The sequence below is a fragment of the Nostoc sp. LEGE 12454 genome (genome assembly GCF_056620565.1).
Genome location: NZ_JBWQXL010000037.1, coordinates 1 through 57,671 on the forward strand (window position 1 = coordinate 1; position 57,671 = coordinate 57,671).

Consider the following 57,671-nt stretch of genomic DNA (forward strand, 5'->3'; position numbering starts at 1 on the left):
GCAGAGGGGCAGGGGGGCAGGGGAGCAGAGGGGCAGGGGAGCAGGGGAGCAGAGGGGCAGGGGAGCAGGGGAGCAGAGGGTCAGGGGAGCAGGGGAGCAGAGGGGCAGGGGAGCAGGGGAGCAGGGGGGCAGGGGAGGTAACATTAATATACTCGTCTCCCTTGTCTCCCTTGTCTCCCTCGTCTCTCTTACTCTGGGAAAGACTTGGGGGCGTTTTACTCTTTTTGGGTTGGGTGGTATCGGTAGAAAATTATCCTTGGCAAGCAATAGCTGTCAGTGGTTTGGGTTTGTGGTTTGTGGGGAGTCGCTTGTGGCGGTACAGTTTTAAGCGAGACTTTGCAGGGGTTTTCGTCATCGGCTTAGAGACGATTTTGCTAGGTTGGCGATTAGTACCCGATAACTTACAGAAATTAGCGATCGCAACTGGTACTCAACTCACCAATTCTCAAAATGAACCTTGGGCGCTACTGGGTATAGCTTTATTTCCCTACGTAATTTTGATGGTGGCGCTTACAGATAGTTTCTATCGCAGCCAAAAGCGAGAATTAGCTGAGTTTGGCGAACTGCTCGCTCTGTTATTTGGAGCTTTTTTAACAACGATCGCTCTAGTAAATCCTGCATTGCGATCGCTAAATCTGTTATTTTCTACCGCCACTCTGGCATTTGTTACTCAACGCCGCTCTCCCTCATCCCTTCCTCTGGTATACCTAACTCATATCATGGGGGTGCTGACATTTTGCTTTACGATTAATTGGTTATTTCCCAGCCTGACTCAACAAGGTTGGGCAAGTATTTTATTGGCTCTCATGGTTGCAGAATGGCGATTCAGCTTGGAAGAAGGACTATGGCAACGTAGCGCATGGGATATCGGTTTAGGATTAGCCGCAGCGAGTTTTTTCCTTTTGTGGATGAATGCAGAAACATCTTGGTATGGCATCACTGATAGCCGATCTGATTGGGGAGTTTTATGGCTAGTTACGCCTTTAGCTCTGACGGGTGTTGCCAATGCCGCAATTATAGAGCGGCGGATTACTAGCCGTTACTTGAGTGTCTTGGCTGTAATAGTTGCCCAGCTACTAACTTTACAACTACCAGAAATCAGATTAATCGGTTTGGCTGTAGGTGCTGGATTGATGTTTGTAAATACGCGCTATTTGCGAAACCAATTATCTGCGGTAATTACAGAAGGATTTGTTTTAAGCTTTATTGGGGTGCTGCTATGGACGGGTGTACCTGGTTTACCTCGTCTAGCGGTAGCAGGTTGGTTTGTTGTAGGAGCGATCGCAACTCTAAGTTTATGGTTAGCGCGGACTATTTTGAACCAACGCGGTAACGAATTAGCAGTTATCTATGCAGCCGCCAGCGATAAATGGGCGATCGCCTTATGTAGTGTTGAATTATTAAGTTTGACGCTGCACTCAGTGCTGATTTACCAAGGGTTTACGACTTCAGGATTTTTGTTCTTAATTGCCACTGTAATTACCTTGGCAGCCATTGTTTATCGCAGTTGGCGCGAACCGACAAATTGGGCATTTTATGGTATTGGTTGGTGTTTGGAATTGTTGATTACCCAAGGGTTGGGGGAACGCTCAATTGTGAGAATTGCAATTGCAAACATCGCCTTGGGTTTAATTACTCAACTTGTCGGCGAGTGGTGGTGGCGACGACATCAATTAGAAAGGTTTCCTAGCAGCCTTCACATTTTGCCATTAATTTATGGTGCATTCAGTGTATTGTTGCGTTTGAACACCTTTACCGAGTGGACAGGTTTGTATTCCTTGGGTGTAGCTTTAATTATTATTGGCGTGGGGCGACGGCACGAGAGCTTCAAACCTTTGCTGTATTTAGGAACTATTGGCATATCAATTTCTGCTTATGAACTTTTGTTCTATCAAATGTCACAAGCTTCAGGAGGAGCATTAGGTGATGGATTAATTGCCATGTCTGCCCTTGGTGCGAGTATCATGTATGCTTACCGCATTTTGTCGCCTTGGCTTGTTAGCTACTTACACCTAACTCCCCAAGAATTGAAAAGAATTGCTCATATTCACTGGGTTTGGAGTAGCTGTTTATTAATGGCTGCCATTCCTCTTCCCATTGCAGTTAACCGTTTGGTGGGATTAGGAACAGGAGTATTTTTAATTCGCTACGCCGTCTTTCAGGGACGAAATTCGCGTACTTCCCCCAGCATATTTGCAGGAATTACAATCGCCGAAATGTGGGTTTACCTTGGCTTATTAGAGGTAGCCGGGATGAGGATTTATTGGCAAGAGACAGCAGTAGGGCGATTTTGGGCTGGGCCATTAGTTCCTTGGAATGGTGCGATCGCTTGTGTGGTAGCCTACTTTTTGTACATCCTACCTTGGGAAAATTGGGGTTGGTCTAAAAGACCTTGGCAACAAGCTGCATACATCATACCTCTGATAATTTTATGGGAAACCAGACTGCAAACTTACCCCATTACCTTAGTACTCGCAGCTGGATTTTACATCTTTTTAGCAAAAGTAGGTGAAAACATTCGTTTCACCTATATTAGTGTGGCGTTGATTGATTGGGCACTTTACCGTTGGTTTGATTCCTTACAGCTGACTGATGCTTTGTGGTATGTAACACCAATTGGGTTATCACTGCTTTATATTGCTCAAGTGGATACCCAACTGAAGCTACCAGAGTACAAAACATCTCGTCATTTTCTGAGAGTGCTAGGGAGTGGTTTAATTTGTGGATGGGCAATTTTATTTCATCAAAATACAGCCTGGATACCGGGTGTTTTTAGTCTCATCGCTATTTTTGCTGGATTAGCTTTGCGAGTACGGGCTTTTCTCTACATTGGTACAGCCACTTTTTTAATTACTACAATCTATCAATCGGTAATTTTCAGCTTGCAGTACTCCTTTTTAAAATGGGTTGTTGGCTTGCTAGTTGGCATCTTACTAATTTATATTGCCGCCAACTTTGAAACCCGGCGCGCTCAAATAACTTCCTTAATTCGTAGCGCCATTGATGAATTTCAATCATGGGAATAGGTAAGCTAAGGATTAAACTAATTAGATAGGCGATCGCCTAAATTCAAGATACTTGTAAAATTAAGCAAGAGCAATGGCTCTGCCAAAGCTTTAAGCTAACGCATAGAAGTACAAAACAATGACACGGATTCCATTAACAGAAGCTCAACTTCGTTTACCCGAACTGATTGCAAATCTCCAACCCGGTGAAGAAGTGCAGATTTTTTCCGGCAATCGCACCGTTGCCAGATTGATTGGCGAATTCCAACCACCCCGGAAGCCTCGCCAGCCCGGTACTGCAATTGGAACCCTAACCATTGTGTCCGAAGATGAAACCCACTTGGAAGACTTTAACGACTACATACCATGAAATTTCTGCTCGATACTCAAGCATTTCTCTGGTTTGTACTCAACGATCGCGCCCTTAGTCAAGTTGCCTGTGATTTGATTGTCGATCCCCTCAATGACATCTTGCTCAGTCCTGCTTCCTATTGGGAAATTGCCATCAAAGTTAGTATTGGTAAGTATCAAATTCCTGAAAATTTTGAAACATGGATGGAGCATCAAATCCAAGTTAACGAATTTGAAATATTACCAATTAAAGTTGCTCATGCAGCCGCAATCGTGACTCTGCCATTCCATCATAAAGATCCCTTTGATCGGCTTTTGCTTGCTCAAGCACTCACAGAAAAGATCCCGATCGTTAGTGTAGATAGAGTATTAGACAATTATGCAATTACTCGTTGTTGGTAAATACGATAACCTGCCGTCAACCGCAGTGCGATCGCTCATCCTCGTAGGTTGAATTGACGTAAGAAAACCCAACATTCATTAGCTCAAATAAAGTGCGATCGCTTGTGTGGTAGCCTACTTTTTGTACATCTTATTGTATCAATTCTTTATGAAGATGCACCAAAGCATATTAGAAATGAACCGCCAAAGGTGCATAGACACGAATGGCTTCCCGCAGGGTAGGACACAAATAAATAAAATTTGGCGCTGCTTCATAAAGAAATGGTATTAGGTATTAAGCCGATCGCCAGTATCTTTAAGTTGCTTAACTATATTGCCAATTGCAGCTACACCGCCGTTTACAATGGCATTTGAAACAGCTTCCCCTAATCTGATTAGTGGACTTAAAATATCAAAAAAATTCTGAACTCCTTGAATTTTTGCAGCTGCTTCATCAAGAGAATTAATAGCCTCAATTATTTTTTGGGCTGGTTCCTTTATATCAGTTAAAACTTTATTTAATTCTATGCTATTGAGCTTGGCAGCAAAATCCACAAATTTTTGGCAGTCATTATTAATTGATTCCAAGTCACTCTGACTAATTTCTTTAGCCTTAAAAAGCTCTGTTGCTCTTTTTTCAAGAGTTTTTCTTAGTTCATTTACCTTATCTATCAAGGACATAAATAATAACTCTCATTTTTTTTAACAATGAATTTGTAATGGGAAAATTTTAGATAAAATCTAGTTAAAAAGCGCGATCGACTTCCTCTACTAGAGGTTTTACTGATATGACGTATTCATTGAGTATTCTTTGAATGCGTTTCATTTTTTTTTCATCAACTTTTTTGAATGATACTTTAGTATTAAACTGACACAATTGATTAACATCTTTAGGTTTTAGCCCTTCTGCAAATTCTTTGCTTAGTCGATTATGAGTTTTAACTGTACTAACAAGAATTTGATTATAAGCCCTAGCTGCTTGTTCTTTGTCAGCCACTATTTCCATAGCTTTATTGTAGTCTTCTGTTAATTTTTCACCTACTGTGATTCGCTCGACAGCTTGTTGATAATTACTTGGATTAATTATATCTTTACCTAGCTCATTTAAAGTAATAAAGTAGGATTTATAGTAAGTATTAATCGCGTCTGTTTCTTGGCCTAAAGTTCCGTTTTTACTAAGGTAGTTGTCGTTTACAAGAAATATTAAGCCTCCTTTAGCAGGTTTATAAAGATCAACTCCATTCTCATCAGTTGCTGGAACTGAATTACCAGTAATATATTTATGAATAGGTTCATTAGTACAAATAATCGCTTTTTGGAGAGCATCCTCTCGAATTTTTTTAGTCGCTAAATCAAATAAGACTTTAAGAATTTGACTGCCTCCATCCACTGCATCTGAATCTAGTTTGTTGGTATGAATAGATAAATTTTTGAGACTTTCACCCAAGTCATCTATTGAGTTATCTAAAGATAAATTTTTTCCGCTTGCTATAGCACCTAGAGCATCCATATAGTCAATTAAAATACTGACTACTGTTTTGAAATTATCAGAGCTAACTCGTTCAGTTGTCTCACAACTCTCTCGCCGATTGTTGCGATCAGTGATTCCATCATCGGGAACTAATTTGACATATCTAGTACGTCGTAAACAAGATTGATAAATATCTTCAGCAAAATCATTAGAAGCTCGTTTAACTATCTCTCTGCTCTTGCTAAAGTCTTCTACAGACTGAAAATTAGCTCCGCAACTTCCTAACAAAATAGTAATCGGAATGACGACACTGATTAAAGATTTTCTTTTGAACATTTTTACTTACCCTCGCACTATTGGGAAAATCGCTGTTGTTTCCTTCTCCACTCCCCAATTAGTCAATTTCGGAATTTTGCGATCGCATTAGAGATTTTTTTCTAAACTAATGATTGTTCACGTTCTTATTAACTTTGGAGGTTAACGTTAATACCATAAGCTTATCTGACTTTTCACGTTATGTAGAAAAGCCACGAAATACCTAACCCCCTAACCCCGTTCCCGATGCAGTAAGGGGGAAATTTCAAAGTCTCTCTCCTAAAAGGAGAGAGATTTAGAGAGAGGTTTTCCAGATACCGTGAAAAGTCAGATAAGCTTACCGGGAGCAAAACACTGCTAATTGTGAATAGGAAAAAGCAAATTTGTTTCACATACGCATAATATGAATTCGATTACGTTAGTTGAATTCCTATCTGATTAGCACGGAGATGAATAATTTGCGCCAGTCTAGTTTGCGTTATTATTGCAGTTTGATCGCCTTGCCATTTTTGGTAATTAGCACGAACTGAGTCTAATTCTTGCTGTAAATCTTCTTTACTAGTCATTGCCATAATTTGGCTTTCAATTGGGTTAGTACTGTTAGGACTGGGATTGGGTTTACTATTTTCATTCGGAATTAGAAAATTCATAGAGCCTCCAGAAGGATAATATTAGGATTGATTGACACAACTATCGAATGCATCTTTATTTACCGTTGCGATATTACTAAAATCGCTGTTATTTCCTTCTCCACTACCCAATTAGTCAATTTCGGAATTTTGCGATCGCGTTAGAGGTTTTTTTCTAAACTCAATGCCTTTGATTAAACCAATCTCAAACACGAGAATGCTTTCACGCCCTCTTCTATCTCTTTTTCAAGGGAAGGTATTTAGGTTTCCAAGAAATTAATTATTGATAAAACTTTTCATTATTGCTGAGATGGATAAACTCACAAAGCGATCGCTTTGTGCAAAATCTTGGTCAATCCCTGCAAGATTGCATAATTTATTTGTTGGAAGTCCTTAATACATCAAAAAATATTGCTCCAGGGTTGACGTTTCGGTGTTTCGCGCAGTCTGTAGCAGCTTCCGCCTTCCCTGTAAGAACTTCCGCTTTGACGTTTCGGTGTTTCGCGCAGTCTGTAGCAACTTCCGCCTTCCCTGTAAGAACTTCCGCCTTGACGTTTCGGTGTTTTGCGCAGTCTGTAACAACTTCCGCCTTGACATTTCGGTGTTTTGCGCAGTCTGTAACAACTTCCGTCTTCCCTGCAAGAACTTCCGCTGTTGCTGTAGCAACTTCTGCTTTAACTTCGTTTATCTCGTTCTCATGCTCTGCATGGGAAGTTTCCCGACTTGTTTGCGCAGCGTCTCCCCCTGGAAGAAGCAAGTAGCGTTTGAGCAACGAAACCCAACATTTTCATAACTTTGTTGGGTTGCGCTTTGCTTCACCCAACCTACAATTTTTTTTAACCCAAGCGTATTGGGTTATGAAACGGAGAGAGGGAGGATAAGAATTGGTGAAATTACTCAAATTTTAGTCATTAAAAAAATAAATAATTTTACTCAGGACAACCTTTTAAAAAATTGTTCACTATGGAATTACTAAAAGTTTAGGTTATTTTTTCAGGCAAAGGAGTATTAATGGCAAGGCACAAACGCGATTCACGTATTCTGAGCAAAGCTGAAATGCGCTTGGCAAGTATTAAATCTATTAGTCCTACTCTAGATGTAGGAGATAGTTTAACAGTTAAAGATTATACTGATAAAATTGAAAATCTCCGTCAATCTTTAGAAGCCTACAATACTACTCTCTCTACTATTGATGTTTTATTAACTCAAATCACCGAAAATGAACGGGATTTGGCAGATTATTCTGAAAAAATTTTACTTGGCGTTGCTTATAAGTTTGGAAAAAATAGCCATGAGTATCAGATGGCTGGAGGTACTCGTAAAAGCGATCGCAAGCGTGCTGTGCGCCAAAGTGTTGTTTTGACTACCAACTAAGGGCAAAACGGTTAAACAGATAAAGAAAATGAGGAAAATTAGGAAGATAGGGAATACAAAGATTTCACCCACTCCCATTCCTGCGTCAAACCCTCTTTTAAAGAGACTTGCGGCTGATATCCAAGAATTTTCTGTGCTTTAGATACATCAGCAGCAGTGTGGCGGGCGTCTCCCATCGCTTTTTCTATATGGTTTCTTTTGATTGGCTTCCCAACAATTTCTTCAATTGTATTTAAGACTTCTACTAAAACTACCCTGCTCCCACCACCGATATTAAAGATTTCTCCCACTGCTTCGGGTGCGGTAGCGGCGGCTAAATTAGCGGCGACAATATCACTAACAAAGGTAAACTCCCGCGTTTGCTGGCCATCGCCATAAATAGGAATCGCCTCATCGCGCAAAATGGATTGAAAAAACTTATGAAATGCCATATCTGGGCGCTGTTTCGGGCCATAAACTGTGAAATAGCGCAATGTCACACAGGGCACACCAAAATTCTTGTAATACAGTTCGCATAAAAACTCTGCCGCTAGCTTTGTAATGCCATAAGGAGAAACCGGTTGAGGACAAATTCTCTCGTGAGTAGGTAATGTTTCGGCATCACCATATACACTAGATGAAGAGGCAAACACTAATCTTTTTAGGTGTTTAGCATCCTTAGCTGCTTCCAGCAAAACTTGTGTAGCGTTAACATTTCGTTCTGTATAGCCTCGAAAAGCTTTACCCCAACTTGCTCTGACCCCTGCTTGTGCCGCTTGATGGTAAACTACATCAACATCTTTTAGGAGTTTCTGCCAATCTAAAAACTGCATATCTCCTTCAATTAATGCAAAACCAGGTAAACGATATAAGTGTGCAACATTGTTTCGCTTTAACATCGGATCGTAATAATCATTGAATTCATCAATCCCGATTACTTCGTTTCCTTGTTGTAGCAATGTTTCTGCAAGATGAGAACCAATAAAGCCTGCGACTCCAGTAACGATAATTTTAACCATTTTGCTGATTTTTTGTATCCCGATCAACCGTTATATTCACAGGTTAATAATTATAATCAAAAATTGGTTATTGATTGAGGATTTTTTCATAGATAATTTGAGTCGTATCAGCAGAAAAGATAATTTAACTAATACACTTGTGCTGAAAATATGTTATTAACTTGATTTAGTAATTGTTAGCAATAAAAATTAAAACTTTACTAATTAGTGAAATTTAATTTTTAGAATAAATGCAGTTGGAATTTAATGGCTAAAATTGAGTAACCAAGGTTTTACCCTACCCTAACCCTCCCCTTATAAAGGGGAGGGAACTAGATTTTCCGGTTTCCCCCCAATACATCGGGGGGATTAAGGGGGGTAATTCGACTTGTGTGACACCGTAGGCAGGCGGTGAGGGGCTGGGAGTGGAATATTAGGGGACTTTTACAAGAGGTATACTAAATCATCAGAAACTTGCACAAGTGTGAGAATTGATGAAAAAATTGATCCGCGAGAGTTGAATCAGGTATTCTCATTTTGCAAGGGACGCACGAGGAAATTAGTGAAAGTTTTAGTTGTCGGTAATGGAGGGCGCGAACACGCTCTGGCGTGGAAACTGTTGCAATCTAAGCAAATTGAGCAAGTTATCTGTGTACCAGGCAATGGGGGTACGGCAAGTATGGAACGTTGCCAAAATTTGCCCTTAGCAGTAGACGATTTTGAGGGGATGAGCCGATATGCTCTCTTAAATGGCATAACTCTGGTAATAGTTGGGCCAGAAGTTCCGCTATCTAAGGGAATCACAGATTACCTCCAAGACAAAGGATTGATGGTATTTGGCCCAGTCAGAGCCGGAGCGCAAATTGAGGCGAGTAAAGCTTGGGCAAAAGCTTTAATGCAAGAAGCAGGGATTCCGACGGCACAGGCTGCGGTATTTACGGAGGCTGAGGCAGCAAAATCTTACGTCAAATCTCAGGGAGCGCCCATTGTTGTCAAAGCTGATGGCTTGGCGGCTGGTAAGGGTGTAACGGTAGCTGAAACAGTTGCACAGGCAGAAAGTGCCATTGATGCAATTTTTCAAGGACAATTTGGCAGTGCTGGTGAATTTGTCGTCATTGAAGAATGTTTGACTGGGCAAGAGGTGTCAGTTTTAGCGTTGACTGATGGGTTAACAATTAGACCCTTGTTGCCAGCGCAAGATCATAAGCGGATTGGTGACGGCGATACAGGCGAAAATACTGGCGGGATGGGAGCATACAGCCCAGCACCCATCGCTACACCAGAGTTGATGGCACGCATTCAAACAGAAGTACTAGAAAGAGCGATCGCCACCTTAAGAGCTAAAGGCATTGATTACCGAGGCGTGCTGTATGCTGGGTTAATGATTGCACCCGATGGCGACTTGAAAGTTTTGGAATTTAACTGTCGCTTTGGCGATCCCGAAACCCAGGTGATTTTGCCACTGTTAGAAACACCCTTAGAAGAGTTGATTCTAGCCTGCGTACAGCAGCGCTTAAGTGAATTGCCGCCCATTGCTTGGAAAGGGGGAGCATCTGCCACTGTCGTTGCCGCTTCCGGTGGTTATCCAGGAGAATATCAAAAGGGCCGGGTGATTACTGGTATTGAGCAGGCAGAAGCAGCAGGAGCAACTGTATTTCATGCAGGTACGAAATTGAACCAGCAACAACAAATAGTTACAGATGGGGGTCGAGTATTAAATGTGACGGGAATTGGAGAAAATTTTGAGCAAGCGATCGCTCAAGCCTACGCAGGGATCAAATATATCCAGTTTGAGGGAATATATTACCGAAGAGATATTGGGCATAGAGTGGTTAGGGCAAAGTAGGGGGAAATTCCATAAGCGATTGCATGATGTTGCTTGTTCAAGAATTTGTGCGACTGATTCTGCCGTTATGAAGCTCTGTTGTTACCAATAGGCTAGCTAACAATCGGGTACACTGCATGGACAATACCGCACACTTAACAGGCATAGGGTAGCTAACGATGCCTAGATTGAACTATGTTTAGGCATCGTAGACATAAATGATAATGCTTATACGACAAGCTACTCGACAAATATTATACTAAGATGAAAAACGTTAGGTAAAATCTTCTAAAGCAATACTCTTAAAGGTAAGATATGCCAGGAAAAGAAATCCCTGATAGTGCTATTGAGTTGGTTGCCAAACATATCAACACAAGAAGCAACAAAAATTATGGTATTCCTGTGATTGGGCACGAAGAGAATATAGAAACTCCTCAAATATTTGAAATCATTCCATTCGATCAAATTGATGACAGTGACAGAAGATTTTATGCGATAGATGGCAGTTATAACAGTGAGCAATTCTACAACGGTCTATGCATCGCTATTTATGCTGCTGGTTACATCTGCTTTCACAAGGGTAAGCAGACTAGAATGAACTTATTAGACGATCCAGTAATACTTGGACAGGCATATTATCCACATAATATTCTTATTACACATCCAGGTCACTTGAATGATATTTACGATGAGCTTCTAACTTTAGAGCCAATAAAATGTCTATTCAACTTTTTAGCAGATGTACCAGATAAGGTTTTCGCGTACAAAAGAGAACAAATTTGTGCAAATCTATCAACCCTACTGGGATTCTGTCAGGAAGTTTTGGAGATTGCGCTTATTCTTGAAATCATTGAACGTCCAGAAACAAAGGCTGGAGATTTTATTTTACGAGATGGTACGTTACGCCCTCTACAAGTGAAACAGTCTTACTTAGTGAAGTTAGGAGAATATGCTCATTATAAAGGAGTTAAGGTAGTTGCTGTTACTAAACAATCTTTTACCAAGATGGAACTAGCTTATACATTTAAACAGATTGATAATTATCTTCAGGATCAACTTAAGTATGAATATCCTTTTGTAGAAACAGATCCAAAGCGGAAGAAACTTTGTTGCTGGTTTGAAGTGCCTGATGTAGTTCTCAAGGCAGCATATCAGGGAGATATGTTTATCAAGAAATCGATTCGCGGAGGAAGAGGATTTGGGTTGTTTATGGCAGCTCGGTTAGATTATGTGGAAAAGCTACAAAACTACGATTGGCTTATACTGGATGTCAATATCTTTGATGCTATTCCAGAAATTGGATCAAACACCATTGAAAGAGATAGAGCACAACTGGCTTTAATATTTAAAGAGCTAACTCGACTCACCCAGGAACATTATATTCTTGGATATCCTTATCCGCTATGTGAAGTTCACAATTTTATATCTCTAAAAAAGAACTTTAAAGAAGAAATAATCGCTCGTCTAAAGTACTCTCTTTATAGAGATCAGAGAATGGATAACGTTGATATTGAAAATCTTTTTCTAAATATGCATGACAGATTTTAAGAGGACTCTTTATGTCGAAAGCTAACAAAGCAGATTTTGGTGTTCTATATGGTCAAAAAACAACTGAGGATGCACTATTAATCTATTCTTCCTATGAAGACGCTAAAGCCAGTCCACAAACTGGTGATTTTATCGTCTTGACTCCAAAAGATGAGGGTAGTACAAAGTATCTTGCAAGGGTTGAGGCTGAAATATACGACGAAGATCCTATTTTCAAGTCACAAGAAAAAACTTTGGTTGCTGTACATTATGCTCGAATTGCAGAAAGGGAGCTTTCTGAACGTGATAAACAAAAGATGTTCAGCTATACATACAAAGTTTGTATTTTAGGCACATTTACAGACAGTGGTTCTACGATCGCCTTCACAACTGCTGTGAGGAAACTACCAACAGTTTCTTATATTGCAAGACATTTGAACAAGCGTGAGATAGAATCAATCCTCAATAAAACGAATGAAAATGGTGTTGAAATTGGATATCTATGTGTAGGAGAAACGATCTTCAAAGATAAAGGACCAATTCTTTTTAGGATTGATAAGTTGCGTAGCAGACGCACGATGGTATTTGCCCAATCTGGTTTCGGAAAAACCAATCTTGTTAAAGTACTTCTTTACCATATGACTCGTGATACTTCATATGGAAAGTTGATTTTCGATTTGAATGGTGAATATTTTTTACGTGGCACGGCTACATACGGATTGGGAGATATCAATGAAAACTCAATTCGGGATAATGTTGTCGTGTATACTGACAAGAAACTACCCGATATTTATACGAAACAAAATCGATTCATTTTCGGCGGTAAAGTTACACTCAATATGCATAAGCACTTAGCAGTAGGTGACATCTTGAATTTTGGGGCTGGTTTTTCTGAAGTTATGAAATCTTTTCTTCTATACCTTGATGAGGAAGGTGTACCTGGCTTTATTGGAAATATTGATGACTATGTTAAAAACCCAAGCAAACTTCATCAAGATTTTTCTGATTTTTTTGGCGAACAGAAGACTGATGCAAAAGGCAACCTTAAAGAGGATGTCTCTGCCAGAAAAACAATCATGGCAATCATAAAGAGAATTCGTCATTTAATTGATGAAGGTAATCTACATTCCAGATCATCAAAGCTTATTGAAGATGTATTCAAATATCTAAAGCAAGGGAAGACTGTCATTATTGATTTATCTTTAAAAGACAACATGGATGCCAGTATTATTTCAACTATTCTGGTTCGCAAACTCTTTGAGAGCAACAAAGAGAAATTTACCTCGGATGAACCAGAAGAAGTTGTTAATGCCGTTGTCTTTGTAGAAGAAGCCCAAAATGTTTTATCTCACGAATTTGTAAAATCCAATGCAAATCCATTTGTCAGAGTGGCAAAAGAAGGACGGAAATTTGGATTAGGATTAGTTGCTGTAACACAACGCCCCTCCGCGATTTCTGATGAAATTAGAACCCAAGCAGAAAATTTCTTTGCCTTTCATATGGGCAATTCCGATGATATTAAGGCACTCGTAAAGTCCAACATCAACTATGATGGAGTGATATCAAACTTTATTCAGCGCGAGACGATCGCAGGTAATCTCTATATGGTTTCATCCGATCAAGCTTTTGCGCTTCCTGTGCGCGTTACTGAGTTTGAAAAGCTTGTAGAAGGAAAGGTTTATCCAGAGGCTAAATTCTAAAGATTAATTTGGGCTAGAAGTGCAATCTTACGAATTTTCAGATAAAAAACATGATGGAAGAAAAGCACAAACTAGCTCTGAAGCGAAAAATTATTAGTAATCTAAAAGATTATGGAGTTATATGGCACGAAAAAACACGTAAAGTTATTGTAGAAGACTTCAGAGAAGTTCAGCGAAAATTAGCTGAACAAACGAATTCAAAAGGACAAGAGTATAAAAGTAAAGTTCAGAAATATCTCGCACAGCCTTCAGATATTGATATATCTAGAATTAATCCTTATCTCGTTATGGTTGAATCCAAAACCGAACACCAACGACTTTGGGGATTTGCTACCTCCTATTGGTCTGTACCTGTTACAGTCGGTTATGGAAGACGCATTCGATACTTTGTCTTTGATCGTCAAAACGATAAGTTGATCGGAATAGTTGGTCTTTGTGATCCCGTTATTGGTTTGGGTGTCAGAGATGACCAATCTATCGGGTGGACAAAAGATCAAAAAATGCAACGATTATATAATTGCATGACTGCATATATTCTTGGAGCAATCCCGCCATATAATAAGGTACTTGGCTCTAAGCTCATTGCCCTTACTTTAATGTTTCCAAAAGTTCGTCAAGATTTTTATCAAAAATATAAAGATAGTCCTTCTGTTATTACTGGAGAAAATAAAAAGCCTTATCTTGTTTATATCGATACACTAGGAGCATTTGGTAAGTCAGCAATCTATAATCGCCTAGCAAACTGGGATTTTATAGATTATACGAAAGGGCAAAGCCATCTTCACATAACAGCGAATGGTAGTTGGGAACTAATTAGACAAGTTGTACCAGACGATGTTTTTAATAGTTATAAATTTGGCGAGGGACCAAATTGGAAAATGCGTATCTTGAAAAGAGGTTTACGTGAACTTGGCTTGTCAGAAGATATGCTTAGTATTGGTTGGCAAAGAGGATATTATCGTTGCATCCTGGCTGAGAATTGGCAGGAGTATCTGCTGGGAAATACAAATCAGCTGGTATGGAAAGATTTTACTCAAATAGATTTAGTAAGCTACTGGCATGAAAAATGGGTCACTCCTAGACTGGATACTTTGCAAACTAATTTGGAGCTAGAAGTCGGTTTGTAAATTTTTTTAAAGCTTATGCGTTAAAATACCTTCAATTCCTTGCAAAGTTAATTTAATGTTCAAGGCATCCAATCCAAACCCAGTTTGATATCAGCTTTAAGGCTGGCGCTAATTTCCATCAGGCAACGAGGCTGACTTATACTCTAGCTATGCCCAAGTTAGACATTATCCATAATGCGGTAAAAAACGCACTCATCAAGGACGGTTGGGTGATTACAGACGACCCCTACGTAATTCAGTATCGAAGAACAACCTTATACGCCGATCTCGGTGCTGAACGCCCAATTGGGGCTGAACGAGATGGGCAAAAACTTGTTGTTGAAGTAAAAAGCTTTGTTGGCGCATCTAAAGATACAAGATTTGAAAGAAGCTCTCGGTCAGTATGACATCTAGCGTTATCTTTTAGAGGAAACAGCACCAGAGCGTAAACTTTACCTTGCTGTCAGTGCGTAGCTTGCCGCCGTAGGCATCGCTTAATAATTGCTTTTTCAACCAGGATGTGATTCAACTCATCCTCCACAAACATCAACTTCCACTCATTGTTGTCGATACAGAAACAGAGAAAATCACCCAATGGATAAATTAACTGAGTATCCCCAGATAATTAAGCGTATCCTGACGGAGTATGTAGAACTATGTAACCGTCGTCCTAACCGAGACATCGAAACATTCTTAATTATCGATGAGCCAAAGGGTCACTATATTTGGATGAACCTTGGTTGGCAAAATGGCGAACGCATTACTGGTATGACTGTCTACGTTCGGATTCGAGATTGCAAATTCTGGATTGAGGAAGATTGGACTGAAGATGGAATCGCAACTGACCTAGTTCGTGCAGGTGTTGCCAAGGAAGATATAGTGTTGGCATTCCATGAGCCTAAGATGCGGCAGCACACAGATTTTGCAGTAGCATCGTAGCGTTGACGCTTCGGTTGGAATATCTTGGGCTGAGTTCAAGTTTACTAGCGCTAACCTGAGTCGGATAATTAGCTCAAAATCACGACAGGTTGGATTTTTGTTAGACTGCTCATCTGTGCGTAACCAATAGTCACAAAAATGAGTTTAAGGCGTTAATTCTCAACTGGATATTAACTATTATGGCTGAAATGAGGTAAATTCGTTAAGACCACCTTAATCGGGATACCTCTTACACTGCTTTATTCCCCATTTCCCTAACATATTTGTCAAATTAACTGTTAATTTTTTAGTTGTTGGGCTTTATAACAAAGACTACTAACAACTTTATTTAAAATGCTAAATCTATTCAAATCAATTCGAGATGCGATCGCAAGTTGGTGGTCGGAGTTCACTCTCCAGACTAAACTGCTGGCTGTGGCCACAATGGTAGTTTCGTTGGTGATGAGTGGTTTGACCTTCTGGGCTGTAAATACAATCCAGCAGGATGCGCGGATGAATGACACCCGCTTTGGTCGTGATTTAGGGCTGCTGCTTGCTGCCAACGTTGCCCCCTTGGTCGCGGACAATAATCTCACCGAGGTAGCCCGATTTTCCCAACGTTTCTATAGCAGCACCTCTAGCGTGCGTTATATGCTTTATGCCGATGAAAACGGGGAAATCTTTTTTGGCATTCCTTTTTGGGAAGCCGAGGTAGAAAATTCCCTTACCATTAAACGGCGGATACAACTGCCAGAAGATTACCCTGGTGATGGGGAAAAGCCGATGGTGCGGCAACACACAACTCCAGATGGGACAGTTACCGATGTATTTATTCCCCTAATCGTCAATAAAAAATACTTAGGTGTATTAGCGATCGGGTTCAACCCCAATCAGACCGCTGTTATCTCTACCAATTTTACCCGCGATGTCACCATTGCCGTTTTTATCACCATTTGGGTAATGGTGATTTTGGCAGGAGTGATTAACGCTTTGACCATCACCAAGCCGATTAAAGAACTACTGGTAGGGGTAAAGCAAATTGCTACCGGGAATTTTAAGCAGCGCATTAATTTACCTTTAGGCGGCGAACTAGGAGAATTAATTTTAAGCTTTAATGAGATGGCAGAGCGATTAGAGCGCTATGAAGAACAGAATATTGAGGAACTAACCGCAGAAAAAGCCAAGCTAGAAACCCTAGTTTCCACGATCGCAGATGGTGCCGTGTTGATTGATAACAATATGCAAGTGATTTTAGTCAACCCCACAGCAGAGCGAATTTTTGGCTGGGAAGCCGCTAATGTAGTAGGTTGCAATGTCTTGCATCACTTGCCAGCATCAGTACAAATCGAAATCACCCGTCCCTTGTACGAAATGGCAGCAGGCGAATGCGAAAGCGCCGAATTCCGAATTTTCATCAACCAACCCACCCCACGGACGATCCGTATTCTCTTGACTACAGTACTCAACCTGCAAAGAGAAAGCATCAAAGGTATTGCGATTACTATTCAAGATATAACCCGTGAAGTCGAACTAAACGATGCAAAAAGTCAATTTATCAGCAACGTTTCTCACGAACTGCGAACGCCTTTATTTAACATTAAAACTTATATTGAAACCCTGCACGACTACGGCGAAGACTTGGCTGTACAAGAACGGCAAGAGTTTCTGCAAACAGTCAATCATGAAACCGATCGCCTAACTCGCTTAGTTAACGATGTTTTGGATTTATCAAAACTCGAATCTGGTCGCAACTACAGCTTTGATGGCGTAGATTTAGCCCAAGCGATCGAGCAAACCCTGCGTACTTACCAACTCAATGCAAAAGATAAAGGTGTTGAACTTGTTCAGGAAGTTGCCCCTAATTTGCCGCTAGTATTAGGTAATTACGATCTATTAGTACAAGTGTTTGGCAACCTGATTGGTAATGCGCTTAAATTCACCAAAGCCGGTGGTAAAGTAGCAATCCGCGCCTACCAACTAGATTTCAACCCCAGTCACACCGAATTTGCACCAGTGCGGATTGAAATTTCCGATACTGGAATTGGCATCGCCACAGAAGATCAACACTCAATTTTTGAACGCTTCTTCCGCGTAGAAAACCGAGTTCATACCCTAGAAGGCACGGGTTTAGGTTTATCGATTGTTAGAAATATCATCGACAGACATCGTAGTAAAGTCCATCTAGTGAGTGAAGTCGGCATTGGCACCACTTTTTGGTTCGACTTAGCCATCTTTGAAGAAAAAGCCTTACCCATACAAATTGAACCTATTGCAGAAACATCCAAAATCACCACAATTTGAAAATTGCAGAAGCATCCAAAATCATCACAGCCTGAAGATTAGGGATTGGGTATGGTTTGTTATTTTTGACCATTCCCGATAGTGGCGATTTTGGATGAAGCGTTTGAAGGAATTGCCGCACTATATTCAATAGACATCTTGCAAAAGTAACTTTTGCTTTCCGGTTGGGGAAAGGTTAAAGGTAAAGGGGAAATTCCATCCCTTTTCCCTTTAACCCTTCCCCTTTCCCCCACTTCTGCAAGAAGTCTAATTTATACGTAAGAGTTGATTAGCGATCGCTCTCTAGGTAGGTCATCTCACAAAATCGCATTGCTCCCCTTTTAATCTAGAACTGCTGCACTAACTGTTCGCATACTTGTTGATATAACTGCCATTGACAATCTTCGTGCAAACAGCATTGAATTCTGCCTAGTTGTGGCTCAATTAATTATGTATACAAGTTACGTAATGTTTATTCTGCCAAATTTTTGGGAAATATTAAAATTACAAACTTCTTCTAAAGATTTTAGCTTGACGTTATGACGACACTGGCAGCAATCCCCTACTCCAATCCATTGCCGTATATCCCTGGTTATGCCATTGTTGAGCAGCTATATGCAGGTTCTCAGACAATAGTTTATCGAGCAGTGCAGGAGTCAAGTCAGCGTCCGGTGGTGATTAAACTATTACAGCAAGACTACCCCACCTTTCATGAATTATTACAGTTTCGTAACGAGTATACAATTACCAAAAATCTCAACATTCCTGGCATAATCCATCCATTAAGCCTAGAAGCATACGGTAACAGCTATGCCTTAGTGATGGAAGACTTTGGCGGCATTTCCCTACGAGATTATACCCAAAATTATTCCCTATCTTTACGGGAATTTTTAGAAATAGCTCGACAAATTGCTGATATTCTCCATGATGTCTGCCAGCATCGAGTCATCCACAAAGATATCAAACCCGCTAACATTCTGATTCATCCAGAATCGCAACAAGTCAAGCTGATTGACTTCAGCATTGCCTCTCTCCTCCCCCGCGAAACCCAGGAAATCCAAAATCCTAATGTGTTGGAAGGAACCCTTGCTTATCTTTCCCCAGAGCAAACCGGACGAATGAATCGCGGTATTGATTATCGTAGTGATTTCTATGCTTTAGGGGTGACATTGTACGAACTTTTGACTGGACAATTACCCTTTCAATCCAACGATCCGATGGAGTTAGTACACTGTCATTTAGCCAAGCTCCCACTCGCCCCACACAGCACTAATCCAGAAATTCCCGCGATCGTCTCAGAGATAGTATTGAAGTTGATGGCGAAAAATGCCGAAGATCGGTATCAGAGCGCCTTGGGTTTGAAGCATGACTTAGAATGCTGTCTCAATCAATGGAAAGCAACGGGTAGAATAGAAAGTTTTGTCCTGGGACAACGGGATGTGTGCGATCGCTTCATTATCCCCGAAAAACTCTATGGGCGAGAAACAGAAGTTGCAACCTTGCTCAAAGCTTTTGAGCGCGTCGCTAATGGCAGTTCAGAAATGATGCTAGTAGCAGGATTTTCCGGGATTGGTAAAACTGCGGCGATCAATGAAGTCCATAAACCGATTGTCAGACAACGCGGTTACTTCATCAAAGGCAAGTACGATCAGTTCCAGCGTAATATTCCGTTCAGTGGCTTTATGCAAGCCTTTCGTGATTTGATGGGACAACTGCTGAGTGAGAGTAATGTCCAATTGGCGGCGTGGAAGGCGAAAATTTTGGCGGCTGTGGGTGAAAACGGACAAGCGATCGTTGATGTGATCCCTGAACTAGAGCGAATTATCGGTCAACAGCCGCCAGTCCCAGAACTATCTGGTAATGCTGCCCAAAATCGTTTCAATTTGCTCTTTCAGAAATTTATCGAGGTTTTCACCACCCCTGAGCATCCGCTGGTGATGTTTCTAGATGATTTGCAATGGGCAGATTCGGCTTCTCTGAACTTGCTGCAATTATTGATGAGTGAAGCCAGTTCTGGATCTTTACTTATTCTGGGTGCCTATCGAGATAATGAAGTTTTTCCGACTCATCCCTTGATACTGACGCTGGAGCAGATTCAGCAAGCCCAAGCTACCGTCAATACGATTACCCTGGAACCCTTGGTGGAAATAACGGTGAATCAGTTGGTGGCAGACACCTTAAGTTGTCCCAGTGAACTGGCTCAACCTCTGACACAATTGGTATACCAGAAAACCCAAGGGAATCCCTTTTTTACAACGCAGTTTCTCAAAGCACTGCACGAGGAGGGTTGGATTCAGTTCCAGCCAGAACTGGGTTACTGGCAATGCGATCTGGCTTCGGTGCGGCAGTTGGCATTGACCGATGGAGTGGTAGAGTTCATGGCATTGCAGTTGCAGAAACTTCCGGTGGATACACAGGAGGTTTTGAAACTAGCGGCTTGTATTGGCAACCAATTTGATTTGAAGACCTTGGCAATGGTCTCTGAAAAATCACTTATTGATATAGCGACCAACCTATGGACGGCGTTACAAGAAGGGCTGATTCTCCCCATTAGTGAAACCTACAAGTTCTTCCAATCAAACAACTCAGGCAACACCGATCGCGGTGGTGAGATTGTCGTTCCTTATAAATTCTTGCACGATCGCGTCCAACAAGCTGCCTACGGTCTGATTCCAGAAGATCGAAAACAGTCTACCCACTTCAAAATTGGGCAACAACTGTGGGCAAATACGCCTGAAGCAGAGCGAGAAGGGAAAATTTTTGAAATTGTCAATCAATTGAATTACGGTCTAAGATTGACGGCTCAAAAAACTTCTCCTGGATTGTTGAATGCACAAAAAGGTGACGAAATCTCCAGGCTGCAAGAATTAAATCTAGCTCAACGCCATGAACTGGCTCAAATGAACCTGCAAGCAGGACAAAAAGCCAAGGCAGCAACCGCCTATGAAACGGCAAGTAAATACTTTACAGCAGGACTAGCAGTGCTTCCAGAAAACGGTTGGGAACATGATTACGACCTGACCCTTGCTCTTTATACAGAAGCGGCTGAAATTGAATACCTGACTGCCCATTTCGAGCAGGCAGAACAGCTTTCAGAAATTGTTCTTCAGCACGCCCAGGATTTGCTGCAAAAGGTGAAGATGTATGAAATCAGGATTTATTTCTACATTGCTCAAAATCAAATGCTGGCAGCGATCGACATCTGTCTACAAGTGCTGGAGTTTTTGGGTGAACCGCTGTTTAAAGAACCCCCACTGGAGTTAGCGATCGAGGATTTAATGAACCTGCCAGAGATGCTCGATCCGCACAAGTTGGCAGCCATGCGAATTGCGATCGCAATGGTCACTCCCAGCCTAAACGCTAAACCAGATATGTTACCACTGATTGCTTACACGTTAGTGAACTTATCGATTCAATTTGGCAACTCGGCATTTTCGGCATTTGGCTACACCTTTTATGGTCTGGTTTTATGTGGTAGCCCAACCGGAATTGAAAAAGGCTATCGGTTTGGAAAATTAGGATTAAAATTGCTGGAGCGCTTCAACGAGAGGAAATTGTATGCAAAAGTGGTTAACATTTTTGATGTGTTTGTGCGGCACTGGCAAGAACCCGCTCGCAAAACGATCGCTCCCTTACGTGAAGCTATTCAGGTTGGATTAGAAGCGGGTGATATAGAGTATGCCTGCTACAACGCCTCCTCGTACTGTAACTATCTTTTCTTCGTCGGCGAAACACTGGAACAGGTGAATCAGCAACAGCAAAAATACATCGATTTGTTGTTGAAATTCAAACAAGAGTATCAAATTTACTTCGGGCAAATTTGTCGTCAGCTCGTGTTGAATTTGATGGGAGCAGCAGAAGATCACCTAATACTCGTTGGGGAGAGTTTCGACGAGCAAAAAATACTGCCGATTTTAATTGAAACTCAAAACGGAACTCTCTTGTTCCTGCTCCATCTGGCAAAGACCATTCTTCTGTTCATCTTTGAGGACTATCAGCAGGCACCGATCTATGCTCAAGAAGCCGAAAAATACCGGGGAAACATGGTTGGCTTCTTGCAGTTTGCGGAACATAATTTCTACTACTCCCTTGCTCTTTTGGCTACCTGTTCAAATGGCAATCAGGCAGAGCAACAATCAACACTAGAAAAAGTTGCAGAAAACCAGAAATTGATGAGTCAGTGGGCGTTCCACGCTCCCGCCAATCATCAGCACAAATATGATTTAGTTGAAGCAGAGCGGGCAAAAATTTTGGGTCATTTAGACGCAATGACCTACTATGAAAAAGCCATTCAGGGGGCAAAAGAAAACGGCTATATCCAAGAAGAAGCACTCAGCAATGAGCTGGCTGCCAAATTCTACCTAGCTTGGGGCAAAGAGAAGCTGGCCGCAGACTATATGCAACAAGCCTACTACTGCTACGCCCATTGGGGTGCAAAGGCGAAAGTTACCCATTTAGAAGAACAATATCCGCAACTACTAACAGCCCTTCTCCAATCGCCTAATCTTGCGATCGCATCTACGGCAACTATCCCCTTAACTTTGATGAGAAGTGTAACTAAAAGTTCTAGCAACCAAAATTTATACTTAGATTTACAAGCGGTGATGAAAGCCGCACAAGCCATCTCTCAAGAAATTGAATTAGAGAAACTGTTGGCAACCTTGATGCAGATCGCGATCGCCAATGCTGGCGCACAAATCGGTCATTTGGTTCTTCGCCAAGAGGAACAATGGTTAGTTGTAGCTCAAGCCGATCAACAAGAAGTAAAAACCTTAAAAATTCCCTTAGAGCAATACTCAGAAATTCCCCAAAGTTTGATTTATGCAGTAGCAAGAACTCAAGAGACAGCTGTGTTTGAAGACTTGAGTACAGCAGTGCAATTTGCCAGCGATCGCTACATTATCACTCACCAGCCCAAATCAGTTTTATGTACTCCCATTAGTCGCCAAGGAAAACTCATCGGTATTTTGTACCTAGAGAACAACTTAACTTTAGGTGCTTTTACCAGCGATCGCATCGAGATTCTCCAACTTTTAACAAGCCAAGCCGCCATCTCTGTGGAAAATGCCCGTCTGTATCAACAAACCGAAAACTATTCTTACACCCTAGAAGCAGAGGTAGAACACAAAACCCAAGCTCTCAACCAAAAAGCCCAAGATTTAGAGCAGACCTTGAAAAAATTGCAGCAAACTCAAGGACAATTAATTCATAGCGAAAAAATGTCATCCCTTGGTCAATTGGTAGCTGGGATTGCTCACGAAATTAACAATCCAGTTAATTTTATCAAGGGTAATCTCATCCATACGGAAAATTATGTCGCAGACATGATGAGTTTACTGATGCTTTATGAGCAGGAATATCCCCAACCTAGTCGAGCTATTCAAGATAAGCAAGAAGAAATTGACCTCAATTTTCTGTTTGAAGATGCCAATCAAATCTTAGAATCTATGAAGGTTGGTAGCGATCGCATCAGCAAAATTGTCCAGAGTTTACGCAACTTTGTTCGCTTAGATGAAGCCGAAATCAAAGCTGTAGATTTACATAGTGGTATTGAAAGCACGCTGTTAATTTTGCAACATCGCTTACAAGCTTCTGAAAATCAACCCGAAGTGCGCCTCATTAAGGAGTATGGCGATCTACCTCTGGTGACTTGCTATCCTAGCCAGTTGAATCAAGTCTTCCTGAATATTATTAACAATGCCATTGATGCGATTCGAGATAATCCTCAAAGCAGCCAACACCCAGAAATTCGGATTCGTACTGGAGTGATAGATCGTGAATGGTTACGAATTGCGATCGCCAATACAGATAGTACGATTCCTGTGAGTCTGCAAGAGCGGATTTTTGAACCGTTTTTTACCACAAAGCCCGTTGGTCGCGGTCAAGGTTTGGGGTTATTTGTTAGCTACTCTATTATCCAACAACATCGCGGTACTTTAACTGTGCGTTCTCAGCCCACTGAGGGAACTGAATTTGAGATTGTTCTCCCTATCTATTGAACAATTAATTCTTACGAAATGCCCACTCTGCTTTCATTCCTCTAAACTGATACCAAGTAGAAACATTACACTTTTTTACAAAAGGCGAATGTCACTTACTTATAAGGATAAAGTGGCGGTTTTTTAAGCAGAAAGTGGCAATGACTGCCATTTTATGATTCAATTCACAGAAACCGTCACCAAACCCGGATTTAACAGTTTAGTTTTAATATTAAGTAATACCAATTCTGTATGAAGTTGCGCTAAATCGAAATAAGAAAGAGAAACGAACCGCCAAGTACGCCAAGAGCGCCAAGAAAGAAAGAAGTTAAGGGTTTGCGCAGCCTCATAAAGAAATGGTATAACTAAGTTTTGAATTTATAGCAATCGAAATATAAATTAGGAAGTTAAACTAATAGCGGTATCTAATATATCCCAAAAATTATCAATAGTACAAACAACTTTTCTGACATGATTCTTTATTGAAAACTAATAAGGTTGAATATTATTGAATTCAGGATAATTGTGACTAGCCACTTTAAATATTTGCAAATAAGATAGTAGGATTCAAAAATACTGTTTCGTCATGAAAAATTCTACTGAAAGTTCTCAACAAGACCTCAGTCTACCCAAGATAGAAGTAGACCAGCTGCTTCTAGAATGGCATCAAAATCCAGCAGTTTACGTAAATGATATATGCATCCATCAGTTGTTTGAATATCAAGTAGAAAAAACACCTGAGCAAATTGCAGTAATTTTTGAGGACAAACAAGTTTCTTATCAAGAACTTAACCAGCGAGCTAATCAACTAGCGCACTATCTACAAACCCTGAATGTCAAACCTGAGGTTCTAGTTGGCATTTGCGTGGAGCGATCGCTGGAAACGATCGTTGGACTATTAGCCATCCTTAAAGCAGGCGGAGCTTATGTCCCCTTAGATCCAGCCTATCCTTCAGAGCGTCTAGCTTTAATGTTAGAGGACTCACAGTTATCGATACTGCTGACACAACAAAATTTGCTTTCAAAGCTTCCAGAGCATCAGGCCCATATAGTTTGTCTAGATAGTGATAAAGAGGCAATTACTCAACAAAGTCAGGAGAATTTAACCTGTTTAGTGACAGATAAAAACCTGTCTTATGTCATTTACACCTCCGGTTCGACTGGTAAACCGAAAGGGGTAGCTATTGAACATCACAGCACAGTCGCTCTGTTGCATTGGGCAAAAGAAGTTTTTACAACAGAGGATCTAGCTGGAGTGCTGGCCGCAACATCTATTTGCTTCGATCTCTCAGTTTTTGAAATATTTGTTCCCCTCAGTTGGGGTGGTAAGGTGATTTTGGCAGAAAATGCCTTGTATTTACCTACTTTACTTGCCGCTCAAGAAGTCACTCTAATCAATACAGTGCCATCTGCGATCGCAGAGTTACTGAGAATTCAAGGTATACCCGCTTCTGTTCGCATCGTTAATTTAGCAGGTGAACCTCTGCAAAATCGTTTGGTGCAACAGATATATACGTTGGATAATATTCAAAAAGTCTTTAATCTATACGGCCCTACAGAAGATACGACCTATTCCACATTTGCCTTAGTGAAGAAAGGTGACAGCATTGTAACCATTGGTCGTGCGATCGCCAACACATACTGTCTTGTGTTAGACGAACAAATGCAGATAGTACCCACAGGTGTTTCTGGAGAACTATACATTGGCGGCGAGGGAGTAGCCAGAGGCTATCTCAACCGTCCAGAACTGACAGATCAACGATTTATCCCCAACCCTTTTGAGGAGGCAGAAGGCAGGTGGCAGAAGGCAGGAGGGAGTAAATTATATAAAACAGGTGACTTAGCTCGCTACTTACCAGACGGCAACATTGAGTATATTGGGCGCATTGACCAACAGGTAAAGATTCGCGGCTTCCGTATTGAGCTAGGAGAAATTGAAACTGCACTGTGGCAACATCCTGATGTGCAAGAAGTTGTAGTGATTGCTAAAGAATTTTCCCCTGGCGACCAACGCCTAGTAGCTTACGTAGTTCTCAAGCCCGAATCATCAGACACGAATATTGGTAATTTACGCCGTTTTCTCAAACAGAAATTGCCCGACTACGCGATCCCTTCTCGCTTTGTGCAATTGAGTGCTTTACCCTTAACAACTAACGGAAAAGTCGATCGTAAGGCCCTCCCAGCACCCCTTCAAACTTTGAATACAAATGAGAAGTTTGTTGCTCCTCGGACTCCTATTGAGGAACGAGTAGCAGAAATTTGGTCTAATGTATTGGGTCTAAAAAATATTGGCGTTCATGACAATTTCTTAGCGTTGGGAGGCCATTCCTTACTAGCCTTTCAGATCCTCTGCCGTATCCGCGATATCTTTCAAGTTGAGTTACCAATGCGGCATTTCTTTGAAGCGCCCACCATCTCTGAAATAGCTGACAGCATTAGACAAGCACAACAGGAAGACATCGGATATTCTGTTGTGCCAATACAATCCATTGAGCGCGATGGCGATTTACCGCTTTCCTTTGGGCAAGAACGGTTGTGGTTTCTTGACCAGTTAGTACCCAACCATGCTTTTTACAACGTTCCCGAAGCCTTTTACCTCAGAGGTGTACTCAACGCCACAATATTAGAACAGAGTTTGAATGAAATTATCAACCGCCATGAAGTCCTGCGAACTACATATTCGAGCTTGAACGGACAACCCATACAGGTTATCCACTCAACTTTTCCCATCAAACTTTTAGTGGTGAACCTTCAAGGGCTGTCTCCAGACGATCGGGAATCTCAAGTCCGCCAGCTCATCCTTGAAGAAGCCCAACGTCCTTTCGATTTAGTTCAAGGGCCATTGCTGCGAACAACATTGCTGCAATTGAGTTCAGAGGAACATATATTCCTCCTCAACCTGCACCATATTCTTTGTGATGATTGGTCTTTAAATCTTTTGTTCGAGGAATTGTCAGTCCTCTATCAAGCTTTTTCCACTGGCAACCCTTCGCCCCTTCCTTACTTAGCTATTCAGTATGCTGACTTTGCAGCTTGGCAACGGCAGTGGCTGCAAGGTGAAATTTTAAATAATAAGCTTGCTTATTGGCAGCAACATTTGAGCGGCAGTCTACCTATATTAGAATTGCCCAGCGATTATCCACGACCATTAGAGCCAACATATCAGGGTGCACGTCAATCGGTCGTTATCCCCAAATCCCTAACAGATGCCCTGAATGTTCTCTCGCGCCAAGAGGGTACTACCTTGTTTATGACCTTGTTGGCAGCATTCCAGACACTCCTATTTCGCTACACAGGGCAAGAAGACATTTTAGTAGGTGCTCCTATTAGCAACCGCCACCGTTCTGAATTAGAAGGACTAATTGGGTTTTTGCTCAATACTTTGGTATTGCGAACCAACTTGTCCGGCTCCCCAAGTTTCCGAAAGCTATTAGGTCGAGTCCGGGAAGTAGCTTTATCGGGTTATACTCACCAAGACTTACCGTTTGAGAAGCTAGTTGATGCTTTACAGATCGAGCGGGGCTTGAACCAAAATCCACTGATTTCAGTGATGTTTAATCTTCAGAATACCCCAACGCCTAAGCTGACTGTTCCCGGATTGACAATGAACCATCTAGAAATTGATAACCGGACATCCAAGTTCGATCTATACCTCGAACTGCGCGAGACAGCAGCAGGGATATCGGGCAACTTGGAATATAATACTGACCTATTTAAAGCTGAGACGATCGCTCTGATGGTGGAAAATTTTTCTACTCTATTACAGAGTATTGTCTCTAACCCAGACCAGACAATTTCCAACTTACCCCTGTTAACCTTCCCTGGCGATCGGCAAACTAAGCGGATATACAACGGCAATATAGATATTCGCAGTCTACCAGAGCCTGAAATGGATAGAAGCGATTTGGAAGCAGCATTTGTCGCACCTCGTACTCCGATTGAGTCACAAATGGCTGAAATTTGGAGCCGAGTTCTAGCGATCGCAGAAGTTGGAATTCACGATAATTTCTTTGAGCTTGGCGGTAATTCTCTGCTAGCATCTCAGTTGATTTTTTTTGTGAGAGAAACCTTTCAAGTAGATTTACCTCTAAAAAGCTTGTTTGAAAAATCCACTATAGAAGCGCTGGCTCAGGTAATAGAGACAGTGCGTCGAGATGGCGTTTCTGCTTTAAGCAGTGCGATCGATCTAAAATCTGAGGTAGTACTCGATCCCGCGATCGATGCTCAAGGAAGGTCTGTTGCTCAGGTAAATGAATTGCGTCATGTTTTTCTCACAGGAGCTACAGGCTTTTTGGGCGCTTTTTTACTTGATGAACTGCTACACCAAACTCAAGCAAAAATATACTGCCTAGTGCGTTCCACAAACGAGCATGAAGGGTTAAAAAAGATTCAACAAAACCTAGAAAAATATTCCCTTCATCATCCAAATTTTAGCTCTCATGTGATTGCGATTCCGGGAGACTTAGAACAGCCATACTTGGGTCTTCCTAGTAAACAGTTTGAAAAACTGGCTCTGCAAATTGATGCTATTTATCACAGTGCTGCCCAAGTCAATTTTGCTAAACCATACTCTGTAATCAAAGAATCCAATGTTCTCGGAACTCAAGAAGTTCTCAGATTAGCTTGTATGGGTAAAATTAAACCAATGCATTACATTTCTACCATTGCTGTTTTTGGTGCAATTAGCCATTTTACAGGACAAAAAGTAGTTTACGAAGATGACAACATCGAGTCTTGTAAAGACTATGTTGCTCTGGATCTTGGCTATGCTCAAACCAAATGGGTAGCTGAAAATCTTGTATGGGTTGCCAAGTCTAGGGGAATACCTGTTAGCATTTACAGAACAGGATTTCTCATGGGACATAGCGGTACAGGTATTGCTCATACAAAAGATTCTTTTGTGCCGAGAGTTATTAAAGGATGCATACAGCTTGGTAGTTATCCAGAACTCATAGATCAAAAAGAAGAATTGATTCCTGTGGATTACGCCAGCAGAGCAATTGTCCATTTATCCAAAAAGCAAGAATCTCTAGGAAAAGCTTTCCACATAGTACCCCCACCAGACCAAAATATTGGAATCATCGATATTTTTGAGTTTATTTGTTCTTATGGTTATCAACTCAAGAAATTACCATATACTCAGTGGAAAGATGAGCTAATTGCAAATTTCAGGCACTCTCAGGAAAATGTTTTACATCCGCTTTTACCGATGATGTCTGAAAAAGTCTATCAAAATTCTTTGACAATCATGGAGTTGTATCAAAATACAGTTGATTATGACTATCAGAATACCCTCAATGGATTGGCAGATTCTGCAATTGTATGTCCACCAATGGATGTTAAACTATTTGATAAATACTTCTCATATTTCGTTAGTAGTGGTTTCTTAAATTCACCACCTTTAAGACAAGAGTAAATGTTCGCGTTGAGTGCCGATGATGGTCAACTGTTAAAGGCGCGTCGTATAAAAGGGGAGCATCTTACTTTTGCAAAAGTGAGATGCTCCCCTCTTTAGTTCTGTATTAGACTCAACACAGAAGCGTTATATTCTCCACTCACCAGAGAACCCAAATCAAGACCTTAATATGACGAACAACAAACAGACCAATAATAAACCCAAAAGTAACAGCAAAGCCTGATTGCGTTTTACCCAACTTTTCACAGTTACAGCAAAACTGTTAGTGTAACGCTGCTGTTCCAACTCTAACTTTGTCTCTTCAATATTTTGGTAGAGGGTACAGTCTTTGGCATAAGGACGTTTAGGAAAATTGCAAGTATCGTCAGCGTGATAGGTGCAGGTGTCGCACAGATACCCATCCCCAGCGGCGCGGTGCAATGGAATACCGGGATGACCGTAAGCTTTGAGTGTAGTCCGACAATAGGGACAACTAATAGCTTGACTATCAACAAGTTGATGGCAATGGGGACAAGATACAGTAGCCAAAACCTTTAGCGCAAATAGGTAAACACTTTGATTTTAGCCATTTACAGGGATAATGGGGAAATACATACGTAGCCTGTTAATTTTGAATATGGCTAGCTCTCAAAATTGGTGACTTTATCAGCAAAAGTACTAATTTTATGATAATTTTTTAGATTTTAGAAGTGATTTCTATCACTCAAGATAATTAAGGCTATGCCATAATCTAGCAAATATCAGGTTTTGTCTCACTCAAGTCCACTAATTATTTAGAGGTAGAAAAATATTGCCTTTTAATCCTGAGCTGTGCCGTAACGAAAGCGAAGTTGAAAGCAAACTCATAGTGCAATATTTGCTACCGCAGCTAGGTTATACTCCTGACACCTGGCATCAAGAGGTTGCCATTGGTAGCATCCGCTTAGATTTCTTAGCATTTGCTGCACAAGTGATTCCCTTTGTTTTAGATGCCAACTCACCGCTAAGTGTTGTCATGGAGGCAAAGCATCCCAAACAAAACTTAAATCATCATGTCCCCCGACTCAGGCATTATTTAACCAGCTTGAATGTCAGATATGGATTGTTGACTAATGGCAAAGAGATTAGAATTTACCAAAAATTGCAATATGATATTCAACTAGTATTTCAATGTTCTGGAAAGGAAGTTGAGATACAGTTAGATGAAATTAAAAGTTTAATTGGTAGAGAGAGTCTCAAAGAAGGACAGTTAGTAGATAAGCCAGAAGTCCAAATAACTGAAAATAATTTAAATTTTGAAATAAAGAGGCAACATTCAATGAAAACGATTGCAATCTACCACAATAAAGGTGGCGTTGGGAAGACTACTGTTGCAGTCAATCTTGCAGCAGCATTACGTAAAAAAGGTAAAAATGTACTTTTAGTTGATATAGATTCCCAGGCAAATACTACTTTTGCTACAGGATTAATTAAATTTCAATTTGAAGAAGATGATAATTTAAGAGAGTTAAACGTATATCACTTATTAGAATCAGGAGATTTTAACTTTATTCCAGAAGTAGTACGCACATCTGATTATTTCAACAATCCAGAAATTGATGTTATTCCTTCACATATTACATTAATTGAATATCAGGATAAACTAAATAAAATATTAGCTAGTAGGAGTAGGCTAGTAACAAAACTAAAAAGGGTAGAAAATAATTATGATGTTGTAATTATTGATACTCCTCCCTCTAGAGATTTGTATGCTGAAGTTGCACTGATTGCTAGTGATTACCTGATAATTCCATCCGACTTGAAACCATTTGCTAACCAAGGTTTACCAACGGTCAAAAATTTTGTTAATCAAATTAATGAATCTAGAGAAATGATGGGTAAACCGCCTATTAGTATAATGGGCGTTCTTGCTTCTAAAATCTCAACAAATGCTAAATTTTTACAATACAATTTCCCTAAACAGAGAGAAGTAATTTCAGAGCGCTATCAGCTGCCACTTATGGAAGCTGTAATTTATGATAGAACAGCGTTATCAGAATGTATGAATCAGACTATCCCAGTTGGAGATTTAGAATATCCTGACCCTAAATCTATTATAAAATTTGCCGAGTTAAAAACTTCTGCTCAAATTTCGGCTGAAGAATTTAATGTATTAGCAGATGAAGTTATCCAAAAAATGGGAGTTTATTAATGATTAATTTTTCTTTGGTAGATGTCAAAAGTATTGCTTCTAATCAACCTCGTTCAAATTTTGCAGAAGCTGATTTGGAAAACCTCGCAGACATAATTATAGAAACTGGAGGAATTATCAGACCATTAGTTGTCAAAATGACAGGAGTAGAGAACTATACGGTAGTTGATGGACATTTTGAATATTATGCTGCTGTCAGGGCAAGAGAAAAAAATCCTCGACAAGGTGAAATGGTTAATGCTTTTGTCATTGCTCCAAAATTAGAAGATTTAGTAATAAAGCAAGTTTCATCTCTCAAAGGAATTGATTCTTCTGGTAAAATAACACCACCACAGCCTGAAACGACAAAATTAGAACCACGTCTGGCAAATTTAGAATTACGTCTTGAGAAGCAATTTAATGAGTTTAAGTCAGAATTTTTACAAGAAAGACAGAGAATAGATAGTCAGTTTAAGCAACTTGAAAACCTTATTCCTCAAAAGGGCGAACAGAGTAATCCGCTTACTTTATTGAACACTTTAGATAAAGATGAGTTATCTATAAAGTTACAACGCTCTAGGATTCCTGGGGCTGAAAAACTTGCAAAGAGCATATTTGATGCTCGAAGTAAGAAACCGAAGCAAAAGTTTGAAGATTACCGCGATGTAGTAAAATCTGTTAAAAACTTGGGTGATAAAACAATTTTGACTATTATTGATGAGTGGTCAAGAAGTTAGTAGCTATTTAAATAAGTTATTCGCGGTGTAAAAACTTGCATAGCTCTTCTCTGTGTTTTTGTGTAAGCCATGAGCCACCAAGATAATTGTAGGTTGGGTTGAACGAAGTGAAACCCAACAATTAAGGCTCAATGTTGGGTTTCGTTCCTCAACCCAACCTACACAGCTTTTCCAGATAACGTGAAAAGTCAGTTGCATAATATGTCAATCTCTAACCCTGCATCTGTCGCAGTGCATTAAACGCCTTACCTCGCAACCCAACTGGTAACAACGATAAACCTAAACCAGTCCAAGCTTTAGCAGTCGAAAAAGACTGTCCCGCCAAAACTAGCTCTCTACCTTGTTGTGTTTCACCCTTTTCAATTAAACGCAAACCTAATAATAATTGCGTTTCAGTTAAACGATTTTTCCTGACCTTTTCTAATTTTTCAGAATCAAACTTATAATTTTCTAAATACTGAATTTTATCAAATAAATAAGGAATCGCTCGATTAATACCTTGCTGTTCTGCATGGTAGCGATATTCCATCAACAATTCTGGTAAGTAATAACCCTTTTTTCCAGCCAAAGCTAGACGCACAAATAAATCATTATCCTCACAATTTTGCAGATTTGGCTGCATATATCCTAATTCTTGCAAGGTTTTACGGCGAAATAATGTCGCCCCAACTTGAAAGCTTTGCTGAATAAATACAACTTCCAACAAATTATTGACAACACCTGCTGGTAAATTCTTTCTACCCCAGCGATGAGAATTTTCTTGAGTTTTTGCCTCATCCCGCACATTGTTAATATCAATTATCCAATGGTCTGTACCAACAAAATCAATGCTAGAGTCCTGAGCAAGAATAGCTGCTGTACTTGCGAGAAAATCGGGTGTTAGGCGATCGTCATCATCAAATTTGATAAAATATTCACCACTGGCAGCATCAAAGCCAGAGCGCATATTATTACTTTTACCAATATTTTGCTGATGACGGATATATTTAATCCGATTGTCTGTGTATTGTGACATCAATTCGGGTGTGCGATCGCTAGAACCGTCATCACAAATAATTAGCTCAAAGTCTTGCTCAGACTGGTTGAGTACACTGTCAATTGCGAAAGGCAGTAAATTAACTCGATTAAAAGTGGGAATGGAAACACTAACTTTAGGCATTTTTGCAAGATGAGAGTGGACATTGCTCACTAACTAAAGGTCTAATGAGCAAGGCTGGGCAAAAGCTAAGTGTAGGAAATAGTTTGATTAATTTTATTCCAAAGTTTTTTGATAAATCGATTGCTTCTAGCCGCTATGGTAGGTGGCTTTAATCGCTTCGGTTTTTGCTCTGGTTGCTTCAGAAAGCGATAGTGCAAAAATTCATTTTTGTAACGAATATCAACATCTTCACCTTTACACAAGCGGGCAAATCCAACAGCAGAGTAGCCCATATAGTGAAGGCGATGAATTGGTTTTAATCCCTGTTGGTTGTAAAGGACATTATCAATGTTCACAAACGGATTTGCATTAGCACAGTTACCTGTTCTATCTTCACCATTGGGACTGAGTGTAAAGTTAAATAGTGGTCGAGCAATTCTAAAAGTCATGTAACTAAATAAATCTGCGTCACACCACCAAGCGATTTCGTTAATCAATTCGACTTCTTTATCTTCTATCAATCGCTTTTTGAGTATTTTTAATTCTTCAACGCCTAAAATACCCTTTTTTGAACCAAAAAAACTAGAACAGTGAATTTCTCGTCTGATTTCAGATTCAGGTAAAGACATTTTTTGTTCTAACTTCGGCAAGTCGAAAGCTGCAACTGAAGTTTGTTTTGTGTGTTCCCAGTCATCAAACACAAAGTCGTATTGGTCTAGTTTTTCTAAAACCTTATCCAACTTATTCATTGCCAAACTATCAGCATCATAAAATACAAATCTTTCAAACTCACCATCAAAAGCACACATTTTTCGGATTAAATTATTTTTTTTATTCCATTCGATAGAAGGTTTATTTTTTTGACTTCTTGGATAAGCGTTCCAAACTTGAACGGCAAAATCCTCCCATTTTTTGATCGAGCTTTTATTGTCAAACAAGGTGACATTCGGTCGAGAATGTATCTCTTGTTTAACTCGTTTTAAGCGGTCATCATAGGGAATAATACAAATAGGAATATCTGGACTAACATTTACCTCAATGCTGTTTAGCAAAGCTACTAGTTGGTCAAATACCACGTCATTAGCCAGTGTGTAAATCCCAAAATTATCCATTGTAATAAATTCTTTTGATTTTTGAATTTACTGAGTAAAGCCAATTCTCTGTGAAGCTGCACATCATTTAGACCCCTCACAACCTTCCCGAACTCGCGGAAAGCGCCGCAGGTAGTGGGGTTATTTCTACACATCTTTATACAGAATTGGTATAACGCGAATAATGCGATCGCTATTTTTTGACCGATTATTCTCAAATAATAATATAGCTATTTTGGTTAGTTTGGATGATACTAACATTACCCCCCTACTTAGAAGCGCCTAAAACTCTAGCTGTTAAACAATTGCCTCCTAGAGAATAATTTCAGCAACCCAGCGGTTCCTACACCCCAAGCACCATTAACCAATAAACCTGTCACTATTCCCACAAGTTTCCAGCCGCCTGCGATGGGTTGACCCTTGAGCGGTGCAACTACAAACCAAGCCACTAGCGTCGGAGCAATTGCACCAAAGACTAAAGCTCCTAACCAGTAGTTTTTATCGTGTCGAAAACGAGGTGCAATTACTACCAAAATCAGTCCCCAAATCCCTCCCCAGAAAGCATTTGACCAAATTTGCGGGATTCCTAATGGTGGTGTTGGTGCAGTTGAATAAGGGGCGCGAGGCGTAAAATTTACTGCATGTAGCAACGCCAACATACCTTGATGAAATAGCAAAACAGACATAAAGCCTGCAATAAATCCTAAAGCAAATCGAGATAAGGCAGCTTTTTGAGTCATTGCTTATACAAAAAGGTACTTATTTGCAGTTGTAAATGTGACTTTAATAATTGACATTTCCCATTCCCTATTCTCCCTTTTCTCTAGAGCTTGCTTCTGAGAGTTGTCTATGATAGTTTGCTAACTAGTCTAAATACAGTAACTCTATCAAATTACCGTATTTTCTTGAACACTATCGTTAATATAGCCGAAGGAGTGCAGAGTTAAGAGTACTTAAGTACTTTACCAAATATATGACAAGTGGAAAAGCCAATCTTGCCGATTGGGAAGTAGATACCTGTGTTGGGGAAAGGTTAAAGGGAAAAGGTTAAAGGGTAAGGGAAAATTTCAGACCTTTACCCTTTAACCCTTAACCTTTTCCCTACTTCTGCAAGAACTCACGTTAAACTTAGTTTCCTGAACTTAGTAGCGAGGATAGCACCCTACAATGAATATACGTATGCAAACTATTCACAACCGTAAAGTCAAAGGTGGAGGCTAAACGTTGGCACAATTCCAAGCAGAACCTCTGGCTTTATCAGGCTCTCAAAAAAATTGGGTCTTACTCGGTGTCGGACTTGGGGTATTCATGTCTACCCTGGATGTGGGCATCATTAATGTTGCTTTGCCCACATTAGTGCAAGCCTTTGGCACTAGTTTTCCTACCACCCAATGGGCTGTATTGAGTTACCAGTTGGTTAGTTCCGGTTTAGTTTTGGGAGCAACCCGCTTGGGGGATATGTGGGGTAAGAAGTCCTTATACCAAGGGGGACTGGTTCTGTTCACTTTCAGTTCGCTGTTGTGTGGTTTTGCACCTAGTATCGAGTGGTTGATCGGCTTTCGGGCACTTCAAGGACTAGGTGCTGTATTCATTTCTGGGCTTGGTTTGGCAATTATCACAGAAGTTTTTCCCTCTTCCGAACGAGGTCGGGCTGTTGGCATCATCGGTAGTGTAGTGTCACTGGGAATTGCTTTTGGCCCCTCTGCTGGCGGATTGCTCTTAAGCTGGTCAGGCTGGCATAGTATATTCTTCATCAATGTACCTCTGGGGATTATCGCTAGTTTCTTAATAGCTCGTGTAGTGCCACCTTCTGCACGCATTGAGGGCAAACAGAAATTTGACTTTTTGGGAGCCATATTGGCTTTATTGACTCTGGGTAGTTTTGGGCTGGGTATGACGCTAGGGCAAAGCCAGGGCTTTGGCAGTACTAATGCATTGATATTACTAGCGATCGCCGCCGTGAGTTTCACTACTTTTTTAGTAGTTGAAGCGATTCTAAAGCAGCCACTACTAGAACTAAAGCTGTTTCGCAATCTTCAGTTGAGTATGGGTTTGCTAAGTGGCTGGTTAGCATTCATTGTTATTGGCGGTTCGCTACTCATCGTCCCTTTCTTTCTAGAGAGCGTCAAGCAATATCCGACGGTAAAAGTAGGGCTGTTACTAGCCGTGTCACCTGTACTTAGTGGGTTAATTGCCCCCCTAGCTGGAATACTTTCAGACCGCTTTGGCGCTCGATTGATCAGTTCAATTGGGTTGGGGTTGATGATTGGCGGCTGTCTGGGGATTAGCACCTTTGATGCTCAAATTACTGAGCTAGGCTATGTATCGCGCTATTTTATTTACGGCATTGGTCTAGGTTTATTCCAATCGCCCAACAACAGCACTGTTATGGGATCGGTACCAAGAGAGCGGCTAGGAATTGCTTCTGGGCTTTTGTCTTTGTCACGTACATCAGGTAACACCGTAGGAGTTTCTCTAATTGGGGCAGTATTTGGAGCCTTAATCGCTAGCATGTCTGCGGGTGCAGATGTCTCTGTTGCCCCTCCTGATGCGATCGTTGCAGGGTTCCAAGGAACTTTTCGCTTTGCAGCCCTAATACTTTGTGGGGCGGCTGTTGCATCTGTTTTGAGGATTGGTAAGAGGCAGGGGGCAGGGGAGCAGGGGAGCAGAGGGGCAGAGGAGCAGGGGAGGAATAATTAATGCTCAACATTCAATTATCAATTACTAAGGAGTTAGATAAATGACAGGTAAATTAGAAGGAAAAGTGGCAATTATCACTGGGGCTTCAGCGGGAATTGGAGAAGCAACTGCGATCGCCTTAGCAGCAGAAGGTGCAACAGTAGTACTCGCTGCTAGGCGTGGCGATCGCATTCAGGCATTAGCAGAACGCATCGAAGCTAGTGGTGGCAAGGCATTGCCTATTGTCACTGATGTGACTGATGAAACTCAGGTAAATAACTTGGTGGCAAAGGCAAATGCAGAATTGGGAAGGGTTGATATCCTTGTGAATAATGCAGGGATTGCCTTACTGGGCACGATTGAAGCTGGAAATAGCTCAGACTGGCGGCGATCGTTTGACCTCAACGTATTAGGACTGCTATATGCGACTCATGCCGTTTTGCCTCTGTTGAAGGCGCAAAAATCGGGGCATATAGTCAATATCTCCTCAGTGGCTGGCCGGACAGCGCGGGCGGGCGTTGGTGTTTATAATGCTACCAAATGGGGTGTCAATGCCCTCTCGGAAGCATTGCGTCAAGAAGTCCACAAGGATAACATCCGCGTCACCATCATCGAACCTGGGTTGGTGGATACGGAAATTGACAACCAAATTACCGATCCCGTTGCCAAACAACGGATTCAAGAACGACGCAATTCAATTCAACCTCTGCAAAGCGAAGACGTTGCAGCTGCGATCGTTTACGCTCTTACGCAACCACCACGCGTTAATGTCAACGAAATCCTCATCCGACCAACGGGACAAGAACATTAAGTAAGCATAAAGTCCAGGAGTCAGGAGCGGAGCTATGTATATCTGAATTTCATCAAACTCTTGTGAGGTGGGCCGGAAAGCCCGCCCTAATTATGCAATTTAAATGTGGAACAGCTTATGATGTCCGGCAAATCAGCCGTCATTGATCAATTGCAATTGAAAGGACGCGATCGCATTAAAATTCAGGTTAACAAAAACTCAAAATTTTTCTTGCTGGAGTAAGTTTGTCTATAACATTGAATTTCTTGTAGCTTGTTATAGGATTTTATATCTTCTTCCGAAAGGGTAACGCTCATTCCGTCAAAACTTTTTAGCTTATTCCAAAAACTTGGTTCAAACATAATTATAATATGTTTAGAGCTAATTGGATAAACTACTTGGACGCCATGTGAGGACAAACCATTTCCAAAATCTTCATGGAATTTAATTGCTATTGGATTATCTGAAGTCCATAGTGAAATAGATGTAGAGTTTACACCAAATAACCATATATGACTTGATAATATTTTTGATATTTCTGAATCGGAACCTTGGTCGATAATATTAGATATATAAATTAAATGCTGTGCTATTGAGTCTTCTTCAATCCCTACCTTAATTAGATCGTGAAAATCAATTGAATTACTTAAATTTTTTGGACAAAGAAAGCTAACTTTTGGAATATTTATCTTATTCTTAAATAGTGCTTGATCCATTCTTTTTTTAAGATCATCTAAAGATTGAAACATTCCTCTAATTTGACCTCTAAGCATAGTTGTTCTGACTAACTGAAGTGCTAAAAAGGCAGAGAAATTTTTCTTTGCCTCTTTGTCTAGAACTCCAAGAGAATCAAATAAGTTTTTTTTCTCTATTTCTTCAAGACAATCTATTATCGATTTTAGAAACTCTCCAAAGCTTGATTCTACTTTAGATAGATCGTCTTCAATGAACTGAGATTTTGTTTTATCCCTTAATTCTTCAGGTAAAAATGGATCGGGAAAGTCATTAAAATACCTATCTTGGGCGACATCTTTCACATCAGCAGGATAGATAGATTTTTTTATCTTATCCCAAACAAATAATTTTTTTTCTTCACCAACAAAGTTTCTTAAATAGCATTGAGGTACGAAGTGCTGCTTCTTTTTAACTTGATTCATTTAAATTAATTTTCTAACTATTTTCTGGTCAAATGTCAATTTTCAGCGATCGCTCTTGTCACTAACCCAAAATCTTTTCTGTTAGGCAATTGCCCATAAGTGGCGAACCATGAGTATAGGCTATTCGAGAAAAGACATTTTTTAAGCCAGACTAGCACTAAATTTTAGCAAGAATCATTTGGGCAGCAGCTTCATCGGTAATCAATCCTGTAATTAACTTGCCATGCAGAGCAGCCAAAATCGCCTCTGCCTTTTTCACACCGCCTGCCACTCCAATAATCAGTCGATGAGCCGGTTGTTCGAGGGCTACACTGGCAACCCGACTGTTTGTCCCCTCTTGCAGCAATACTCCACGATCGCTATAAGCCCAACCTGCAATTTCTCCTACTGCTCCCAGTTCAATCAATTCAGCCACCTCATCGTCATTGATGAAGCCATCTTGATGTAACGGAGCATTCCAAGCAATGTGACTAATTCCGACAAAGGTTACTTTGGCTTGCTCTGCAAGAGTTTTGACGGCGATAAACGATCGCTGAGTCTGCAAGAGTTCTCGTTCTTCGACACTGGTTGCAACAACGGGAGTCGGCACTGGGTAAGCTTGGGAACCGACGCGATCGGATAAATGCATAACTACTTCGTGACGACCCGCACGCCCAGAATGAGACATATTCCCAATGATTGACACAATTTTATGTTGGGGTTGGTTCATTGAGGGTATCTGCTCTACCATTGCTCGCAATGTGCGACCTGACGAAAACGCCAATATACTTGGGGTTTTAGCCATCAGATAAGCCTCTAGGTGGGTGGCAGCACATACACCAACTCCGTATAATGTATCACCATTGCCTGCATCAGTTGGTACTACTTCACAAAGTGACAGAGCAAAGCGATCGCGTAACGACTCAGCCAGAGCAATGCATTCACTCAGGGGATGATCGAGTCGAAATTTAATCAATTTTTCACTGACCGCCAGTGCCACTAAGCGTTGTGCAGCTTGCCGGGACACATTGAGCTTGGCAGCAATTTCTTCTTGCGTATTGCCGGCGATGTAATAGAGCCAAGCAGCATGAGCAGCCAAGTCTAATTTGCGTGCTCGAAGGGGCAAGCCAGCTTTGCTGGCATCGCGCCGCTCTAAAAAAGGTTGTCCCATATACTACCTGCAAAAACTATGTATCTATCAAAGGCATGATTGGATAATTTCGAGTATATGCCCAAAGATATAATCTTTGCTCAATTATTTTTAAAATTCTATTATCCCCCAGTAACCTCCAAGTTAAACCCAGTAATGTAGCTTGCCTCTTCGCTCATTAAAAACGCTACTCCATTTGCCACCTCTTCCAGGCTTCCTAAACGCCGCATTGGTACTGAATTAATCATCTGTTGCTCAACCACCTTGGGATCGGCATCAAAGTACTGCGATCCTACTGCTGCTTGCAATTCGGTTTGCCTCGTCCACATGAAACCAGGGCCAATCAACGCAGGCGAAAGCGCATTCACCCGAATGCCGTAAGGAGCCAAGTCTTTTGCTGCCGTCTGAGTAATTCCAATGACAGCAAACTTAGAAGCGGCATAAGCCAACATATTTGGCGGCCCGACTACCCCTGCATAACTCGCCATATTAACGATCGCGCCTCCACCAGCATCGCGTAATTGCTGTGCAGCCGCCTTGAGAATGTGGAAAACGCCGACAACGTTGATGTTGATAACCTTTTGAAAGTCGTCTTCAGGATATTCGTCAGTCTTAGCAAACACTCCTTGATAGCCTGCATTATTAAATACATAGTCGATCCGCCCAAGCTGCTTTACAGCGCTAGTAAAGGCTTTGGCAACATCATCACTAGATGTAACATCACAGCGAAATGTGCCGACTGGAACGTTGTACTCTTTTAATTCCTCAGCCACATCTGCCATCTTTGGTTCATTTAAATCTAGTAGTGCTACACCTGCACCATTGGCGGCAAAACGCTGTGCAGTTGCCTTGCCAATATCTCCCGCACCGCCGGTAATTAGGATGGTCTTACCTGCAAACTGATAAGTTGCTTTCGCTGTCATGGTTTAAACCTCTTATTGAAGAATTGTTGCAAATCGTCGTCATTCAAATGAGATTGGTATGATTTCTATTATTGAGCTTTTGCCCAAGAATAGAGCATAAAATCAAAAATTTATTTCGTTCGGTTTCTTTACTTTAAAGGAGTCATGCGATGCGTATCCCCCGCTTCGCTAAAGTGCTGGTTGCATTTCTCGCTGGAGTGATGCTGGTGCAACTTCTACATGCTTGTTCGCCACGCTCCCAAGCCGCAGAGAAAACTAGACTGACGATCGCCACTGTTAATAATGGCGACATGGTGGTGATGCAAGGACTTTCTCGGAAATTTGAGGAAGCTAATCCTGATATTCAACTCCGGTGGGTTGTGCTGGAAGAAAATGTGTTACGCCAACGCACAACTACAGATGTTGCTAGCCAAGGTGGGCAGTTTGATGTCATGACTATTGGTTCCTATGAAACACCAATCTGGGCTAGGCGGGATTGGTTAAGACCCTTGGATCTAGGCGCAAACTATGACGTAAACGATCTGCTAAAACCTATACGAGAAGGACTTTCCAATAACGGCAAACTATATGCTGTGCCATTCTATGGGGAAAGTTCCATGCTGTACTACCGCAAAGACTTGTTTGAAAAAGCCGGGATTGCGGTTCCTCAACAGCCAACTTATCCCCAAATGAGAGAATGGGCAAGCAAAATCCACGACCCAGCAAATGGGGTTTATGGAGTTTGTTTGCGCGGAAAACCTGGTTGGGGTGAAAACGTCGCATTTGTTTCCACATTGGTTAATACCTATGGTGGACAGTGGTTTGATATGAAGTGGCAACCGACGATTAATACTCCAGCTTGGAAAGAGGCGATCGCCTTTTATGTCGATCTGCTTAACAAATATGGGCCGCCGGGAGCCAGTTCCAATGGATTTAATGAGAATCTGGCATTATTCTCAACAGGCAAATGCGGTATGTGGGTAGATGCAACCGTTGCTGCGGGGTTGTTATCCAATCCGAAAGAATCCCAAGTTTATAACAAAGTTGGCTTTGCGCGTGCGCCAATTGAAAAATACCCCAACGGTTCAAACTGGCTTTGGGCTTGGGCGCTAGCAGTTCCAAAAACCTCAAAATCACCCGAAGCCGCGCAAAAATTCGTTGCTTGGGCAACATCAAAGGAATACATTCAACTGGTTGCCAAGGAAAATGGCTGGGTTGCTGTACCACCAGGAACTCGGACTTCCACTTATGAAAATCCCAACTATCGAAAAGCTGCGCCCTTTGCAGAAATCGTGCTGGCAGCAATCCAATCTGCCGATGTTACCCGTCCATCCGCACAACCAACTCCATATAAAGGAGTTCAATACGTTGATATTCCAGAATTTCAGGCGATCGGTTCTTCAGTCGGACAAACCTTGGCGGCGGCGTTGACCAATCGAACTTCGGTAGATCAAGCGTTGCAGCAATCGCAGAAATCCACCGAACGCTTCATGAAACACACGGGTTATATCGAGTAATTCTCAGATGTTCCACAGCGATACTAAACCCAGAAACTCAGATTTAATCTGAGTTTCTTAATTACGAATTACGAATTACGAATTACGAATTGCTTATGTCTTCTTCATTAGCGGTAAAACCTCAACACGAAACGCCACCACCCACCAAGCAACGGACTACGCGGCAAGTGTCAACCTTACCTCTGGTTGCGCCTTCGGTCGTTGTCCTACTGCTGTGGATGATTGTGCCTCTGGTGATGACTATATGGTTTTCCTTTCAGCGTTATAACTTGCTGAATCCAGATGCACGTAAATTCATCGGCATTGAAAATTTCACTTTCATCCTTAGTGACTCAGCTTTATGGACATCGATCGCCATCACAATAGTTTTGGTTGTTTCTGTTTTAGCAATCACAATTGGTCTGGGTACATTACTAGCAGTGCTATTTGACCAAGACTTTTATGGTCGTGGAGTGGCGAGGGTGCTGGCAATTTCACCATTTTTCGTGATGCCCACAGTTAGCGCCCTAATCTGGAAAAATATGCTGATGCATCCAGTGAATGGGCTGTTTTCTCAAATCACCAGAGGTTTGGGTTTAGGGGCGATCGATTGGTTTGCCAGCGTTCCCCTGCTTGCCATCATTATTATTGTGTCCTGGGAATGGTTGCCCTTTGCTTTGCTGATTTTATTGACTGCAATTCAGTCACTCGATCGCGATCAGTTAGAAGCTGCGCGGATGGATGGTGCAAATGCGATCGCTCTATTTCGTTTTGTCATGCTACCGCATCTGAGCCGCGCTATTTCTGTGGTTGCCATGATTGAGACAATTTTCTTCCTGACCATCTTTGCCGAAATCTTTGTTACCACAGGCGGCGGGCCAGGACTTGCAACCACTAACTTAGCCTATTACATCTTCTTAAAAGCCTTGCTGGAATTCGATGTCGGCGGTGCTTCAGCCGGTGGATTAATTGCCGTAATCCTTGCCAACATCGTGGCAATCTTTTTGATGCGTAGTGTTGCTCGTAATTTGGATACCTAATAAACATCTCCAAAATAAGGCTACCAACGCAAACCAAAATGACTTACATAATTACGAATTACGAATTACGAATTACGAATTAGCATTATGGCACGTAAAACCTCAAAGATTTGGCTATGGACATTGCTTGGCTGGCTTGCCGCTTGCATCTTGTTTTTCCCAATTTTCTGGATGTTTCTCACCAGTTTCAAAACTGAAGTCGCGGCAGTATCAACTCCCCCTCAGTTGTTTTTCCGCCCGACATTGGAGAATTATATTGCCATCCAAGACCGGGCAAATTATTTCAATTATGCATTTAACAGCGTAGCGATTTCTCTTGGATCGACTATAGTCGCGCTGCTGCTTGCCGTACCTGCTGCCTACGCAATGGCATTCTTCCCAACCAAACGTACCAAGGGTACTTTACTCTGGATGCTGTCCACCAAAATGCTGCCACCTGTTGGTGTGCTAGTACCAATCTACATTTTGTGTCGCAACGCCGGATTGCTGGATACTCACATCGGTTTGATTATTATTTATACCCTGATTAATTTGCCAATCGTCGTTTGGATGATTTACAGCTTCTTCAAAGAAGTTCCCAAAGAAATTCTCGAAGCCGATCGCATGGATGGAGCAACCACACAGCAAGAACTTGTGCATGTGTTATTGCCATTAGCAGTACCCGGAATTGCATCTACTGCCTTGCTTTCAATTATTTTGTCATGGAACGAAGCATTTTGGAGCTTGAACTTGACAACGGCAGATGCCGCACCACTTACAGCCTTTATTGCTTCCTTTTCCAGCCCTCAAGGATTATTTTGGGCAAAACTTTCAGCAGCATCAACATTAGCGATCGCACCCATCCTCATCTTCGGTTGGTTAAGTCAACGGCAATTAGTCCGGGGTCTGACTTTTGGTGCGGTGAAGTAGGAGGCAGGAGGCAGGAGGCAGGAGGCAGAAGGCAGGAGGTATTAAAACAAACTCTTGTGTTCCTCGTTGCACCTCTACGTCTGTGCGTGAGAAAAAACTTAAACTCATTAATGGAAACAACTTATGTCAACAGTTGCTTTAAGAAATATCCATAAAACCTACGCTGACACAGAGATTATCAAAGGCATCGATCTCGACGTGGGCGATCGCGAATTCGTCGTCTTCGTCGGCCCCTCCGGCTGTGGAAAATCAACCTTACTCCGGATGATTGCCGGACTAGAAGAAATTTCCTCCGGCGATTTACTCATTGATGGACAAAAAGTTAATGATGTGCCACCCGATAAACGTGGTTTAGCAATGGTGTTTCAAACCTACGCCTTATATCCCCACATGACAGTGGCAGAAAATATGGCGTTTAGCCTTCGACTTGCGGGTATGCAGAAAGCCCAGCGTTATGAAAGAGCGCGTGAAGTCGCCCGTATCCTGCAACTGGAGCCACTTTTGAACCGGAAACCCAAAGAACTATCAGGAGGACAACGGCAACGGGTAGCGATCGGTCGTGCTTTGGTGCGTAATCCCAAAGTATTTTTGTTTGATGAGCCACTGTCCAACCTGGATGCTTCCTTGCGGGTGCAGATGCGGATCGAGCTTGCCAGTTTACACGACAGCCTGCAAGCCACCATGATTTATGTTACCCACGATCAAGTTGAGGCAATGACCCTTGCCGACAAAATTGTGGTGTTGCAGGGCGGTATTATCGAACAAATGGGTTCTCCCCTGGAACTGTACCACCATCCCCGCAATCTATTCGTTGCCGGATTTATTGGTTCACCGAAAATGAACTTTATTTCGGTGACAGTTTCAGCCGTCAATGACTCTGGGGCAACAGTCAGACTTCCTGGTGACGCAAGCGTAACGATTCCGGTGAAGCCCAAAACCCTCTCAGTTGGGGATAGAGCAACATTAGGGATTCGTCCCGAACATCTGCGGCTCGATCGCAATAACCCAAGCGTGAATGGTGAAGTATTAGTCGTAGAACGATTAGGCGGAGAAACCTTTCTCTACATCAAGATTGCGGGTGGCGAAACCATAGTTGTGCAAACAGACGGAGATAATCCAGCCAACATGCACGATTACGTTCCGATTTACATTAACGGTGAGCTTTGCCATTTGTTCGATCGCGACGGTGAAGCCATCCCCAAAGTTCATCGTCACCACTTAACCCAGAATGAATCCCATGAACAGCAATATCAGCACAGACTCAGCAATCAAGCTGAATGAAGCATCTCTGTCTCATTTAGGCAATAACGTTCGCGTACCCAATTACGATCGCCATCAAATTACTAACGGTATTGTTCATATCGGTGTGGGTGGGTTCCATCGCGCACATCAAGCATTATACCTGGATAACTACTTTCATCAAAATCCCGGTAGTGAATGGGGAATCTGTGGAGTTGGGCTACTAGAATTCGATAAACGGATGCGGGATGCACTGAAATTACAAGATTCTTTGTATACCTTAGTTGAAAGATCCCCAGAAGGCGATCGCGCTCGTGTGATTGGAGCAATTACAGAATATCTGTTTGCCCCAGATAACCGCCAAGCTGTGATTGACACCTTGGCAGATCCCAAATGCCGCATTGTTACCCTCACGATTACCGAAGGTGGCTACTACTATATTGAAGGTAGCGGTGAATTCGATGCCAATCACCCAACAATCCAGTACGATTTGCAGCATCCCGACGAACCAATTGGAGTATATGGCTTTTTGACAGCAGCCCTTAATCGCCGTCGTCAACAAGGAATCGCACCGTTTACTGTGTTGTCCTGCGACAATCTCCAAGGTAACGGCAACATTGCCCGCAAAATGTTAACCGCATTTGCCCAAATGCAAAACCCAAAATTGGGACATTGGGTTGCTGAACAGGTGGCCTTTCCCAACTGTATGGTCGATCGCATTACTCCCGCCACAACCCCAGCAGATATCAAAATGGTGGCGGAACAGTTTAACATCGATGATGCCTTTCCAGTTGTTGCTGAACCATTTCTTCAGTGGGTAGTCGAAGACAATTTCAGCGCAGGTAGACCCGATTGGGAATCAGTTGGCGTTCAGATGACCAGTGATGTTCATCCCTACGAGATGATGAAAATCCGGTTGCTCAACGCCAGCCACTTGTTGATTGGCTATCTTGGCTCCTTGGCAGGTTATACATACGTCCATGAAGTCATGGCAGATCCATTGATTCGGCAAGCTGTCGATCGTTTGATGGCAGAAGTTACGCCCACACTTCAACCTGTACCGGGGATTGATTTAGATAATTATAAAAAAACCTTAATTGAACGCTTTGCCAATCCTAAGATTCGGGATCAACTGCCGCGTCTTTGCCTCAATAGCTCCGCTAAAATGCCAAAATTTGTTTTAGGGTCAGTTCGTGATGCGCTGCAACAAGGAGGGGCAATTGAATACATGAGCCTAACGGTTGCTGCTTGGTTCCGTTACCTCAATGGAAACGATGATCGAGGTAACTCTATTCCTATTGATGACCCAATAGCAGGAACTCTAACGCAACTAGCTGGTACCAGTGGCTCAGATCCTAAACCATTGCTCAACCTAACTGAAATTTTTGGCGAGCTATCGCAGTCGTCGCCTTTTGTTGAGTCAGTTACGAACCATTTACGCAGATTTTATGAGTTTGGAGCGAAAGAAACATTAGTTAAATTATTACAGAAAACTTAACCAGAGAGTGAAAGCTGTAACATTTGAAGGCGGAAGTTTAATTTCCGCCTTCTGACCTTGAAAATTTGGAGGGGCAATTAATATCATGTTCGCTTGATTACTTATTAAACACGAAGAACCCCACCCTTAATCCTCTCCCCTTGCAAAGGCTACTGTGTACACACAAGAATTTTAAAGTTGCTATGTAACGCCGGGTGGGTTAATTTTTGCAGGTCGATGCAATAGAGTTGCAAGTCAATGCAATAGAGTTGCAGGTCGATGCAATTAAGTTACAAGTCAATGCAATAGAGTTGCAGGTCGATGCAATAGAGTTGCAGGTCAAGAGAATTGTCTGTACACCATAGCCTTGCTAAGGAGAGGGGAAGACAAAGCGTAGCTTTGGCGGGGTGGGGTGCAATGACTCTAGGAAGCATAACACCAATTCTCCAAAATAAGGCAACAGATGTAAATCATGAAAGTCTTGCTGCATCTAAGTTTCTTAATTGCGTTAGCGGAGCGGGGCGTTAGCCCATTGCGAATTGCGAATTGGTATAACTATTATCCGAACTTGATATGACTGACATCGCAGTTGGCTTAGACTTGGGTACAGGGGGAGTACGAGCGATCGCAGTTGACCTACAAGGGCAAATTATCGCTCAGTCAACCAGAAGCTATCCCCTGTTAACTCCACAACCTGGTTGGACGGAACAGAATTCATCGGATTGGGTTGAAGCAAGTTTGGATGCTCTGTTCGATGTTACTCAACAGCTAAACGGACATCGGGCGATCGCCCTCGGTTTGTCTGGACAAATGCATGGTATGGTTCCTCTCGACGCCCAAGGCAAAGCGATTAGACCGGCAATTTTATGGAATGACCAGCGCACAGGTAAAGCTGTTGTTGAGATTGAAGCCACGATTCCCCGTCAGGAGTTGATCCAGCGCACTGGAAATCCGGCAATTACAGGATTTCAACTACCAAAGCTCTTATGGTTACGGACTGAAGAACCACTTGCATACACTCGGTTATGGCAGATTCTTTTGCCCAAAGATTATCTGGGATATGTGTTAACAGGCGAAGCAGTAACGGAACCATCAGATGCCTCTGGTGTCGGCTGTTTGAATTTGGCGAATCGGCAATGGGATACAGATATTCTCCATGCTCTCGATATCAATCCCGCATTATTCCCTCCGGTAATCGAATCTACCGCGATCGCTGGACGGCTAAAATCAGAAATAGCCGCCCGCGCGGGATTACCTGTGGGATTACCTGTAATCGCAGGCGGAGGTGATAACGCCGCAGCCGCCATCGGTTTGGGCATCTCATCAAGTAACCTAAAGCGAGGTAGTTTGAGTATTGGCACATCGGGAGTGATCTTTGCACCGTGCGATCGCCCAATTCCCGATCCCGAAGGTCGGGTGCATTTGTTCTGCCATGTGGATGGTGGCTATCATCTGCTGGGAGTGACGCTAGCAGCAGGTGGTTCTCTGCGTTGGTATCGAGATACATTTGCCTCGCATATACCCTACACCGATTTAATGGATATGGCAGAGCGATCGCAGCCTGGGGCGCGCGGTGTGCTATTTCTACCCCACCTTGCAGGAGAACGAAGCCCCCACCTCGATCCAGATACTCGTGGTGCTTTCGTGAATTTGTCATTAGCTCATACACAAGCAGATATAACTCGTGCTGTGCTGGAGGGAGTTGCATTTAGCTTGCGGTCAGCATTGGAAGTAATTAGTGCGATCGCTCCCCTCGATCAACTCTTAGCAACGGGTGGAGGCGCACGTTCTCACATCTGGTTGCAAATTTTGGCAGATGTTTTGCAAATCAAACTCATTGCCCCCAAAGCTGAAGAAGGAGCTGCTTACGGAGCTGCTATTTTGGCAATGGTGGGGATTGGTATTTATCCGAATTTAGAAGCTGCACTCAACATTTTATCGCAGGATGCTAATGTAGTACAGCCGCAGCCAAATCCTTTGTATGAAGCAGGGTTTAAGCGCTACAAGCTACTTTACGATACATTGAAAGCTGTTCGTTGAGAATTCAGTTACCCTGAATTACTGAAGATTTACAGAAAAAATAATCTACATTATGTCACTCAGTCGTAGCGACCTCGAAGCCGGAAACATACAGACGAGACTATTAGAAGCATCACACTCTGGAATCAAGCTAACTACCTTGAGCGAAGATGAGTTACAGCGATCGCTCGATGAAACACTACAACAGCAGCCACCAAATTCTGATATCTGGATATTTGCCTACGGTTCGCTGATTTGGAATCCCCTGATCGCATACGTCGAGCGCCGTGCTGGGATCGTTTATGGTTGGCATCGGTGCTTCTGTACATGGATGATCCTCGGTCGCGGTACACCAGATAATCCCGGATTACTCTTAGGACTCGATCGGGGCGGTAGCTGTCGTGGAGTTATTTATCGCATTGCAGCTGCCGATGTCCCATCTGAATTACTGCTGATTTGGCGACGAGAGATGTTACCTGGTGTCTACATTGCTCGTTGGGTGAAGGTATTTGACGGTACGCAGGAATTCCCAGCGATCGCTTTTGTTGCCAATCGCCAACATCCCAGGTACGCTCATCAAATACCATTAACAACCATTGTTAATAGCATTGCCACCGCTTCGGGAAAATTGGGTTCCTGCGCTGATTATCTGATCAAAACAGTGGAGGGATTAATCGCAGAAGGCATTAAAGATAGACAATTACTCTGGTTACATAAACAAGTACTGGCAAAACAACAAGCGCTTTTAGTTAGTAGCGATCGCTCTATACCGCCTATTTCCGGGCAACAGCCATGATGTGAGCGCTCATCCCCAGTATAGAGGGTTCGGTTTCTAACCAACGAATTGCTTCTAAAAGGCGATCGCGGCGACCTACATCATTCCAGTGTTCCTGAAAGTTTTGTAATAACCAGCCTGGCCCTTCAATCGCTAAAACATTTTCAGAATGTAAACCCGCTTCTTCAACCTCTGCTCTAAGTTCTTCTGGATGATGAAAGAAGGTTTTTGTAAAGTAGCGAGGATGGTTGTTTGGGTTGCGGTGTTGACCATCAATCAAATCCTGTTTAACAATCTCTACAAACTCTGGATCGTCTAAATGTCCCCAAAATAATCCATCTAAAGTTGAAGCAAAGCGAGAAACTCCCGCAGCGAAAACAAAACCTCCAGTTTTTAAGATCCGATGAGCTTCACGCAAAGCAATAATCCGATCTGTGCGCTCGGTCAGATGATACAAAGGCCCAAGTAACAGAACAGCATCAACGCTATTATCCGCCCGATTCACTTGCCGAGCATCTCCAACTGCCAAACTAGCTAAAGGATATTCCGGTTGAGTTTGAGACAAATGTCGGGCTTGCTCTATGTGCAAAGGAACCGCATCAATGAGATGGACTTCATAGCCTTGTTGAGCAAGCCAAAAAGAATAAACGCCAGCGCCACCGCCAACATCGAAAATCACTGCGGGAGGAGGCGGTAGGTAGCGGCTAATAAGTTCTTGACTTCGGGCTAATTCCAGCAAACCTGCACCTTTTGATAACCGGTCTTGCTCTCGACCACTCGCGTAATGGATTAACGCTTCATCTCCAAGCAGATTGTTTAATTCAGATAAATCTGACATCGTGAATCTCAACTTCAATCAAATCATTATCTTTAAGGTTATATAACTCCCGAAGTTTCACATCGCAAGCTATCTCAATAATTGTTTTTGGATGATCTCCACTTTCAGTATTATTTTTATCTGTTCTTAAGATAAAAGCATCTCTGCCAAATATTTTACAGGTAACAATGCTCACAGAAACAGTCCCTCCATATTCTTCCTTTTCCAGACGTATGACATTTTTTGGGACATGGTAAGGTCGATCTAACTGAATATTTAAAGTTCCAGGGAAGAATTTCATTCCGGTTTTTCTCAAGTAATATTCTTGGAGTTTCTCAATCCAGTAAGAAAAGTTTCCTAAACCACTGACAACCTTACCTTTTAAGATTCTCATATATCTTTATGTATATAAATAAGCTGGTATTTATATCGGTTTAACTTAAAGAAAAATTCAAACTTCAGAAACAATAATTTGTGTCTAACTGTTTCCCCTTTCTGCCTATTTGTATCAACCTTAAAGGGGAATAGTACTGATACCGCGCACAAAAATATCTACACAGGTTTCGATATAGTCCTCACAGCTATAGTTGCTGGAATTGAATTTTGCACTGCGGCATAGCATTCCAGCTAACAGCATTCCTGTGAACATATCTACAGCCGGAAATGGATCGAGGTCTGCTCTGACAGTGCCTCGTTTCTGACTCGATTGCAGGTAAGCTACCAGTTTTTCCGCTAAGGGCTTGGCAGCTTCTTGAATCACTTGTTTGGCTGCCTCTGGATGACGTTTGGCTTCTCCAATGAAGGTACGAATTAAGTCTTCCTGCGTCTCTAGCATAGTATTGTAAAGATGGGCATACTGTTTTAAATCAATTTTTAGATCCTGTGTCCACGCTTCGGGGTGTGCAAGGGCTTCTGTCTGGAGCGCCAAAGCATTTTTCATTACTGCTCCCAAAAGTTGTTCTTTGCTAGCAAAGTGGCGAAATAAAGTCACCTCATTCACACCAGCAACACGAGCTATTTCACGGGTAGTTGCTCCTTGAACACCTAAACTGGCAAATACCTGCAAGGCGGCTTCTATCAAACGTGTACGGGTGAGAGTTGATGAACGGATAGTTTTATGCATTTATACTGGCAAGTACTTACTTTCATCATAGATTATGTAGAAAAAGTGGTGATAATTTGGGGAAAATAGTGTTGATGCCAACATTTTTAAAATTATTGAAAATATTTACCTTCTCAAATTGATTTTAGTGTGGTAGCTAATGTTTTACTCATTTTAGTAACTGGAACAACTATCCCACTTCTTAAATAATGAGGTGCTTTTTGAATGGCCGTAAATCCTAGTCGTAAATAAAACCCTTCAGCATAAAGACTAGCAGTTGTAATTACCTTATCTATACCTTGCTCAGTTGCTTCATCGCAAAAATGTTGAACTAAAGCACGTCCAATACCTTTACCTTGATATTTAGGGTGGACATACAGCCCGATTAGTTCATCAACAATGAAACTAGCAAAACCAATAACAACATCTCCCTCGATCGCAACCCAGCAAGTTTCCACTTTCATACTCTTCAAGATATTTGAACCATCAGGTTTATCGCGGTAATTGCGCCAAGCTAAAAGTTCTTTTTGGGTGTAGAAAGTTGGAGGTAGAGCTTTGATAGCAGCAATATGAATTGCACTCAGCACCCACGCATCTGTTTCTTGGGCAGGTCGAAGAGATATTTCGTTAGCGCTCATAGGTTCAGGGCTGGCATTCTGATTACAAGAGGAGGCAGGGGGCAGAAGGCAGTGTTTCGACTACGCTCAACAACCAGGCAGGTGGTAACAGAGCGTAGTCGAAGTGAGGCAGGAGGCAGGAGGAAAGCAGTATGAATGAAAACTTTAGTTCTGGGTCATTTGCCCAGTTTAAAAAGAAGAATTGTTCTATTTATACACTTGTTCGCGAAAATCTCAATCCAATTGCTCTCCCAACTTGCCCAATAGTATAACTCCTGAAATATAAACTACGGTAATTTTATCGTTAAAAAGTATAATAAGCTTTAATTACCACTAATTCTATCGGTAAACCGTATATTATGGATAAAGCAATAAAATAACCAACTTCAAAAGACAAATTTTGAAGTAATCAAGCAATATCTTGTGATATTTGGCTAATTTTGTTGTGTTTATTTTGAATATCTTCTCAAAGCTTTTTCTTTTAGAGTATTTAGCAAGCTGGAAGACATTAGAAAGTTAGAAGGAGTGAATGTGATCAACGCCATACAAATTAACGAAAACTTGACAACAACAGGACAAGTCATACCAAAACAGCTTGAGCAAGCTATTCAAGAGGGTTTTAAGTCTGTTCTCAATTTGCGATCGCCTGATGAACTAGGATTTTCTAAGGATGAGCAAAAAGTAGCGGAAGCATTGGGGCTGTATTATCAAAATGTTCCACTCAAGGTGGATCTAAAAAATTTGAATGAAGAGGTGATTACCAAAATCCTCACGACACTCGAACAAATCCCAAAACCAGCAGTTGTGCATTGTGCCGCCGGGATGCGATCGACTGGAATTGCGCTGTTGAGTATCGCTATCCAGGAAGGATTAACACCAGAGGAAACCTTAGCAAAAGCAAGAAATCTCGGCTTTGGATTCTTTGAACACGCTGGCGTTAGTCCCCGATTGAAGCAATTATTTGTGGACTACGTTAACAAACACGCGAAGGTAGCTTTACCCGCTGGCTGCTCTTAGATATTAGTTATTTCTAATTGTTATGTCCTAATAGACTAGAAGGCTGCTATACAAATCATTGAAGAAGAATTCAGAATTCAGAAGTTAGGATAGCTAAGGTTTAGCCCATTCTGACTTACCTCGACTGCGCTCGGCGACCACCTGACTCCTGAATTCTTTCTTCTTAAAAATTAAAAACTGCTCTTGCTGAAGTAGACAAGAGCAGTTTTTAATAGCAAAGCCCAACATAAAAATTTAGGCATCTTCAAGTTCAAATTGAGCCACCGTAACGGCGTTAAAAGCGAAAGCTAAAACTAATGGCATTGGCGACTGAAACCAAAAGGTAAAAATAACAGCTAGGATTGTGCCAGTTACTGCGGACATTGACCACAATCGTTCTTCAAAAGTCAATCCTTTTTCGGCTTTAATCACTCTAAGAACATGAACTGGAATTGGTTCCGGCATTACCCCACCCGGAGGGAAAGCCCAGAAGTTGTTACGTCGCTCAACAAATAAATCTGTCCAGCCATTTTCTTGGCACCATGCCTCAATCCATTGAAGTGAGTAATGATTCATCATCGGGTTTCAGAGTTCGGTTTGTAGAAGTTTTGTGCTTGGTGAATGTAAACTCTTGGAGATTCCTGAAGAACTAACTAATCGCTATAAAGTTAACGCTAATTATCGATCTTTAAGCTTTGTTAAGCAATTGAGACGCATATAATTACGACTCAAACCTTGCTTTCATTAATTAAAAGACTAACAGTTCATGGGCGCTGTTGAATTTAAAAGACAACAAACTTTACTTGAAAAAGGGAAAGTCAAGAATTGTAAATAACTCCATGAGTATTACTGCTCAAAAAAAACTTTTTATATCTTGAAAATTTAAATCTACAAATGAATAATTGTAAATAAGTCAACAAGCATAGGCCATAGGAAACATTGCTTTATTCAGCTAAATTATTCCTTTAGAGTTAGGAATTTCAAGTTTTATCTTCATCAAGAGTGATAGATTATGCTCCACGTCTCTATTTTGCTAAAGCTTGCTTGATGTGAGAAATAATTTATACTCAGTCATTGCGATCGCTATTGTATTTAATAAATATTGTTCTGAATATCTAATTTTAGTGCGATCGCCGATTGCCACTCTCTACCTCAAGTAGCAGGGATAATTTTGCGAAAGTAAGAAGTTTATGCTCTTTTTGCGTTACAAAATATTAAGCAACGGAAATACACGTTTTCCAAGTCCAGTAGCAAGGCTGCGAGTCTCAATTAGTACGATCCAGTCTTGCTAATATTCAAGTGCGGTAATTAAATGCGGCGATTATACACTAAATTGGCTCTCAATATATTTTGGCGGCAAACACTAGCATTCCTTCTCGGAATTATTATCTGGTGTGTGGCCGATCCAGCAGTGGCAGTAGACTGGACTCATCCACTGTCATTTAGCAATGCAGAGCTATCAAGACGTGATTTTTCTGGTGAAAGCTTGCAAGCTGCGGAGTTTTCTAACGCCAATATGGAATTGGCTAACTTTACAAATGCTGACTTACGGGGAGCAGTCATGAGCGCTTCGGTGATGACAAAAGCAAATCTCCACGGAGCGGATTTAACGAATGCAATGGTCGATCAGGTAAACTTGACTAAGGCAGATTTGAGCGATGCAGTTTTCAAAGAAGCTCTTTTGCTCCGCGCCATATTTAATGATGTAAATATAGACGGTGCAGATTTTACAGATGCAATTTTGGATAGAGCGCAAATTAAAGAACTGTGCGAAAAAGCCAGTGGTGTGAATTCCAAAACAGGCGTGCAAACTCGTGATTCTCTAGGATGTCAATGAAGCGTGTTGGTGTAATTGGTGGCGGACAGCTAGCCTGGATGATGGCGGATGCAGCACAGAAGCTGGGCGTAGAATTAATAGTACAAACTCCAAGCGTTCACGACCCGGCTGTGTCAATCGCTCAGGAAACTATTTTCGCGCCAGTTGATGATGCAAGTGCTACGGAAATATTAGCTCAAAAATGCGATGTTATCACCTTTGAAAACGAATTTGTTAACCTACAAGCTTTATCTGGTTTAGCACAGCAAGGCGTTTGTTTCCGTCCCAAATTAGAAGCTTTAGCTCCTCTTTTAGATAAATATCATCAGCGTTGCTATTTACGCGACTTGGGCTTACCAGTTCCTCAATTTTTCGCCCTTGACGAGGTGGAAAATCTCAAATCAAAAATCGAATATCTAGATTTTCCAGTAGTTTTGAAATCCCGGCGTCATGGTTATGACGGTCAAGGTACTTTCATAATTCAGGATTTTGCTACTTTAGAGCAAAAGCTAAGTCATGAAAGCACAACAAATACTTTAAATCAATCACTTTTCTTGGTAGAAGAATTTGTCCCCTTTGAAAGAGAATTAGCAATAATTGCAGCTCGTTCTGTGGAGGGAGAAATTGTCACTTACCCAGTAGTGGAAACCCAACAAGAACAACAAGTGTGTCGGCGAGTGATTGCGCCAGCAGAGATTACGCCTAATCAGGTAGCAGAAATCCAAGCGATCGCACATACTCTATTAAATAGCCTAGAAGTCGTAGGCATTTTTGGAATTGAGCTATTCCTGAGTGCTGATGGCAAAGTTTTGGTAAATGAAATTGCACCCCGTACCCACAATTCTGGGCATTTTTCCCTTGACGCTTGTGAAACTTCGCAGTTTGAGCAGCACCTGAGAGCAGTTTGTGGTTTACCTTTAGGAAATCCGGCTTTGCAGTATGCTGGTGCTGTAATGGTCAACTTACTGGGGTATGAAAATTCTCACAGCGACTACCAAAGCCAGCGTCAACAAATAGCAGAAATTTCCCAAGCGCACGTTCACTGGTATGGAAAGACAGAATCACGTCCTGGGCGGAAGTTAGGGCATGTTACCGTTTTACTGGATAATCACGATACAGAATTGGCAGGTGCATACGCCAACAACATCGCCCACAGCATAGAATCTATCTGGTATCCCAGGTAAATAGATCGGAAAGTTTCGATATTGAACACACAACATCTTTTGAAAAGCTATAATGAGTGAGTTGCACTACGACGTTGGTGACTGCCATCAAGTTTTTTGATCTATGCCTTTAATGACAAGGGAGTCAACTGTTCTCGTGGCAGTATACCGGGCATGTACCCGGAAACTTTAAACGAGGAATTTAGGTTCCCACCTGGATAAACCCAGGTCATAAACTTAGGTAAAACGGCGTCGCGGTGAACTTAAAATTATTAGCTCCCAAAGTCAGTTAGAATTTGGGAGCTTTAATTATTTCAATCAATTTAAAATAAGTTAACTGACAGTAAAGATTGCTATGTTTTTGGGAAACCTAGATATTGAGGTCTCAAGAATTAAGCCGTATGGTCAGCATTCCCGGATATCAAGTTAGCAAAGAACTCTACAACGGTTCTCGAACCTTGGTTTATCGCGCTAATCGAGAAACTGACCAAAAATGTGTGGTGATTAAGCTGATGAAAACTGCTTATCCCAGCTTCAGCGAATTGGTACAGTTTCGCAACCAGTTCACCATTGCCAAAAATTTGAATCTACCTGGAATCATCCAAACCTATAGTCTGGAATCCTATCAGAATGGCTATGTGTTAGTGATGGAAGACTTTGGGGGAATTTCTCTAAAGCAGTGGCAAGACAGAGGAGAGAATAGGAAAATAGGGGAAACACCACAAGCTCTCATTGAGTTTTTAGAAATTGCGATCGCACTGTGTAATGCATTAGATATTCTAATTCGTTATCGGATCGTTCACAAAGATATTAAACCTGCCAATATTTTAATTCATCCAGAAACTAAAGAAGTTAAGTTAATTGACTTTAGTATTGCATCTTTATTGCCACGAGAAACTCAAAGCCTCATGAGTCCTAATGTATTAGAAGGGACACTTGGCTATTTGTCTCCAGAGCAAACTGGACGAATGAATCGGGGGATTGATTACCGGACTGATTTTTATTCTCTGGGTGTAACTTTTTACGAATTACTAACAGGGCAATTACCATTTCAATCGCACGACCCGATGGAATTGGTACATTGTCATATTGCCAAACTTCCGCCTTTAGTGCATGAGATTAATCCACAAATTGCGCCTGTACTCTCATCTATTGTTAGCAAACTGATGGCAAAAAATGC

At 41.7% G+C, this 57,671-nt stretch carries 44 protein-coding genes, 1 other RNA gene and 1 pseudogene (1 of these 46 running past the window's edge); 29 read left to right on the forward strand and 17 right to left on the reverse strand.

The annotated features are described in order from the left end of the window. Nucleotides 1-194: 194 nt before the first annotated feature. The 3 genes and pseudogenes from AC1F2U_RS26470 to AC1F2U_RS26480 all read left to right on the forward strand — a co-directional run. A pseudogene (locus AC1F2U_RS26470) lies at nucleotides 195-3,026 on the forward strand (DUF2157 domain-containing protein); the annotation flags it as partial. Nucleotides 3,027-3,144: 118 nt separating this feature from the next. After that, a complete protein-coding gene (locus tag AC1F2U_RS26475) occupies nucleotides 3,145-3,375 on the forward strand; it encodes a type II toxin-antitoxin system Phd/YefM family antitoxin (protein WP_099102097.1) in 231 nt (76 codons plus the stop codon). Next, entirely contained in the window at nucleotides 3,372-3,758 is a 387-nt protein-coding gene (locus tag AC1F2U_RS26480) for a type II toxin-antitoxin system VapC family toxin (RefSeq protein ID WP_480263802.1), read from the forward strand. Before AC1F2U_RS26475 ends, AC1F2U_RS26480 begins: the two co-directional genes overlap by 4 nt. A 267-nt stretch (nucleotides 3,759-4,025) precedes the next feature. On the opposite strand, the gene AC1F2U_RS26485 is transcribed toward AC1F2U_RS26480, so the two are convergent. The 4 genes from AC1F2U_RS26485 to AC1F2U_RS26500 all read right to left on the reverse strand — a co-directional run bounded on the left by AC1F2U_RS26485 (nucleotide 4,026) and on the right by AC1F2U_RS26500 (nucleotide 6,924). Beyond that, nucleotides 4,026-4,418, reverse strand: coding sequence for a hypothetical protein (locus tag AC1F2U_RS26485; RefSeq protein ID WP_480263803.1), 393 nt, complete (start codon nucleotides 4,416-4,418; stop codon nucleotides 4,026-4,028). 64 nt (nucleotides 4,419-4,482) lie between these two features. Next, nucleotides 4,483-5,544: a hypothetical protein gene (locus AC1F2U_RS26490; protein ID WP_480263804.1), complete on the reverse strand. Its 1,062-nt coding sequence runs from the start codon at nucleotides 5,542-5,544 to the stop codon at nucleotides 4,483-4,485. 392 nt (nucleotides 5,545-5,936) lie between these two features. Then, complete coding sequence (locus tag AC1F2U_RS26495) at nucleotides 5,937-6,173, reverse strand: hypothetical protein (protein ID WP_335004959.1); 237 nt, start codon at nucleotides 6,171-6,173, stop codon at nucleotides 5,937-5,939. A 355-nt stretch (nucleotides 6,174-6,528) separates the two neighbouring features. Further along, complete coding sequence (locus AC1F2U_RS26500; RefSeq protein ID WP_480263805.1) at nucleotides 6,529-6,924, reverse strand: hypothetical protein; 396 nt, start codon at nucleotides 6,922-6,924, stop codon at nucleotides 6,529-6,531. Between the two features lie 239 nt (nucleotides 6,925-7,163). Between AC1F2U_RS26500 and AC1F2U_RS26505 the strand changes: the two genes are divergently transcribed. Continuing rightward, entirely contained in the window at nucleotides 7,164-7,526 is a 363-nt protein-coding gene (locus AC1F2U_RS26505; RefSeq protein ID WP_480263806.1) for a hypothetical protein, read from the forward strand. A gap of 38 nt (nucleotides 7,527-7,564) precedes the next feature. Here the strand turns inward: AC1F2U_RS26505 and AC1F2U_RS26510 are convergent, their stop codons facing one another. After that, a complete protein-coding gene (locus AC1F2U_RS26510) occupies nucleotides 7,565-8,524 on the reverse strand; it encodes an NAD-dependent epimerase/dehydratase family protein (protein WP_480263807.1) in 960 nt (319 codons plus the stop codon). Nucleotides 8,525-9,065: 541 nt separating this feature from the next. Between AC1F2U_RS26510 and purD the strand changes: the two genes are divergently transcribed. From purD to AC1F2U_RS26555, 9 genes are all read left to right on the forward strand, one after another. Continuing rightward, entirely contained in the window at nucleotides 9,066-10,349 is a 1,284-nt protein-coding gene (purD, locus tag AC1F2U_RS26515; RefSeq protein ID WP_480263808.1) for a phosphoribosylamine--glycine ligase, read from the forward strand. Nucleotides 10,350-10,643: 294 nt separating this feature from the next. Beyond that, nucleotides 10,644-11,876, forward strand: a complete 1,233-nt coding sequence (locus AC1F2U_RS26520) for a hypothetical protein (RefSeq protein WP_480263809.1) — start codon at nucleotides 10,644-10,646, stop codon at nucleotides 11,874-11,876. Nucleotides 11,877-11,887: 11 nt separating this feature from the next. Continuing rightward, nucleotides 11,888-13,555 carry an ATP-binding protein gene (locus tag AC1F2U_RS26525; RefSeq protein WP_480263810.1) on the forward strand — a complete coding sequence of 556 codons (1,668 nt, stop codon included), beginning with the start codon at nucleotides 11,888-11,890 and terminating at the stop codon, nucleotides 13,553-13,555. A 50-nt stretch (nucleotides 13,556-13,605) separates the two neighbouring features. Beyond that, nucleotides 13,606-14,682 (forward strand): Druantia anti-phage system protein DruA, encoded by a 1,077-nt coding sequence (locus AC1F2U_RS26530; RefSeq protein WP_480263811.1) that lies wholly within the window; start codon nucleotides 13,606-13,608, stop codon nucleotides 14,680-14,682. A 149-nt stretch (nucleotides 14,683-14,831) separates the two neighbouring features. Continuing rightward, on the forward strand, nucleotides 14,832-15,068 hold the full coding sequence (locus tag AC1F2U_RS26535; protein WP_480263812.1) for an element excision factor XisH family protein: 237 nt from the start codon (nucleotides 14,832-14,834) through the stop codon (nucleotides 15,066-15,068). A 187-nt stretch (nucleotides 15,069-15,255) separates the two neighbouring features. Next, nucleotides 15,256-15,600 carry an element excision factor XisI family protein gene (locus AC1F2U_RS26540; RefSeq protein ID WP_480263814.1) on the forward strand — a complete coding sequence of 115 codons (345 nt, stop codon included), beginning with the start codon at nucleotides 15,256-15,258 and terminating at the stop codon, nucleotides 15,598-15,600. A 333-nt stretch (nucleotides 15,601-15,933) separates the two neighbouring features. Next, nucleotides 15,934-17,880, forward strand: a complete 1,947-nt coding sequence (gene nblS, locus AC1F2U_RS26545) for a two-component system sensor histidine kinase NblS (RefSeq protein ID WP_480263816.1) — start codon at nucleotides 15,934-15,936, stop codon at nucleotides 17,878-17,880. Nucleotides 17,881-18,398: 518 nt separating this feature from the next. Then, nucleotides 18,399-23,858, forward strand: coding sequence for a trifunctional serine/threonine-protein kinase/ATP-binding protein/sensor histidine kinase (locus AC1F2U_RS26550; protein ID WP_480263817.1), 5,460 nt, complete (start codon nucleotides 18,399-18,401; stop codon nucleotides 23,856-23,858). Nucleotides 23,859-24,423: 565 nt separating this feature from the next. After that, nucleotides 24,424-29,253 (forward strand): SDR family oxidoreductase, encoded by a 4,830-nt coding sequence (locus AC1F2U_RS26555; protein ID WP_480263819.1) that lies wholly within the window; start codon nucleotides 24,424-24,426, stop codon nucleotides 29,251-29,253. Nucleotides 29,254-29,409: 156 nt separating this feature from the next. Here AC1F2U_RS26555 and AC1F2U_RS26560 read toward each other — a convergent pair whose 3' ends face one another. Continuing rightward, the gene (locus AC1F2U_RS26560) at nucleotides 29,410-29,781 is read right to left on the reverse strand and encodes a zinc ribbon domain-containing protein (RefSeq protein WP_322678886.1); all 372 of its coding nucleotides are present in this window, start codon (nucleotides 29,779-29,781) and stop codon (nucleotides 29,410-29,412) included. Between the two features lie 262 nt (nucleotides 29,782-30,043). Here AC1F2U_RS26560 and AC1F2U_RS26565 point away from each other — a divergent pair, with 262 nt between their 5' ends. Together AC1F2U_RS26565 and AC1F2U_RS26570 are read left to right on the forward strand one after the other, a co-directional pair. Further along, entirely contained in the window at nucleotides 30,044-31,423 is a 1,380-nt protein-coding gene (locus AC1F2U_RS26565; protein ID WP_480263820.1) for a ParA family protein, read from the forward strand. Beyond that, nucleotides 31,423-32,139, forward strand: coding sequence for a ParB N-terminal domain-containing protein (locus tag AC1F2U_RS26570; RefSeq protein ID WP_480263821.1), 717 nt, complete (start codon nucleotides 31,423-31,425; stop codon nucleotides 32,137-32,139). The genes AC1F2U_RS26565 and AC1F2U_RS26570 overlap by 1 nt, the downstream gene beginning before the upstream one ends. A 211-nt stretch (nucleotides 32,140-32,350) precedes the next feature. Here the strand turns inward: AC1F2U_RS26570 and AC1F2U_RS26575 are convergent, their stop codons facing one another. The 3 genes from AC1F2U_RS26575 to AC1F2U_RS26585 form a co-directional block, all read right to left on the reverse strand. After that, nucleotides 32,351-33,298 carry a glycosyltransferase family 2 protein gene (locus tag AC1F2U_RS26575; RefSeq protein ID WP_480263822.1) on the reverse strand — a complete coding sequence of 316 codons (948 nt, stop codon included), beginning with the start codon at nucleotides 33,296-33,298 and terminating at the stop codon, nucleotides 32,351-32,353. Between the two features lie 65 nt (nucleotides 33,299-33,363). Then, entirely contained in the window at nucleotides 33,364-34,389 is a 1,026-nt protein-coding gene (locus tag AC1F2U_RS26580) for an Npun_R2821/Npun_R2822 family protein (RefSeq protein WP_480263823.1), read from the reverse strand. A 269-nt stretch (nucleotides 34,390-34,658) separates the two neighbouring features. Next, the gene (locus AC1F2U_RS26585; protein WP_480263824.1) at nucleotides 34,659-35,108 is read right to left on the reverse strand and encodes a hypothetical protein; all 450 of its coding nucleotides are present in this window, start codon (nucleotides 35,106-35,108) and stop codon (nucleotides 34,659-34,661) included. A gap of 484 nt (nucleotides 35,109-35,592) precedes the next feature. On the opposite strand from AC1F2U_RS26585, the gene AC1F2U_RS26590 reads away from it, so the two are divergent. Together AC1F2U_RS26590 and AC1F2U_RS26595 are read left to right on the forward strand one after the other, a co-directional pair. Beyond that, nucleotides 35,593-37,068 carry a DHA2 family efflux MFS transporter permease subunit gene (locus AC1F2U_RS26590; RefSeq protein WP_480263825.1) on the forward strand — a complete coding sequence of 492 codons (1,476 nt, stop codon included), beginning with the start codon at nucleotides 35,593-35,595 and terminating at the stop codon, nucleotides 37,066-37,068. 40 nt (nucleotides 37,069-37,108) lie between these two features. Beyond that, nucleotides 37,109-37,858, forward strand: coding sequence for an SDR family NAD(P)-dependent oxidoreductase (locus AC1F2U_RS26595; RefSeq protein ID WP_480263826.1), 750 nt, complete (start codon nucleotides 37,109-37,111; stop codon nucleotides 37,856-37,858). 182 nt (nucleotides 37,859-38,040) lie between these two features. Here AC1F2U_RS26595 and AC1F2U_RS26600 read toward each other — a convergent pair whose 3' ends face one another. The 3 genes from AC1F2U_RS26600 to AC1F2U_RS26610 form a co-directional block, all read right to left on the reverse strand. Continuing rightward, on the reverse strand, nucleotides 38,041-38,994 hold the full coding sequence (locus AC1F2U_RS26600) for a DUF4238 domain-containing protein (protein ID WP_480263828.1): 954 nt from the start codon (nucleotides 38,992-38,994) through the stop codon (nucleotides 38,041-38,043). A gap of 157 nt (nucleotides 38,995-39,151) precedes the next feature. Continuing rightward, on the reverse strand, nucleotides 39,152-40,144 hold the full coding sequence (locus AC1F2U_RS26605) for a sugar-binding transcriptional regulator (RefSeq protein ID WP_480263829.1): 993 nt from the start codon (nucleotides 40,142-40,144) through the stop codon (nucleotides 39,152-39,154). Between the two features lie 101 nt (nucleotides 40,145-40,245). Then, the gene (locus AC1F2U_RS26610; protein WP_480263830.1) at nucleotides 40,246-41,046 is read right to left on the reverse strand and encodes an SDR family NAD(P)-dependent oxidoreductase; all 801 of its coding nucleotides are present in this window, start codon (nucleotides 41,044-41,046) and stop codon (nucleotides 40,246-40,248) included. 149 nt (nucleotides 41,047-41,195) lie between these two features. Here AC1F2U_RS26610 and AC1F2U_RS26615 point away from each other — a divergent pair, with 149 nt between their 5' ends. The 7 genes from AC1F2U_RS26615 (at nucleotide 41,196) to AC1F2U_RS26645 (ending at nucleotide 50,001) form a co-directional block, all read left to right on the forward strand. Next, nucleotides 41,196-42,542 (forward strand): ABC transporter substrate-binding protein, encoded by a 1,347-nt coding sequence (locus tag AC1F2U_RS26615; RefSeq protein ID WP_480263832.1) that lies wholly within the window; start codon nucleotides 41,196-41,198, stop codon nucleotides 42,540-42,542. Nucleotides 42,543-42,637: 95 nt separating this feature from the next. Then, a complete protein-coding gene (locus tag AC1F2U_RS26620) occupies nucleotides 42,638-43,561 on the forward strand; it encodes a carbohydrate ABC transporter permease (RefSeq protein WP_461918550.1) in 924 nt (307 codons plus the stop codon). 87 nt (nucleotides 43,562-43,648) lie between these two features. Then, nucleotides 43,649-44,470, forward strand: coding sequence for a carbohydrate ABC transporter permease (locus tag AC1F2U_RS26625; protein ID WP_322645705.1), 822 nt, complete (start codon nucleotides 43,649-43,651; stop codon nucleotides 44,468-44,470). A 123-nt stretch (nucleotides 44,471-44,593) separates the two neighbouring features. Further along, nucleotides 44,594-45,751 carry an ABC transporter ATP-binding protein gene (locus tag AC1F2U_RS26630; RefSeq protein WP_322673058.1) on the forward strand — a complete coding sequence of 386 codons (1,158 nt, stop codon included), beginning with the start codon at nucleotides 44,594-44,596 and terminating at the stop codon, nucleotides 45,749-45,751. Next, nucleotides 45,708-47,207, forward strand: a complete 1,500-nt coding sequence (locus AC1F2U_RS26635; protein WP_480263833.1) for a mannitol dehydrogenase family protein — start codon at nucleotides 45,708-45,710, stop codon at nucleotides 47,205-47,207. Before AC1F2U_RS26630 ends, AC1F2U_RS26635 begins: the two co-directional genes overlap by 44 nt. Before the next feature lie 552 nt (nucleotides 47,208-47,759). Then, on the forward strand, nucleotides 47,760-49,226 hold the full coding sequence (xylB, locus tag AC1F2U_RS26640) for a xylulokinase (RefSeq protein ID WP_480263834.1): 1,467 nt from the start codon (nucleotides 47,760-47,762) through the stop codon (nucleotides 49,224-49,226). 52 nt (nucleotides 49,227-49,278) lie between these two features. Continuing rightward, a complete protein-coding gene (locus AC1F2U_RS26645; protein ID WP_480263835.1) occupies nucleotides 49,279-50,001 on the forward strand; it encodes a gamma-glutamylcyclotransferase in 723 nt (240 codons plus the stop codon). Here AC1F2U_RS26645 and AC1F2U_RS26650 read toward each other — a convergent pair. From AC1F2U_RS26650 to AC1F2U_RS26665, 4 genes are all read right to left on the reverse strand, one after another. Beyond that, on the reverse strand, nucleotides 49,979-50,818 hold the full coding sequence (locus AC1F2U_RS26650; RefSeq protein WP_480263837.1) for a class I SAM-dependent methyltransferase: 840 nt from the start codon (nucleotides 50,816-50,818) through the stop codon (nucleotides 49,979-49,981). The two genes, AC1F2U_RS26645 and AC1F2U_RS26650, sit on opposite strands and share 23 nt — an antisense overlap. Continuing rightward, on the reverse strand, nucleotides 50,802-51,191 hold the full coding sequence (locus AC1F2U_RS26655; RefSeq protein ID WP_480263839.1) for a DUF120 domain-containing protein: 390 nt from the start codon (nucleotides 51,189-51,191) through the stop codon (nucleotides 50,802-50,804). Before AC1F2U_RS26655 ends, AC1F2U_RS26650 begins: the two co-directional genes overlap by 17 nt. 120 nt (nucleotides 51,192-51,311) lie before the next feature. Continuing rightward, nucleotides 51,312-51,920, reverse strand: a complete 609-nt coding sequence (locus AC1F2U_RS26660; protein WP_480263840.1) for a TetR/AcrR family transcriptional regulator — start codon at nucleotides 51,918-51,920, stop codon at nucleotides 51,312-51,314. Nucleotides 51,921-52,033: 113 nt separating this feature from the next. Beyond that, nucleotides 52,034-52,537 (reverse strand): GNAT family N-acetyltransferase, encoded by a 504-nt coding sequence (locus tag AC1F2U_RS26665; RefSeq protein ID WP_480263841.1) that lies wholly within the window; start codon nucleotides 52,535-52,537, stop codon nucleotides 52,034-52,036. 510 nt (nucleotides 52,538-53,047) lie between these two features. Here AC1F2U_RS26665 and AC1F2U_RS26670 point away from each other — a divergent pair. Further along, nucleotides 53,048-53,533 carry a protein tyrosine phosphatase family protein gene (locus tag AC1F2U_RS26670; protein WP_334844780.1) on the forward strand — a complete coding sequence of 162 codons (486 nt, stop codon included), beginning with the start codon at nucleotides 53,048-53,050 and terminating at the stop codon, nucleotides 53,531-53,533. Nucleotides 53,534-53,767: 234 nt separating this feature from the next. Here AC1F2U_RS26670 and AC1F2U_RS26675 read toward each other — a convergent pair whose 3' ends face one another. After that, on the reverse strand, nucleotides 53,768-54,091 hold the full coding sequence (locus tag AC1F2U_RS26675) for a slr1957 family protein (protein WP_334895484.1): 324 nt from the start codon (nucleotides 54,089-54,091) through the stop codon (nucleotides 53,768-53,770). A 733-nt stretch (nucleotides 54,092-54,824) separates the two neighbouring features. Here AC1F2U_RS26675 and AC1F2U_RS26680 point away from each other — a divergent pair. From AC1F2U_RS26680 to AC1F2U_RS26695, 4 genes are all read left to right on the forward strand, one after another. After that, nucleotides 54,825-55,349 (forward strand): pentapeptide repeat-containing protein, encoded by a 525-nt coding sequence (locus AC1F2U_RS26680; RefSeq protein WP_480263842.1) that lies wholly within the window; start codon nucleotides 54,825-54,827, stop codon nucleotides 55,347-55,349. Continuing rightward, nucleotides 55,346-56,512: a 5-(carboxyamino)imidazole ribonucleotide synthase gene (locus tag AC1F2U_RS26685; RefSeq protein ID WP_480263845.1), complete on the forward strand. Its 1,167-nt coding sequence runs from the start codon at nucleotides 55,346-55,348 to the stop codon at nucleotides 56,510-56,512. The genes AC1F2U_RS26680 and AC1F2U_RS26685 overlap by 4 nt, the downstream gene beginning before the upstream one ends. A 60-nt stretch (nucleotides 56,513-56,572) precedes the next feature. Beyond that, nucleotides 56,573-56,756: non-coding RNA, 6S RNA (ssrS, locus tag AC1F2U_RS26690), on the forward strand. 136 nt (nucleotides 56,757-56,892) lie between these two features. Beyond that, nucleotides 56,893-57,671: the 5' end (the start) of an ATP-binding protein gene (locus AC1F2U_RS26695; RefSeq protein WP_480263844.1), read on the forward strand. Its footprint extends 3,403 nt past the window's final position; the window shows 779 of its 4,182 coding nt (coding positions 1-779); the start codon lies at nucleotides 56,893-56,895; the stop codon falls past the right edge of the window.

Excerpts from the sequence above, each read along its gene's own strand:
- AC1F2U_RS26475 (WP_099102097.1), top strand. The coding sequence starts at position 3,145 with ATGACACGGATTCCATTAACAGAAGCTCAACTTCGTTTACCCGAACTG.
- AC1F2U_RS26480 (WP_480263802.1), top strand. The coding sequence starts at position 3,372 with ATGAAATTTCTGCTCGATACTCAAGCATTTCTCTGGTTTGTACTCAAC.
- AC1F2U_RS26485 (WP_480263803.1), bottom strand. The coding sequence starts at position 4,418 with ATGTCCTTGATAGATAAGGTAAATGAACTAAGAAAAACTCTTGAAAAA.
- AC1F2U_RS26490 (WP_480263804.1), bottom strand. The coding sequence starts at position 5,544 with ATGTTCAAAAGAAAATCTTTAATCAGTGTCGTCATTCCGATTACTATT.
- AC1F2U_RS26495 (WP_335004959.1), bottom strand. The coding sequence starts at position 6,173 with ATGAATTTTCTAATTCCGAATGAAAATAGTAAACCCAATCCCAGTCCT.
- AC1F2U_RS26505 (WP_480263806.1), top strand. The coding sequence starts at position 7,164 with ATGGCAAGGCACAAACGCGATTCACGTATTCTGAGCAAAGCTGAAATG.
- AC1F2U_RS26510 (WP_480263807.1), bottom strand. The coding sequence starts at position 8,524 with ATGGTTAAAATTATCGTTACTGGAGTCGCAGGCTTTATTGGTTCTCAT.
- AC1F2U_RS26520 (WP_480263809.1), top strand. The coding sequence starts at position 10,644 with ATGCCAGGAAAAGAAATCCCTGATAGTGCTATTGAGTTGGTTGCCAAA.
- AC1F2U_RS26525 (WP_480263810.1), top strand. The coding sequence starts at position 11,888 with ATGTCGAAAGCTAACAAAGCAGATTTTGGTGTTCTATATGGTCAAAAA.
- AC1F2U_RS26530 (WP_480263811.1), top strand. The coding sequence starts at position 13,606 with ATGATGGAAGAAAAGCACAAACTAGCTCTGAAGCGAAAAATTATTAGT.
- AC1F2U_RS26535 (WP_480263812.1), top strand. The coding sequence starts at position 14,832 with ATGCCCAAGTTAGACATTATCCATAATGCGGTAAAAAACGCACTCATC.
- AC1F2U_RS26540 (WP_480263814.1), top strand. The coding sequence starts at position 15,256 with ATGGATAAATTAACTGAGTATCCCCAGATAATTAAGCGTATCCTGACG.
- nblS (WP_480263816.1), top strand. The coding sequence starts at position 15,934 with ATGCTAAATCTATTCAAATCAATTCGAGATGCGATCGCAAGTTGGTGG.
- AC1F2U_RS26550 (WP_480263817.1), top strand. The coding sequence starts at position 18,399 with ATGACGACACTGGCAGCAATCCCCTACTCCAATCCATTGCCGTATATC.
- AC1F2U_RS26555 (WP_480263819.1), top strand. The coding sequence starts at position 24,424 with ATGAAAAATTCTACTGAAAGTTCTCAACAAGACCTCAGTCTACCCAAG.
- AC1F2U_RS26570 (WP_480263821.1), top strand. The coding sequence starts at position 31,423 with ATGATTAATTTTTCTTTGGTAGATGTCAAAAGTATTGCTTCTAATCAA.
- AC1F2U_RS26575 (WP_480263822.1), bottom strand. The coding sequence starts at position 33,298 with ATGCCTAAAGTTAGTGTTTCCATTCCCACTTTTAATCGAGTTAATTTA.
- AC1F2U_RS26580 (WP_480263823.1), bottom strand. The coding sequence starts at position 34,389 with ATGGATAATTTTGGGATTTACACACTGGCTAATGACGTGGTATTTGAC.
- AC1F2U_RS26585 (WP_480263824.1), bottom strand. The coding sequence starts at position 35,108 with ATGACTCAAAAAGCTGCCTTATCTCGATTTGCTTTAGGATTTATTGCA.
- AC1F2U_RS26595 (WP_480263826.1), top strand. The coding sequence starts at position 37,109 with ATGACAGGTAAATTAGAAGGAAAAGTGGCAATTATCACTGGGGCTTCA.
- AC1F2U_RS26600 (WP_480263828.1), bottom strand. The coding sequence starts at position 38,994 with ATGAATCAAGTTAAAAAGAAGCAGCACTTCGTACCTCAATGCTATTTA.
- AC1F2U_RS26605 (WP_480263829.1), bottom strand. The coding sequence starts at position 40,144 with ATGGGACAACCTTTTTTAGAGCGGCGCGATGCCAGCAAAGCTGGCTTG.
- AC1F2U_RS26610 (WP_480263830.1), bottom strand. The coding sequence starts at position 41,046 with ATGACAGCGAAAGCAACTTATCAGTTTGCAGGTAAGACCATCCTAATT.
- AC1F2U_RS26615 (WP_480263832.1), top strand. The coding sequence starts at position 41,196 with ATGCGTATCCCCCGCTTCGCTAAAGTGCTGGTTGCATTTCTCGCTGGA.
- AC1F2U_RS26620 (WP_461918550.1), top strand. The coding sequence starts at position 42,638 with ATGTCTTCTTCATTAGCGGTAAAACCTCAACACGAAACGCCACCACCC.
- AC1F2U_RS26625 (WP_322645705.1), top strand. The coding sequence starts at position 43,649 with ATGGCACGTAAAACCTCAAAGATTTGGCTATGGACATTGCTTGGCTGG.
- AC1F2U_RS26630 (WP_322673058.1), top strand. The coding sequence starts at position 44,594 with ATGTCAACAGTTGCTTTAAGAAATATCCATAAAACCTACGCTGACACA.
- AC1F2U_RS26635 (WP_480263833.1), top strand. The coding sequence starts at position 45,708 with ATGAACAGCAATATCAGCACAGACTCAGCAATCAAGCTGAATGAAGCA.
- xylB (WP_480263834.1), top strand. The coding sequence starts at position 47,760 with ATGACTGACATCGCAGTTGGCTTAGACTTGGGTACAGGGGGAGTACGA.
- AC1F2U_RS26645 (WP_480263835.1), top strand. The coding sequence starts at position 49,279 with ATGTCACTCAGTCGTAGCGACCTCGAAGCCGGAAACATACAGACGAGA.
- AC1F2U_RS26650 (WP_480263837.1), bottom strand. The coding sequence starts at position 50,818 with ATGTCAGATTTATCTGAATTAAACAATCTGCTTGGAGATGAAGCGTTA.
- AC1F2U_RS26655 (WP_480263839.1), bottom strand. The coding sequence starts at position 51,191 with ATGAGAATCTTAAAAGGTAAGGTTGTCAGTGGTTTAGGAAACTTTTCT.
- AC1F2U_RS26660 (WP_480263840.1), bottom strand. The coding sequence starts at position 51,920 with ATGCATAAAACTATCCGTTCATCAACTCTCACCCGTACACGTTTGATA.
- AC1F2U_RS26665 (WP_480263841.1), bottom strand. The coding sequence starts at position 52,537 with ATGAGCGCTAACGAAATATCTCTTCGACCTGCCCAAGAAACAGATGCG.
- AC1F2U_RS26675 (WP_334895484.1), bottom strand. The coding sequence starts at position 54,091 with ATGATGAATCATTACTCACTTCAATGGATTGAGGCATGGTGCCAAGAA.
- AC1F2U_RS26680 (WP_480263842.1), top strand. The coding sequence starts at position 54,825 with ATGCGGCGATTATACACTAAATTGGCTCTCAATATATTTTGGCGGCAA.
- AC1F2U_RS26685 (WP_480263845.1), top strand. The coding sequence starts at position 55,346 with ATGAAGCGTGTTGGTGTAATTGGTGGCGGACAGCTAGCCTGGATGATG.